Source organism: Vagococcus fessus, from assembly GCF_003987565.1.
GTDB lineage: Bacteria > Bacillota > Bacilli > Lactobacillales > Vagococcaceae > Vagococcus_D > Vagococcus_D fessus.
In genome coordinates, this window is the sequence record NZ_NGJY01000005.1 from 1 (window position 1) to 57,052 (window position 57,052).

At 37.4% G+C, this 57,052-nt stretch carries 53 protein-coding genes, 24 tRNA genes, 1 rRNA gene, 1 other RNA gene, 1 riboswitch and 2 other annotated features (1 of these 82 cut by a window edge); of the genes, 65 read left to right on the forward strand and 14 right to left on the reverse strand.

Annotated elements, in window-relative coordinates; genetic code table 11:
* Window positions 1–4: 4 nt before the first annotated feature.
* The 27 genes from rrf to CBF31_RS10110 all read left to right on the forward strand — a co-directional run bounded on the left by rrf (window position 5) and on the right by CBF31_RS10110 (window position 5,297).
* Window positions 5–120: ribosomal RNA gene (gene rrf, locus CBF31_RS09980) — 5S ribosomal RNA — on the forward strand.
* A gap of 25 nt (window positions 121–145) precedes the next feature.
* Window positions 146–218, forward strand: a tRNA-Val gene (locus CBF31_RS09985).
* 3 nt (window positions 219–221) lie between these two features.
* A tRNA-Lys gene (locus CBF31_RS09990) sits at window positions 222–294 on the forward strand.
* A gap of 11 nt (window positions 295–305) precedes the next feature.
* Window positions 306–387: transfer RNA gene (locus CBF31_RS09995), tRNA-Leu, on the forward strand.
* 9 nt (window positions 388–396) lie between these two features.
* Window positions 397–472 (forward strand) — tRNA-Thr (locus tag CBF31_RS10000).
* Window positions 473–475: 3 nt separating this feature from the next.
* Window positions 476–547, forward strand: a tRNA-Gly gene (locus CBF31_RS10005).
* 48 nt (window positions 548–595) lie between these two features.
* Window positions 596–681: transfer RNA gene (locus tag CBF31_RS10010), tRNA-Leu, on the forward strand.
* A 34-nt stretch (window positions 682–715) separates the two neighbouring features.
* Window positions 716–789 (forward strand) — tRNA-Arg (locus CBF31_RS10015).
* A gap of 11 nt (window positions 790–800) precedes the next feature.
* A tRNA-Pro gene (locus tag CBF31_RS10020) sits at window positions 801–874 on the forward strand.
* An 11-nt stretch (window positions 875–885) separates the two neighbouring features.
* Window positions 886–959, forward strand: a tRNA-Met gene (locus CBF31_RS10025).
* Window positions 960–977: 18 nt separating this feature from the next.
* Window positions 978–1,051, forward strand: a tRNA-Ile gene (locus tag CBF31_RS10030).
* A gap of 15 nt (window positions 1,052–1,066) precedes the next feature.
* Window positions 1,067–1,156 (forward strand) — tRNA-Ser (locus CBF31_RS10035).
* Window positions 1,157–1,170: 14 nt separating this feature from the next.
* Window positions 1,171–1,243, forward strand: a tRNA-Met gene (locus CBF31_RS10040).
* Between the two features lie 33 nt (window positions 1,244–1,276).
* Window positions 1,277–1,350: transfer RNA gene (locus CBF31_RS10045), tRNA-Asp, on the forward strand.
* Window positions 1,351–1,367: 17 nt separating this feature from the next.
* Window positions 1,368–1,440 (forward strand) — tRNA-Phe (locus CBF31_RS10050).
* Between the two features lie 5 nt (window positions 1,441–1,445).
* Window positions 1,446–1,516 (forward strand) — tRNA-Gly (locus tag CBF31_RS10055).
* A 9-nt stretch (window positions 1,517–1,525) separates the two neighbouring features.
* Window positions 1,526–1,599: transfer RNA gene (locus CBF31_RS10060), tRNA-Ile, on the forward strand.
* Between the two features lie 32 nt (window positions 1,600–1,631).
* Window positions 1,632–1,703 (forward strand) — tRNA-Glu (locus CBF31_RS10065).
* A 23-nt stretch (window positions 1,704–1,726) separates the two neighbouring features.
* Window positions 1,727–1,816: transfer RNA gene (locus tag CBF31_RS10070), tRNA-Ser, on the forward strand.
* Between the two features lie 14 nt (window positions 1,817–1,830).
* Window positions 1,831–1,903, forward strand: a tRNA-Met gene (locus tag CBF31_RS10075).
* Window positions 1,904–1,936: 33 nt separating this feature from the next.
* Window positions 1,937–2,010: transfer RNA gene (locus tag CBF31_RS10080), tRNA-Asp, on the forward strand.
* A 7-nt stretch (window positions 2,011–2,017) separates the two neighbouring features.
* Window positions 2,018–2,088 (forward strand) — tRNA-Gly (locus CBF31_RS10085).
* A 33-nt stretch (window positions 2,089–2,121) separates the two neighbouring features.
* A tRNA-Ile gene (locus CBF31_RS10090) sits at window positions 2,122–2,195 on the forward strand.
* 16 nt (window positions 2,196–2,211) lie between these two features.
* A tRNA-Ser gene (locus CBF31_RS10095) sits at window positions 2,212–2,299 on the forward strand.
* 17 nt (window positions 2,300–2,316) lie between these two features.
* Window positions 2,317–2,388 (forward strand) — tRNA-Glu (locus tag CBF31_RS10100).
* Window positions 2,389–2,477: 89 nt separating this feature from the next.
* Window positions 2,478–2,560, forward strand: a riboswitch (SMK box riboswitch).
* The gene (gene metK, locus CBF31_RS10105; RefSeq protein ID WP_126832634.1) at window positions 2,558–3,739 is read left to right on the forward strand and encodes a methionine adenosyltransferase; all 1,182 of its coding nucleotides are present in this window, start codon (window positions 2,558–2,560) and stop codon (window positions 3,737–3,739) included. Its footprint overlaps the riboswitch before it by 3 nt.
* Before the next feature lie 85 nt (window positions 3,740–3,824).
* Window positions 3,825–5,297, forward strand: coding sequence for an MDR family MFS transporter (locus tag CBF31_RS10110; RefSeq protein WP_281272820.1), 1,473 nt, complete (start codon window positions 3,825–3,827; stop codon window positions 5,295–5,297).
* A 15-nt stretch (window positions 5,298–5,312) separates the two neighbouring features.
* Here CBF31_RS10110 and mnmM read toward each other — a convergent pair whose 3' ends face one another.
* The 5 genes from mnmM to CBF31_RS10135 form a co-directional block, all read right to left on the reverse strand.
* On the reverse strand, window positions 5,313–5,891 hold the full coding sequence (mnmM, locus tag CBF31_RS10115; protein WP_126832636.1) for a tRNA 5-(aminomethyl)-2-thiouridylate-methyltransferase MnmM: 579 nt from the start codon (window positions 5,889–5,891) through the stop codon (window positions 5,313–5,315).
* Entirely contained in the window at window positions 5,884–6,855 is a 972-nt protein-coding gene (gene mnmL, locus CBF31_RS10120; protein ID WP_126832638.1) for a tRNA modification radical SAM protein MnmL/YtqA, read from the reverse strand. The genes mnmM and mnmL overlap by 8 nt, the downstream gene beginning before the upstream one ends.
* A 14-nt stretch (window positions 6,856–6,869) precedes the next feature.
* Window positions 6,870–7,529 (reverse strand): phosphatase PAP2 family protein, encoded by a 660-nt coding sequence (locus CBF31_RS10125; RefSeq protein WP_126832640.1) that lies wholly within the window; start codon window positions 7,527–7,529, stop codon window positions 6,870–6,872.
* Between the two features lie 104 nt (window positions 7,530–7,633).
* The gene (locus CBF31_RS10130; RefSeq protein WP_126832642.1) at window positions 7,634–8,683 is read right to left on the reverse strand and encodes a DUF4097 family beta strand repeat-containing protein; all 1,050 of its coding nucleotides are present in this window, start codon (window positions 8,681–8,683) and stop codon (window positions 7,634–7,636) included.
* The gene (locus CBF31_RS10135) at window positions 8,683–9,318 is read right to left on the reverse strand and encodes a DUF1700 domain-containing protein (protein WP_170167946.1); all 636 of its coding nucleotides are present in this window, start codon (window positions 9,316–9,318) and stop codon (window positions 8,683–8,685) included. Before CBF31_RS10135 ends, CBF31_RS10130 begins: the two co-directional genes overlap by 1 nt.
* Before the next feature lie 192 nt (window positions 9,319–9,510).
* Window positions 9,511–9,724, forward strand: a binding site (T-box leader).
* A 66-nt stretch (window positions 9,725–9,790) separates the two neighbouring features.
* Between CBF31_RS10135 and leuS the strand changes: the two genes are divergently transcribed.
* From leuS to pepV, 4 genes are all read left to right on the forward strand, one after another.
* Complete coding sequence (gene leuS, locus CBF31_RS10140; RefSeq protein WP_126832646.1) at window positions 9,791–12,205, forward strand: leucine--tRNA ligase; 2,415 nt, start codon at window positions 9,791–9,793, stop codon at window positions 12,203–12,205.
* 167 nt (window positions 12,206–12,372) lie between these two features.
* A complete protein-coding gene (locus CBF31_RS10145; protein ID WP_126832648.1) occupies window positions 12,373–14,019 on the forward strand; it encodes a putative polysaccharide biosynthesis protein in 1,647 nt (548 codons plus the stop codon).
* 64 nt (window positions 14,020–14,083) lie between these two features.
* Window positions 14,084–14,809 (forward strand): pseudouridine synthase, encoded by a 726-nt coding sequence (locus tag CBF31_RS10150; RefSeq protein ID WP_126832650.1) that lies wholly within the window; start codon window positions 14,084–14,086, stop codon window positions 14,807–14,809.
* 80 nt (window positions 14,810–14,889) lie between these two features.
* Window positions 14,890–16,299 carry a dipeptidase PepV gene (pepV, locus tag CBF31_RS10155; RefSeq protein ID WP_126832652.1) on the forward strand — a complete coding sequence of 470 codons (1,410 nt, stop codon included), beginning with the start codon at window positions 14,890–14,892 and terminating at the stop codon, window positions 16,297–16,299.
* Window positions 16,300–16,335: 36 nt separating this feature from the next.
* Here pepV and cbpA read toward each other — a convergent pair whose 3' ends face one another.
* On the reverse strand, window positions 16,336–16,989 hold the full coding sequence (cbpA, locus tag CBF31_RS10160; RefSeq protein ID WP_126832654.1) for a cyclic di-AMP binding protein CbpA: 654 nt from the start codon (window positions 16,987–16,989) through the stop codon (window positions 16,336–16,338).
* Window positions 16,990–17,175: 186 nt separating this feature from the next.
* Here cbpA and rpmG point away from each other — a divergent pair, with 186 nt between their 5' ends.
* From rpmG to CBF31_RS10185, 5 genes are all read left to right on the forward strand, one after another.
* Window positions 17,176–17,328, forward strand: coding sequence for a 50S ribosomal protein L33 (gene rpmG, locus CBF31_RS10165; protein ID WP_126832656.1), 153 nt, complete (start codon window positions 17,176–17,178; stop codon window positions 17,326–17,328).
* Window positions 17,329–17,351: 23 nt separating this feature from the next.
* Window positions 17,352–17,519 carry a preprotein translocase subunit SecE gene (gene secE / locus CBF31_RS10170; RefSeq protein WP_126832658.1) on the forward strand — a complete coding sequence of 56 codons (168 nt, stop codon included), beginning with the start codon at window positions 17,352–17,354 and terminating at the stop codon, window positions 17,517–17,519.
* 320 nt (window positions 17,520–17,839) lie between these two features.
* Window positions 17,840–19,309, forward strand: a complete 1,470-nt coding sequence (locus tag CBF31_RS10175) for a helix-turn-helix domain-containing protein (RefSeq protein ID WP_148112187.1) — start codon at window positions 17,840–17,842, stop codon at window positions 19,307–19,309.
* A 434-nt stretch (window positions 19,310–19,743) separates the two neighbouring features.
* Complete coding sequence (nusG, locus tag CBF31_RS10180; protein WP_126832662.1) at window positions 19,744–20,286, forward strand: transcription termination/antitermination protein NusG; 543 nt, start codon at window positions 19,744–19,746, stop codon at window positions 20,284–20,286.
* Window positions 20,287–20,371: 85 nt separating this feature from the next.
* A complete protein-coding gene (locus CBF31_RS10185) occupies window positions 20,372–21,223 on the forward strand; it encodes an alpha/beta hydrolase (protein WP_126832664.1) in 852 nt (283 codons plus the stop codon).
* A gap of 30 nt (window positions 21,224–21,253) precedes the next feature.
* On the opposite strand, the gene sdaAA is transcribed toward CBF31_RS10185, so the two are convergent.
* Both sdaAA and sdaAB read right to left on the reverse strand, forming a co-directional pair.
* Window positions 21,254–22,117 (reverse strand): L-serine ammonia-lyase, iron-sulfur-dependent, subunit alpha, encoded by an 864-nt coding sequence (gene sdaAA / locus CBF31_RS10190; protein ID WP_126832666.1) that lies wholly within the window; start codon window positions 22,115–22,117, stop codon window positions 21,254–21,256.
* Between the two features lie 24 nt (window positions 22,118–22,141).
* A complete protein-coding gene (sdaAB, locus tag CBF31_RS10195) occupies window positions 22,142–22,810 on the reverse strand; it encodes an L-serine ammonia-lyase, iron-sulfur-dependent subunit beta (RefSeq protein ID WP_126832668.1) in 669 nt (222 codons plus the stop codon).
* 259 nt (window positions 22,811–23,069) lie between these two features.
* On the opposite strand from sdaAB, the gene rplK reads away from it, so the two are divergent.
* The 13 genes from rplK to dinB all read left to right on the forward strand — a co-directional run bounded on the left by rplK (window position 23,070) and on the right by dinB (window position 36,790).
* Complete coding sequence (gene rplK / locus CBF31_RS10200) at window positions 23,070–23,495, forward strand: 50S ribosomal protein L11 (RefSeq protein ID WP_126832670.1); 426 nt, start codon at window positions 23,070–23,072, stop codon at window positions 23,493–23,495.
* A gap of 142 nt (window positions 23,496–23,637) precedes the next feature.
* Window positions 23,638–24,327 (forward strand): 50S ribosomal protein L1, encoded by a 690-nt coding sequence (gene rplA / locus CBF31_RS10205; protein ID WP_126832672.1) that lies wholly within the window; start codon window positions 23,638–23,640, stop codon window positions 24,325–24,327.
* 65 nt (window positions 24,328–24,392) lie between these two features.
* Window positions 24,393–24,520: a sequence feature (ribosomal protein L10 leader region), on the forward strand.
* Window positions 24,521–24,565: 45 nt separating this feature from the next.
* Window positions 24,566–25,066, forward strand: a complete 501-nt coding sequence (gene rplJ / locus CBF31_RS10210; RefSeq protein ID WP_126832674.1) for a 50S ribosomal protein L10 — start codon at window positions 24,566–24,568, stop codon at window positions 25,064–25,066.
* A gap of 56 nt (window positions 25,067–25,122) precedes the next feature.
* Window positions 25,123–25,491, forward strand: coding sequence for a 50S ribosomal protein L7/L12 (gene rplL, locus CBF31_RS10215; protein ID WP_126832676.1), 369 nt, complete (start codon window positions 25,123–25,125; stop codon window positions 25,489–25,491).
* Window positions 25,492–25,674: 183 nt separating this feature from the next.
* Window positions 25,675–27,138 carry a nicotinate phosphoribosyltransferase gene (locus CBF31_RS10220; protein ID WP_126832678.1) on the forward strand — a complete coding sequence of 488 codons (1,464 nt, stop codon included), beginning with the start codon at window positions 25,675–25,677 and terminating at the stop codon, window positions 27,136–27,138.
* 78 nt (window positions 27,139–27,216) lie between these two features.
* The gene (gene nadE, locus CBF31_RS10225) at window positions 27,217–28,050 is read left to right on the forward strand and encodes an ammonia-dependent NAD(+) synthetase (protein WP_126832680.1); all 834 of its coding nucleotides are present in this window, start codon (window positions 27,217–27,219) and stop codon (window positions 28,048–28,050) included.
* Complete coding sequence (locus tag CBF31_RS10230) at window positions 28,050–29,852, forward strand: LTA synthase family protein (protein WP_126832682.1); 1,803 nt, start codon at window positions 28,050–28,052, stop codon at window positions 29,850–29,852. Before nadE ends, CBF31_RS10230 begins: the two co-directional genes overlap by 1 nt.
* A 4-nt stretch (window positions 29,853–29,856) precedes the next feature.
* Entirely contained in the window at window positions 29,857–30,618 is a 762-nt protein-coding gene (locus CBF31_RS10235) for a tRNA 2-thiocytidine biosynthesis TtcA family protein (protein ID WP_126832684.1), read from the forward strand.
* A 238-nt stretch (window positions 30,619–30,856) separates the two neighbouring features.
* Window positions 30,857–33,532, forward strand: coding sequence for a cation-translocating P-type ATPase (locus tag CBF31_RS10240; RefSeq protein ID WP_126832686.1), 2,676 nt, complete (start codon window positions 30,857–30,859; stop codon window positions 33,530–33,532).
* 112 nt (window positions 33,533–33,644) lie between these two features.
* Window positions 33,645–34,073, forward strand: a complete 429-nt coding sequence (locus CBF31_RS10245) for a hypothetical protein (RefSeq protein WP_126832688.1) — start codon at window positions 33,645–33,647, stop codon at window positions 34,071–34,073.
* Between the two features lie 75 nt (window positions 34,074–34,148).
* Window positions 34,149–34,874, forward strand: coding sequence for a pseudouridine synthase (locus tag CBF31_RS10250; protein ID WP_126832690.1), 726 nt, complete (start codon window positions 34,149–34,151; stop codon window positions 34,872–34,874).
* A 98-nt stretch (window positions 34,875–34,972) separates the two neighbouring features.
* The gene (gene udk, locus CBF31_RS10255; RefSeq protein WP_126832692.1) at window positions 34,973–35,602 is read left to right on the forward strand and encodes a uridine kinase; all 630 of its coding nucleotides are present in this window, start codon (window positions 34,973–34,975) and stop codon (window positions 35,600–35,602) included.
* A 78-nt stretch (window positions 35,603–35,680) separates the two neighbouring features.
* On the forward strand, window positions 35,681–36,790 hold the full coding sequence (gene dinB, locus CBF31_RS10260; RefSeq protein ID WP_126832694.1) for a DNA polymerase IV: 1,110 nt from the start codon (window positions 35,681–35,683) through the stop codon (window positions 36,788–36,790).
* A 30-nt stretch (window positions 36,791–36,820) separates the two neighbouring features.
* On the opposite strand, the gene CBF31_RS10265 is transcribed toward dinB, so the two are convergent.
* Window positions 36,821–37,291 carry a YueI family protein gene (locus CBF31_RS10265; protein ID WP_170167947.1) on the reverse strand — a complete coding sequence of 157 codons (471 nt, stop codon included), beginning with the start codon at window positions 37,289–37,291 and terminating at the stop codon, window positions 36,821–36,823.
* 195 nt (window positions 37,292–37,486) lie between these two features.
* On the opposite strand from CBF31_RS10265, the gene CBF31_RS10270 reads away from it, so the two are divergent.
* The 10 genes from CBF31_RS10270 (at window position 37,487) to CBF31_RS10315 (ending at window position 47,464) form a co-directional block, all read left to right on the forward strand.
* Window positions 37,487–38,434 carry an ABC transporter permease gene (locus CBF31_RS10270; RefSeq protein ID WP_126832698.1) on the forward strand — a complete coding sequence of 316 codons (948 nt, stop codon included), beginning with the start codon at window positions 37,487–37,489 and terminating at the stop codon, window positions 38,432–38,434.
* Entirely contained in the window at window positions 38,431–39,399 is a 969-nt protein-coding gene (gene fitB / locus CBF31_RS10275; protein ID WP_126832700.1) for an iron chelate uptake ABC transporter family permease subunit FitB, read from the forward strand. The genes CBF31_RS10270 and fitB overlap by 4 nt, the downstream gene beginning before the upstream one ends.
* 1 nt (window position 39,400) lies before the next feature.
* Entirely contained in the window at window positions 39,401–40,162 is a 762-nt protein-coding gene (locus tag CBF31_RS10280) for an iron ABC transporter ATP-binding protein (RefSeq protein WP_126832702.1), read from the forward strand.
* Between the two features lie 57 nt (window positions 40,163–40,219).
* Window positions 40,220–41,173, forward strand: a complete 954-nt coding sequence (locus CBF31_RS10285) for a siderophore ABC transporter substrate-binding protein (protein WP_126832704.1) — start codon at window positions 40,220–40,222, stop codon at window positions 41,171–41,173.
* A gap of 98 nt (window positions 41,174–41,271) precedes the next feature.
* A complete protein-coding gene (locus CBF31_RS10290; RefSeq protein WP_126832706.1) occupies window positions 41,272–41,886 on the forward strand; it encodes a DUF1054 family protein in 615 nt (204 codons plus the stop codon).
* Window positions 41,887–42,058: 172 nt separating this feature from the next.
* Window positions 42,059–43,516 carry an amidase gene (locus tag CBF31_RS10295; protein ID WP_126832708.1) on the forward strand — a complete coding sequence of 486 codons (1,458 nt, stop codon included), beginning with the start codon at window positions 42,059–42,061 and terminating at the stop codon, window positions 43,514–43,516.
* Window positions 43,516–44,373 (forward strand): transporter substrate-binding domain-containing protein, encoded by an 858-nt coding sequence (locus tag CBF31_RS10300; RefSeq protein WP_126832710.1) that lies wholly within the window; start codon window positions 43,516–43,518, stop codon window positions 44,371–44,373. The genes CBF31_RS10295 and CBF31_RS10300 overlap by 1 nt, the downstream gene beginning before the upstream one ends.
* On the forward strand, window positions 44,373–45,041 hold the full coding sequence (locus tag CBF31_RS10305) for an amino acid ABC transporter permease (RefSeq protein ID WP_245977959.1): 669 nt from the start codon (window positions 44,373–44,375) through the stop codon (window positions 45,039–45,041). The genes CBF31_RS10300 and CBF31_RS10305 overlap by 1 nt, the downstream gene beginning before the upstream one ends.
* Before the next feature lie 204 nt (window positions 45,042–45,245).
* The gene (locus CBF31_RS10310) at window positions 45,246–46,256 is read left to right on the forward strand and encodes a class I SAM-dependent methyltransferase (protein ID WP_126832712.1); all 1,011 of its coding nucleotides are present in this window, start codon (window positions 45,246–45,248) and stop codon (window positions 46,254–46,256) included.
* A 23-nt stretch (window positions 46,257–46,279) separates the two neighbouring features.
* Window positions 46,280–47,464, forward strand: a complete 1,185-nt coding sequence (locus tag CBF31_RS10315; RefSeq protein WP_126832714.1) for an acetate/propionate family kinase — start codon at window positions 46,280–46,282, stop codon at window positions 47,462–47,464.
* 93 nt (window positions 47,465–47,557) lie between these two features.
* Here the strand turns inward: CBF31_RS10315 and CBF31_RS10320 are convergent, their stop codons facing one another.
* The 4 genes from CBF31_RS10320 to CBF31_RS10335 form a co-directional block, all read right to left on the reverse strand.
* Complete coding sequence (locus tag CBF31_RS10320; protein WP_126832716.1) at window positions 47,558–48,022, reverse strand: universal stress protein; 465 nt, start codon at window positions 48,020–48,022, stop codon at window positions 47,558–47,560.
* A 23-nt stretch (window positions 48,023–48,045) separates the two neighbouring features.
* Window positions 48,046–48,330 (reverse strand): hypothetical protein, encoded by a 285-nt coding sequence (locus CBF31_RS10325; protein ID WP_126832718.1) that lies wholly within the window; start codon window positions 48,328–48,330, stop codon window positions 48,046–48,048.
* A 68-nt stretch (window positions 48,331–48,398) separates the two neighbouring features.
* Window positions 48,399–48,587, reverse strand: a non-coding RNA gene (ssrS, locus tag CBF31_RS10330) — 6S RNA.
* Window positions 48,588–48,653: 66 nt separating this feature from the next.
* Entirely contained in the window at window positions 48,654–49,922 is a 1,269-nt protein-coding gene (locus tag CBF31_RS10335; RefSeq protein WP_126832720.1) for a replication-associated recombination protein A, read from the reverse strand.
* 173 nt (window positions 49,923–50,095) lie between these two features.
* Between CBF31_RS10335 and CBF31_RS10340 the strand changes: the two genes are divergently transcribed.
* From CBF31_RS10340 to dtd, 6 genes are all read left to right on the forward strand, one after another.
* Window positions 50,096–50,575: a DUF3013 family protein gene (locus tag CBF31_RS10340; protein WP_126832722.1), complete on the forward strand. Its 480-nt coding sequence runs from the start codon at window positions 50,096–50,098 to the stop codon at window positions 50,573–50,575.
* 12 nt (window positions 50,576–50,587) lie between these two features.
* Complete coding sequence (gene prmA, locus CBF31_RS10345) at window positions 50,588–51,538, forward strand: 50S ribosomal protein L11 methyltransferase (RefSeq protein ID WP_126832724.1); 951 nt, start codon at window positions 50,588–50,590, stop codon at window positions 51,536–51,538.
* Between the two features lie 3 nt (window positions 51,539–51,541).
* Window positions 51,542–52,300, forward strand: coding sequence for a 16S rRNA (uracil(1498)-N(3))-methyltransferase (locus CBF31_RS10350; protein ID WP_126832727.1), 759 nt, complete (start codon window positions 51,542–51,544; stop codon window positions 52,298–52,300).
* A gap of 107 nt (window positions 52,301–52,407) precedes the next feature.
* On the forward strand, window positions 52,408–53,790 hold the full coding sequence (locus CBF31_RS10355) for an aldehyde dehydrogenase family protein (protein ID WP_170167948.1): 1,383 nt from the start codon (window positions 52,408–52,410) through the stop codon (window positions 53,788–53,790).
* Window positions 53,791–53,918: 128 nt separating this feature from the next.
* The gene (locus CBF31_RS10360; protein ID WP_126832731.1) at window positions 53,919–56,135 is read left to right on the forward strand and encodes a RelA/SpoT family protein; all 2,217 of its coding nucleotides are present in this window, start codon (window positions 53,919–53,921) and stop codon (window positions 56,133–56,135) included.
* Window positions 56,136–56,147: 12 nt separating this feature from the next.
* Window positions 56,148–56,594 (forward strand): D-aminoacyl-tRNA deacylase, encoded by a 447-nt coding sequence (gene dtd / locus CBF31_RS10365; protein WP_126832733.1) that lies wholly within the window; start codon window positions 56,148–56,150, stop codon window positions 56,592–56,594.
* Between the two features lie 28 nt (window positions 56,595–56,622).
* On the opposite strand, the gene CBF31_RS10370 is transcribed toward dtd, so the two are convergent.
* A protein-coding gene (locus tag CBF31_RS10370) for an N-acetylmuramoyl-L-alanine amidase family protein (protein WP_126832735.1) crosses the window boundary here: on the reverse strand, window positions 56,623–57,052 show its 3' end. It continues 875 nt past the right edge of the window; only the last 430 of its 1,305 coding nucleotides appear in the window; its start codon lies off the right edge, out of view; it ends in the stop codon at window positions 56,623–56,625.

Genomic DNA, 57,052 nt, shown 5'->3' on the forward strand with positions numbered 1-57,052 from the left:
AAAGTGTGGTGGCGATGGCAAGAAGGATACACCTGTTCCCATGCCGAACACAGAAGTTAAGCTTCTTAGCGCCGATGGTAGTTGGGGGTTTCCCCCTGTGAGAGTAGGACGTTGCCACGCTTAGATATTATAAGTAATATCCCATGGAGGTTTAGCTCAGCTGGGAGAGCATCTGCCTTACAAGCAGAGGGTCAGCGGTTCGATCCCGTTAACCTCCATATGACTCGTTAGCTCAGTTGGTAGAGCATCTGACTTTTAATCAGAGGGTCACTGGTTCGAGCCCAGTACGGGTCATTAAGATATATGCGGGTGTGGCGGAATTGGCAGACGCACTAGATTTAGGATCTAGCGCCTAACGGCGTGGGGGTTCAAGTCCCTTCACCCGCATTTTATTTAGCCGGCTTAGCTCAGTTGGTAGAGCATCTGATTTGTAATCAGAGGGTCGAGGGTTCAACTCCTTTAGCCGGCACCATTTGCGGAAGTAGTTCAGTGGTAGAACATCACCTTGCCAAGGTGGGGGTCGCGGGTTCGAACCCCGTCTTCCGCTTTTGTTATGTCACATAACAAAAGATTTATTAAGACCAGTTTGTAATGCGCCGGGGTGGCGGAACTGGCAGACGCACAGGACTTAAAATCCTGCGGTAAGTAATTACCGTACCGGTTCGATTCCGGTCCTCGGCATTATAGTTATTGCTAGTTAGCTATCAATTAACTGGCACCCATAGCTCAATTGGATAGAGTACCTGACTACGAATCAGGCGGTTAGAGGTTCGACTCCTCTTGGGTGCATTATAATATTGCGGGAAGTAGCTCAGCTTGGTAGAGCACTTGGTTTGGGACCAAGGGGTCGCAGGTTCGAATCCTGTCTTCCCGATATTATTTTTTCGCGGCGTAGCTCAGCTGGCTAGAGCGTCCGGTTCATACCCGGGAGGTCGGGGGTTCGATCCCCTCTGCCGCGATTATTGTATTAAGAGCTTGGACCTTTAGCTCAGTTGGTTAGAGCAAACGGCTCATAACCGTTCGGTCGTAGGTTCGAGTCCTACAAGGTCCATTCAATATTTATTACGGAGGATTACCCAAGTCCGGCTGAAGGGAACGGTCTTGAAAACCGTCAGGTGTGTAAAAGCACGCAAGGGTTCGAATCCCTTATCCTCCTTATCTTAAAAATATCGCGGGATGGAGCAGTTGGCAGCTCGTCGGGCTCATAACCCGAAGGTCGCAGGTTCAAGTCCTGCTCCCGCAATTATCTAGTGAAAGCTAGATGCAAAGATTCATTGGTTTGGTAGTTCAGCTGGTTAGAATGCCTGCCTGTCACGCAGGAGGTCGCGGGTTCGAGTCCCGTCCAGACCGTTTTTTAAAATTACCATGGCTTGGTAGCTCAGTTGGTAGAGCACTTGATTGAAGCTCAAGGTGTCAGCAGTTCGATTCTGTTTCAAGCCATTTTAGCGGGTGTAGTTTAGTGGTAAAACCACAGCCTTCCAAGCTGTTGTCGCGAGTTCGATTCTCGTCACCCGCTCTTTAATTGGGGCCTATAGCTCAGCTGGTTAGAGCGCACGCCTGATAAGCGTGAGGTCGATGGTTCGAGTCCATTTAGGCCCATTATATTTTAATAATATAAAAAGTATTACCATGGCCCGTTGGTCAAGCGGTTAAGACACCGCCCTTTCACGGCGGTATCACGGGTTCGATTCCCGTACGGGTCATTAGTTTTATAATATATAGCCATGGAGGATTACCCAAGTCCGGCTGAAGGGAACGGTCTTGAAAACCGTCAGGTGTGTAAAAGCACGCAAGGGTTCGAATCCCTTATCCTCCTTATCTTAAAAATATCGCGGGATGGAGCAGTTGGCAGCTCGTCGGGCTCATAACCCGAAGGTCGCAGGTTCAAGTCCTGCTCCCGCAATTATCTAGTGAAAGCTAGATGCAAAGATTCATTGGTTTGGTAGTTCAGCTGGTTAGAATGCCTGCCTGTCACGCAGGAGGTCGCGGGTTCGAGTCCCGTCCAGACCGTATTTTTGCGGGTGTAGTTTAGTGGTAAAACCACAGCCTTCCAAGCTGTTGTCGCGAGTTCGATTCTCGTCACCCGCTTTGTTTTAGAAATAAAACAATCCATTTTCAAATGGGCCTATAGCTCAGCTGGTTAGAGCGCACGCCTGATAAGCGTGAGGTCGATGGTTCGAGTCCATTTAGGCCCATTATAATTTTGAATATGGGGAAGTACTCAAGTGGCTGAAGAGGCGCCCCTGCTAAGGGTGTAGGTCGTTTACGCGGCGCGAGGGTTCAAATCCCTCCTTCTCCGTAGTATCATTATAATAAGGCCCGTTGGTCAAGCGGTTAAGACACCGCCCTTTCACGGCGGTATCACGGGTTCGATTCCCGTACGGGTCATAAAAAAGAGCATAAGCTCTTTTTTTTTATACCTTTTTTAGTAAAGCTTTAAAAAGGTGTGCGTTTGGATATGAAATTTGTTATACTAGAAATGTTGCAAGATTCCCGATAGGATTCATTTTTCAATGAAAATGCCTTGTAACCGACAAATATAAAGGGGGAATTATTTATGAAAGAAAAATTTTTATTTACGTCAGAATCAGTGTCTGAGGGACACCCGGATAAAGTAGCTGATCAGATTAGTGATGCAGTTTTAGACGCATTACTAGAGAAAGACCCAATGGCTCGAGTTGCTTGTGAAACATCAGTAACGACAGGATTGGTATTAGTTTTTGGAGAAGTAACGACGACAGCTTATGTTGATATTCAAAAGGTAGTACGTGATACTATTAAAGAAATAGGTTATACACGTGCTAAATATGGATTTGATGGTGACACGTGTGCAGTGATGGTAGCGCTTGATGAGCAATCACCTGATATCGCAATGGGTGTTGATGACGCACTTGAAGGTCGAGATTCAGATGGTAAAGATATTGGTGCGGGAGATCAAGGGTTAATGTTTGGTTTCGCTTGTGATGAAACACCTGAATTAATGCCATTACCAATTGCTTTGAGTCATCAATTAACTAAAAAATTAGCTGATGTTCGTAAGAATAATGAGTTAACATATTTAAGACCAGATGCTAAGTCACAAGTTACTGTTGAATATGATGAAAATGGTACACCATTGAAGGTGGATACTGTTGTTATTAGTACACAACATGATGAAGATGTGACATTAGAAATGATTCAAAAAGATGTTATGGAAAAAGTAATTTTAGAAGTAATTCCAAATGAATTATTGGATGATACAACTAAGTACTTTATCAATCCAACAGGTCGTTTTGTTATTGGTGGACCTCAAGGGGATGCTGGTCTTACAGGACGTAAGATTATTGTTGATACTTATGGTGGCTATGCTCGTCATGGTGGTGGTGCATTCTCTGGTAAAGATGCCACTAAGGTTGACCGTTCGGCTAGTTATGCAGCGCGTTATATTGCAAAAAATATTGTTGCAGCTAAACTAGCAACAAAATGTGAAGTTCAATTAGCATATGCTATTGGAGTGGCACAACCTGTTTCTATTTCTATTGAAACATTTGGAACTGAAACTGTTTCAAAAGATAAATTAATTCAAGCAGTTAGAGAGAATTTTGATTTACGTCCGGCAGGGATTATTGATATGCTAGATTTAAGAAAACCAATTTTCAGAAAAACTGCAGCATATGGTCATTTTGGTCGTACAGATGCTGACTTCACTTGGGAGAAAACTGATAAAGTTGAAGCCCTTTTATCAAGCTTAGCAGAGTAATAGAGGCGGCTCTCAATGAAGTTTATTTGACTTCGTTGGGAGACGCTATTTTTATAGAATAATATAGATTAAGGGAAGTGGAAGTGTGAGAAGAAAAGAAACAAATGTAAAAGTAGTAACATTAACAGTCTTTATTGCTATTTTTATGACGGCGATAGAAGCAACCATCGTATCAACCGCGATGCCAACCATAGCAGGTCAATTAAAGGGTGGAGAAATAATGAGTTGGGTTTTCTCAATTTATTTATTAACTAATGCTATGATGACACCTATCTATGGTAAACTTGTTGACCGTATTGGGCGGAAACCTGTTTTTATATTTGGTATTATTGTGTTCATTATTGGGTCGTCTTTATGTGGAATTTCAGGTAGTATGATTCAATTGATAGTCTTTAGAGCTATTCAAGGTATTGGTGCGGGTGCTATTATGCCAGTAGCCATGACAATTATTGCTGATATTTATCCAATTGAAAAGCGTGCTAAAATTTTAGGTTTGAGTAGTGCTTTTTGGGGGATTGCCAGTGTTATTGGACCATTATGCGGAGGATTTATTGTTGATACAATCGGTTGGCATTGGATTTTCTTTGTAAATGTTCCGATTGGAATAGTTTTGGTTATACTAACAATGATGTTCTTAGTTGAACCTAAGAGTGAGCATGAAAAACAACCAATTGATGTGGCAGGAAGTTTAACATTGATGATGCTACTACTAGTATTATTATATGGTTTCCAAACGTTAAGTGATCCATCTGGAGCAAGTCTTATTACAGCAATTTGTTTTGCTTTGGTAATTGTTTTAGGCTTTGTTTTTGTAAAAGTAGAACGTACAGCTATAGATCCAGTTATTTCATTAGATTTATTTAAACATTCAACATTTATGATTGTTAATTTAATTGCAGCATTAGTAAGTGGCTTCTTAATGGGAATTGATGTTTATATCCCGATGTGGATGCAAGGCGTATTAGGCCTTAAAGCAGCTCTTGGTGGCATGGCGTTAGCGCCGTTGTCATTCGCTTGGGTAATTGGATCATTCTTAGCAGATAAGTTATTAGAAAAATCAACAACGAAACGTGCGATGACAGTTGGGCTAGTGATTATCTTAATCGGTGGATTGTTCTTGGCAAATGTTCCTGTGACAACACCATTCTGGGCATTCTGTTTAATTTCAGGATTTACAGGAATTGGCTTAGGAATTACGATTACATGTACGACTGTGCGTGCGCAAAGTTGTGTCGATGAAGAAAATATCGGAATTGCAACATCGCTGAATACATTAAGCCGTACTTTGGGTCAAACTATTATGGTTTCAATCTTTGGGGTGGTATTGAATAACCACTTTAATAAAGAAGTAGCTACGGATACGACGTTAGGTTTAAAACGTGAAATGATTGACCAATTATCAAGTCATGAAACATTAAGCCAATTGCCGACAGAATCAATTGTGCCACTTCGTTCTATTTTATATACGGGGTTACACACAGTTTACTTTGTTGGAATTATCTTAATTATTGCAGCATTAGTTATGAATCAATTCCAAAAATCAGAAAAATTAGTTTAAAAAAATCTCAGGAGATTAGTTAATCTTCTGAGATTTTTTTTCTATAGTAATTAGAATAGGTGGATTATTTTTTTGGTTAATAAATTGATAAGATAAGACGTTGCATTGTGTTTGCGGAATTTGTCTAACAAAATCTAAGACGGCCTCTTTTTCAATTTCGCCACCATCATGTCCATAGTATATGACTACGATAATACGACCTAAGTCCTCAGTGAGCTCGAGTAGGTCGGCTAGTGCTTTTAAGGTAGTATGACTTTGAGTAATGATAGTTTTATCACTTTTAGGAAGATAGCCTAAGTTGAAAATAGCAGCTTTCACTTTTTTATCTGAAGGAATGACATGAGCTAATGTTTCGTGACCTTGTTGATAGAGAGCTACTTGTTTGTTAAGGCCGGCCTCGTCGAGTTTTGTTTGAGTAGTTTGGATGGCTTGTTCTTGAACATCGAAACCAATGACTGTTCCTGTTTCGCCTACTAGTTCAGCTAGAAACAAGGTGTCATTCCCATTTCCAACTGTACCATCTATCACTAAATCACCTTCAGTGACAACCTCTTTTAATAAATCATGGCTATAATGTAAGGCTGTTTTAAGCATGAGTATTCTCCTCTCGGCTATTAAATTTTCCTTGATAGCTATTCCTTCTAGCTAATTCATTATCAATCGCATTTAAGACTTCCCATTTTTTTAGGCTCCACATTGGACCAATAATAGTATCTCTAGGTGCGTCCCCTGTTAAACGGTGGATGACTATTTCTGGTGGAATCATTTCTAGCTGGTCGCAGATAAGGTTAACATAGTCTTCTTGTGTCATGAGTTTCAGGTCTCCTGAAACATAGTCACGCATCATTTTTGTATTGGTCATGAGATGGAGCAAGTGAAGTTTAATCCCTTGGATGTCTGAATCTAAAATAGTTCGGCGAACATTTTCTAACATCATATCTGTTGTTTCACCAGGTAGGCCATTGATAAGGTGAGTACACACGTTTATGTTGTGTTTACGGAGCTTAGCTACACCGTCTAGATAGGTTTGGTAGTCGTGTGCACGATTAATTTTTTCACTTGTTTCTTCATAGGTTGTTTGTAGGCCTAATTCAACCCATAGATAGAAGCGTTCGTTTAATTCAGCAAGGTAGTCTACCACATCATCAGGTAAACAGTCGGGTCTAGTTCCGATAGAGATACCAACAACACCTGGTTGGCTAAGGACTTGCTCGAATCGCTCACGAATAACCTCAACTGGGGCGTGGGTATTGGTAAAGTTTTGGAAATAAACGAGGTACTGGGTAACCCCCGGCCATTTTTTATGCATACGCTCAATTTCTTGATGGAATTGCTCATCAAGAGGTGCTGTAGGCTCAAGAATCATGTCCCCGGAACCAGAGACACTACAAAAGGTACAACCGCCTCTTGCGACTGTTCCGTCACGATTAGGACAATCAAAGCCACCGTCGATAGGAACTTTAAAAAGTTTTTCACCAAAAGTTTCTCTCAGGGCATAATTCCAAGTGTGGTAATTTTTAGTAGGATCATTTGAATAGCGAAATGTTTGTGTAGTCATGGGTAACACCTTTCTTATTTTTGTTTGCCTTTAAATCGCCAGATAAAGCGTTGTTTTTGGAATAATGGATAAGTTGCGAGTAACCAACTCAGTCCTAGTAAGTAGCCTCCGATAATATCTGTAGGGTAGTGAACACCTAGATAGACACGACTAAGGCCTATGAGTAAAATAAGACTGCCTAAGATAAGTTGGCTGATAAGACGGACTATTTTATTTTTTATAACAAGTTGACTGATAATAATCAGTGTTCCGTAGAATAAAATACTCGCCATAGAATGGCCACTTGGGAAACTATAATGGTTGGCGTAAACCAAGTGTTCAATACTTGGGCGAGGTCGTTGGAATAGGAATTTAATTAAATAGTTACCTAGGCTTGCAATCAACCCCACATTTACCAAAAGCCAAAGTGCTTCCGCTTTACGTTTAAATTTTAAGAGTAGTAAACAAGTGATCAGTAGTAGAATCATAAGGCCTATACTACTTCCGAGTTGAGTTACTCCTGTGAAGAAGCTTGTTTTTGTGTCAGTTAATGTGTCCCGAATTGCTGTGGTAAGAGGTTGGTCTATAAATGAAAGTGTACTTTCATAAAATTTGACGGTATAGCCGAGTATCATGAAGAAAACAAGTGATACACTACCGGCTAAGTACCAGTTATTGTGTTTTGAACTGTGCATAGTAAGTCGCTCCTTTGGGGTATAATAAAAAGACTCATGGGCGGACCAAGAGTCTTTTTATTATATCATATATTTGGGATTAACTAATCAGATGAGAGTGTGATTTAAAAGTCATCATCAAGTTCATCGTCGTAATCTTCATAGCCTTCAGCGGAAACATCAATATTACCAGAAGAGGTTTCAATTGAAAGGGTATGTTTTGCATTTTTTATTTTGAAGTGGTCTGTATCTTTATTAAATAGAGTGATATCACCATTCTGAGATTTAGCTTTAATAGAGCTATCTTTTGGTCTATACCCAAATCTAGCAAACACATCACCGTTGACAGTTGTTAAGTTGGCATCATCTTCTAGGTAGGCACTATCCCAATTGATTGTTCCGTTTTGAGAAGTTGCGGTGATAGGTCCTTTTATTTCTGTTAATGAAATATCGCCACTTTCAGTAGTCACCTCAATGCTTCCTTTTACTTCAGAAGCTAGGATTTCACCGTCATTATTTTTAAGGAGTATGATTGGCGATTTAGTATTATTAATATCAAGTGTTGCTGATTCATTAGATGCTGTGATTTCTTTTTCAACTTTAAGGTCAAAGAGTGATATGTAAGATGCATTGCCTGTTACGTTTAAGGTTGTTAATTTTGAGTTTGCAAGAGTAACATGAGCCCCTTCATTTTTTAAGATGAGGTTGTCAGTTGTCATATCAAAGAGATTAACTTGCGAATTTTTTTGACCTTTGACTGTAATGGTTTTATAAGATTTTGGGATACTTAGGTAAACCGATTGATGTTCTGTTTCCCAAAAATTAACACCGATAGTCGGCATTTTTTTAGTACTTTTCGTAAAGGTTAAATCGATTTTAGTTGCATCATCGGTCTCAGATTTTTTCCAGTCGAATTTTTGACTTTTATCTAAGGAGTAAGTAGTACCTTCAATGTGGAATTTATTATCATCAGATTGGCTGATGCGATAATTTAAATCACCAGAAATGGTTAATTCTAAGTTGTCGGTTGCTTTTTTATTTTTAGGTTGATAGTCCTCTTTAATATGAGTTGAAAGTTGTTTGTCTGCTTTAACATAGTAGAAAGTACCACCAGCTACTCCGATTATTAGGAGTAAGATACCAAAAGAGGCAAGGCTAATCATTTTTTTTGTCATTAGTGTTCACCTCGTAATAGTCGTAGATTCCATGTTGTGTAGTGTTTTAGTAATTGTTTGACTGCTTTAGTGATAGGAATAAGTAGAGCGAGTCCGATTATTCCTATTCCTGATAAGGCAATAGAGGCAAAGATTTGAAACATTGCCATAGCGCCCGTGTTTAAAAAGAAGGCAACAATTCCAATGAGTGGTGATAGTGTTAAGATAAGCACAGTCAACCAAATACCAAATAATAGGGCTAATGCACCGAAAATCATCCATATCATGAATAAGCCGTTAAAAAGTAAGACGCCTGCTACCTGGCAAAAACGTATAAAGAAAGAGGCTGGTTTCTTTTGTGCTGAAAAGTTTTGATAATAAGGATGGTCATCGTAAGCATCGCTGCTTGAGAATTCTTGCCAGTCGTTATTTTTTTCTGAGGGGTGCTCCGTAGGCTGGATACCATATTCTTTTAGAATATCTTCCGCAATATGTTGTGGCTGTCCAAGTTGTTTTGAAACATAAACTTCTTCTAGACCTTCATCTAGTAATTGATTAAATTTATCATTATAGAGGTGTAAAAAGTAAGCTTGTTCTTTTTTAGGTAAAGGACGTAGCTTTATTTTTAACTCAGTTAAAAAGTGTTCCTTGTTCATAAGTAGAACCCTCATTTCTTTGGAATTGCTCTAAACGTGAGTGACGTTAAGTAACTAGTATAAATATAGCCTCTAAAGACTAGCAGTACAATAGGGTAGGGCAAAAATCAGTCAAAAGTCCTAGAGTGACTAGGGCGTTAGTTTTGTTTTTAGGTTGCAGTTGGCGGGGTTATTTGATACTATGAGTAGTATACAAACGAAGAGGAGTAGTAAAGAGTCCTAGCTTACAGAGAGCATGTGGTGGTGTGAACATGCAGTGAACGCTTTTGAACTTACCTTGGGAACTGTTTAACTGATAAGGTTAAACCGGTGTCAGCCGTTATCATGAGTATGAGGCATTTGTTAATGACTACAAATGTAAATTATGGGTGGTACCACGTTTAGATGACAATCAGACGTCCTATAAAAGCGACACATTGTTGTGGCTTTTATAGGGCGTTTTTATTTTTATTACTATTAGGAGGGATTATGTATGGGATACCAACACAAAGAAATAGAAAAGAAATGGCAAGAATTTTGGGCTAACAATCACACATTTAAAACAACTGAAGATAAAGGGAAAGATAACTTTTATGCACTAGATATGTTCCCGTATCCATCAGGACAAGGGCTTCACGTAGGGCATCCTGAAGGGTATACAGCAACAGATATTTTATCACGTATGAAACGTAGCCAAGGTTATAATGTTTTACATCCAATGGGATGGGATGCCTTTGGTTTACCAGCTGAGCAGTATGCTTTAGATACAGGGAATGACCCTGCAGAATTTACACAACAAAATATTGAAGTATTCCGTAAACAAATCAACTCACTTGGGTTTAGTTACGATTGGGATCGTGAAATTAATACAACAGACCCTAGTTACTACAAATGGACACAATGGATTTTCACAAAATTATTTGAAAAAGGCTTAGCGTATGAAGCTGAAATTCCAGTTAACTGGTGTCCTGCTTTGGGAACGGTTTTAGCCAATGAAGAAGTTATTGATGGTAAATCCGAACGTGGAGATCACCCAGTATTACGTGTTCCGATGAAACAATGGATGTTAAAAATCACAGCTTATGCAGACCGTTTGATTGATGATTTAGAGGAAGTCGACTGGCCTGAGAATATTAAAGAGATGCAACGTAACTGGATTGGTCGTTCTGAAGGAGCTAAAGTAACCTTTAAAGTGGCAGATTCTGATAAAGAATTTGAAGTCTTCACAACTCGTCCGGACACATTATTTGGGGCAACTTATGCTGTATTAGCACCTGAATTAGATTTAGTAAAAGAAATTACAATTCCAGAGCAATTAGCAGAAGTTGAAGCTTACAGTGAAGCGGCTGCTAAGAAATCTGAATTAATGCGTACAGAATTATCAAAAGAAAAAACGGGTGTCTTCACAGGGGCTTATGCGATTAACCCAGCTAACGGCGAAAAAATGCCTATCTGGATTGCAGATTATGTTCTAGGAACATATGGAACAGGTGCGATTATGGCAGTTCCTGCACACGATGAGCGTGATTATGAGTTTGCTAAAACATTTGATTTAACAATCACACCGGTTGTTGAAGGCGGAGATATTGAAAAAGAAGCCTATGTAGGTGATGGCAACCATATCAATTCTGATTTCTTAAATGGGTTAGGTAAAGAAGAAGCTATTACAGAGATGCTTAAATGGTTAGAAGAAAAAGAAGTAGGAAGTAAGGAAGTAAGTTACCGTCTACGCGACTGGTTATTCTCTCGTCAACGTTATTGGGGTGAACCAATTCCAGTTATTCACTGGGAAGATGGTACAATGACAACTGTTCCTGAAGAAGAATTACCATTAATTTTACCTGTAACAAACGATATTAAACCAAGTGGTACGGGTGAATCGCCACTTGCTAATATTGAAGAGTGGGTAAATGTTGTTGACCCTGTAACGGGTATGAAAGGACGTCGTGAAACGAATACAATGCCACAATGGGCAGGTAGCTCATGGTATTACCTACGTTATATCGACCCTAAAAATGATGAGGTATTAGCGGACCCAGAAAAATTAAATGACTGGTTACCAGTTGACATGTATATTGGTGGAGCAGAACATGCCGTTCTTCACTTATTATATGCTCGTTTCTGGCATAAATTCTTATATGACTGTGGTGTTGTGCCAACTAAAGAGCCATTCCAACGTCTATATAACCAAGGGATGATTTTGGGAAGCAACAATGAAAAAATGTCTAAATCAAAAGGAAATGTTGTTAATCCTGATGATGTGGTTGAGAAATACGGAGCGGATACATTACGTTTATACGAAATGTTTATGGGACCACTTGATGCAGCCATTGCGTGGAGCGAAAATGGTCTTGAAGGTAGCCGTAAATTCCTAGACCGTGTGTGGCGTTTAATCGTAACAGAAGATAATCAAAAACGTGATGCGATTACATCAGAAGCAAATGATGCATTAGCGAAGGTTTATCATCAAACGGTTAAAAAAGTGACAGAAGATTATGAAGGTTTACGTTTCAATACGGCGATTTCTCAATTAATGGTCTTTGTAAATGAAGCGAACAAACAAGATATCTTACCTCAAGAGTATATCGAAGGGTTTGTTCAATTATTGGCTCCTATTGCTCCTCATATGAGTGAAGAGTTATGGACTATCTTAGGTCACGAAGGAAGCTTAACATATGTGGCATGGCCAACTTACGAAGAGAAATTCTTAGTGGAAGATGAGTTAGAGATTGTTGTTCAAATCAATGGTAAAGTTCGTGCGAAATTAATGGTCTCACGCGATACTGACCGTGAAGAACTAGAAAAGTTAGCAATGGCTAACGAATTAGTTGCTGAACAATTAGCAGATAAAACAGTCCGAAAAGTAATTGCTGTACCGAATAAATTAGTCAATATTGTAGCGAATTAAATCAATACTGTATAAAAAGGATCGTAATTTTTACGGTTCTTTTTTTTTCGGGTAGACTAAATGAAAATTTAATAATTAAATATGGACTATACCTTAACTATTGTGTTTATTTTTGGTAGAATGATAGTAACAGTTTTTTAGAATGGTAAGAAAGTTGGACATAAAACATGGAAATTCAAAATGAGAATTTTGAACAAAAAGAATTAGACTCTAAACAAAAGATGGTCCGTGGATCACTTTGGATGACAATTGGTAGTGTTGTATCTCGTTTAATGGGAGCCATTTATATCATACCGTGGTATGCATGGATGGGTGAGAATGCTAAAGTTGCGAATAATCTATTTACGAAAGGCTATAATATTTATGCTTTATTCTTAATGATTGCAACGGCCGGTATTCCTGGTGCTATAGCCAAACAAATCTCTCACTATAACTCATTAAATGAATACGGTTTGAGTAAGAAATTATTTAAAAAGTCGATGTACTTGATGTTAGGTTTAGGTGTAGCGTTTGCGGGTATTATGTTCTTTGCAGCCCCTATATTAGCGGCAGGTGATAAAGAATTAATTCCGACAATGAGAGCTCTAAGTATCGCCTTACTTGTTTTCCCTTGTATGAGTGTTATACGTGGTTTCTTCCAAGGTTACCATGATATGATGCCATCAGCTGTTTCTCAAATTGTAGAACAGTTTGCACGTGTCTTTTACATGTTACTGGCAACATTTATTATTATGAAAGTAACAACAGGTGATTATGTTGCAGCAGTAACTCAATCAACATTTGCGGCGTTTATCGGAATGTTAGCGGCAATGTTAGCATTAGGATGGTTCTATAAAAAAGAATCTAAGAAAATGCGTGAGCTTGAAGAAAATAGTGATAATAAAATTACGATTTCAACAAATGATTTATTAAAAGAAATGATGGTAGAAGCGTTACCGTTTATCGTGATTGGGTCAGCGATTACAATCGTGAAGATTTTTGATCAATATACGTTTGAACGTGCGATGCACCGTTTAACAAATTATACGCCAACACAAATAAAAGGGTTGTTTAGTACGTTTAGTGCTAATCCAGACAAGTTAACGATGATTACAATTTCAATTGCAACATCACTTGCGGTAACGAGTTTACCACTTGTAACAGAAGCTTTTACGCTTAAAGACCGTCGTGGTGTCGCAAAACTAATTGCGGATAATTTTCAATTATTCTTCTTCGTTATGATTCCTGCGACAATGGGAATGATAGTCCTAGCTTATCCGTTAAATACACTATTCTATGAGCCTGATCAATTAGGGTCATCAGTTTTAATACAAGCATGTTATGTAGGTATTATTTTAGGGTTTTATATGCTAGTGTCAACGACACTTCAAGGTTTATATGAAAATAAGAAAGCTATGCAGTTTTTAGGAATAGGATTACTTGTAAAAGTAATTTTACAATACCCGTTCATTGCCAAGTTTCAAGTTTATGGACCGTTGTTATCAACAGCTATTTGTTTCTTAGTGGCGTCTTATTTAACAACAGCCCATATTAAAAAGATAACTCGTTTTGATTTAAGTATTGTAGTAAGAAGAACGATTTTAATTTTTATTTTAAGTGTGATTATGACCGTTGCGGCTTACCTAGCACGTTTGCTACTATGCACATTCTTAAGTCCAGATAGTAAAATCCAATCATTTATTATTGTAATGGTTGTTGGCGGACTAGGTGTTGCGATATATGGATACCTTGCTTTAAAATTACGTCTAGCAGATCAATTACTAGGCGATAAGGTAGCAGGAATTCGTCGTAAGTTGAAAATCAAAGGTATTTAAAAATGAGGAGAACACTTTTTATAAGTGTTCTTTTTTACTACCATGAAAATAAGTGAGGGATTAGATGAGATTAGATAAGTTAATTAGCCACTGTGGCTATGGCAGTCGGAAAGAAGTCAAAGAGATTTTAAAAAAAGAGAATGTAGAAGTGAACGGTAAAAGAGTGAAGGACGGGAAATTTAGTGTAAATGAAGTATCAGATAATGTAACATTGAATGGAGAGGTCTTAGAGTACCAAAAGTATTTTTATTATATGTTGCATAAACCAGAAGGGGTTATTTCCGCTACGGAAGATAATCGTCATAAAACAGTTCTTGATTTACTTAGTCGTGAAGATTATCGTGACGATTTATTTCCAGTAGGACGTTTGGATAAGGATACGACAGGGTTACTGATTTTAACGAATGATGGGCAACTTAGTCACAATTTATTATCTCCTAAAAAACATGTCTCGAAATGTTATCATGCTTTGATTGAGGGGATTGTGACGGAAGAAGATGTAGCTAAATTTAAAGAAGGCTTGGTTATTTCAGGAGATGAAGAATGTCTGCCAGGTTACTTAACAATTGTATCTGTAGACGAAAAATTAGAACAGTCGAGAATTGATGTTGTTATTTCTGAAGGGAAGTATCATCAAGTGAAGCGGATGTTTGAAGCGGTTGGAAAGACAGTAATGACACTCCACCGTCATTCTATGGGAGGACTCATATTAGATGCGACTTTATCAAAAGGAAGCTATCGAAAAGTCACACCTGAAGAGTTAGAACAGTTGCAAAAGCAAAAACTCTAAAAAGACAAGGTCCTCCTTTTTATTTTTCGTGAAAAAATGGTAGAATGAGGTATGTTTAAAATCAGATAGGAGTGGAATGAATGACAATTAATTGGCGTGAAGAAGTAGAAGCAAGAAAAGATGATTTATTTAAAGACTTATTTGATTTATTAAGTATTCCAAGTGTGAGAGAAGACGATAAAGCAACTGAAGATGCTCCCGTTGGACCTGGCCCTAAAGCAGCTTTATTACGTTTCTTAGAGATTGGTGAACGTGACGGCTTTAAATCAAAAAATATCGAAAACATTGCTGGACATTTAGAATTTGGTGAAGGCGATGAAACAATGGGGATTTTTGGTCACGTTGACGTGGTTCCTGTGGGGACTGGTTGGGACACAGATCCATTCACACCGGTTATTAAAGACGGTAAATTATTTGCTCGTGGTTCAAGCGATGATAAAGGCCCAAGTGTGGCAGCTTATTATGCGTTAAAAATGATTAAAGAATTAGGTTTACCTGTTTCTAAACGCGTTCGTTTTATTATTGGAACGGACGAGGAAAGCGGTTGGCAATGTATGGACCGTTACATGGAAGTTGAAGAAAAACCTGACTTTGGTTTTGCTCCAGATGCAGAATTCCCAATCATCAATGGTGAAAAAGGAAATGCCTCAATCAACTTAGAATTTAACGGGACGACTTCAGGTGTTTATCAATTAACAAGCTTCAAATCTGGTTTACGTGTTAACATGGTACCAGAATCTGCAACAGCAGTTATTGAAGTATCTGATGAAGAAGCTGCAGCTAAAATGGAAGTTGATTTCATTGATTTTGCTGAGAAAAATCCAATTTCTGGTTCAGTAGAATTAGATGGAAAAACTGTAACAGTTATCGTAAAAGGTAAATCAGCTCATGGAGCTAGCCCAAAATCAGGAATTAATGGTGGAACATATTTAGCAGCATTCTTAAGCAACTTTGCTTTTGAAGGCGATGCTAAAGCATTCTTAAACACAATTACTGCATCTATCCACGAAGATACAACAGGTGGAAAATTAGGAATTGCTCACACGGATGATATTATGGGTGAGTTAACAGTGAATGCTGGTTTATTCTCATTCGTAGCAGGTGAAGAAGGAAATTATGTGACTTTAAATATCCGTTATCCTAAAGGAACAACAGCTGACGATATGAAAGTTAAATTAGAAGAGTTAGTTTCTTCAGTTGGCGGCTCAGTAGTTGTATCTAAAGCTAGCCAGCCTCACTATGTACCAGAAGATGATGAATTAGTTAAAACTTTATTAGCTGTTTATACTGAACATACTGGTCTTGAAGGAAAAGGTAAAGTAATTGGTGGCGGTACATTTGGACGTATCTTAGAACGCGGTGTTGCGTTTGGTGCGATGTTCCCACACAGTGTAGATACAATGCACCAAGCTAACGAATTTATGGCAGTAGACGATATTATTAATGCGACTGTTATTTATGCAGATGCAATCTACCGTCTAATTAAATAAAGAAAAAAAGCTTAGCCGGAAGGCTAAGCTTTTTTATTAGTGGCTGTCTTCAATAGATTTTTGTAAATCTTCAATTTCAACGACTTTGTATTTTTTCTTCTCTAGATGAGTAATGACAGAATTAAGTGTGTCTTCGGTAGTATCCGCAGGTAAAGTGAATAGCATACGTCGGATGAATTCATCTTGTCCAACATCTAATGTAATACAACTTGTAATAGAAGTTTGTTTTGAAATGATTTTTGATACGGCTGCTAAATCACCTTGTTGTCCAGTAGAAGCAACGGTTAAAACGTAGCGACCTTCAGAAACATTCCAAGATTGAGCTAAAACATTTAATAATTTACTGTGAGTTAAAATACCATAAAAATGTTGTTGTTCATCAAGAACTGCGATATAAGGTAATTCTTTAATCGTGAAGAATATTTTGAAGAACGACGAGTTGATATGGATAAATTTCGTAGCATTTTTAATAAGATGAGTAACTGGTAATGACATATCGCCACCATTAGATTTATGACGGTAGATATGCATTTTGTAGATATTACCACGGAAGATTTTGCCTGTGGAGTCAAGAACGGGTACACAGCGGTAACCAGAATCTTCTAGAATAGTTAAAGCGGCCTCTAGTGAACATGTTTCATCTACGGTTGTTAAGGCTTGTTTTGGAATGCAAACTTGTTTGATTAGCATTTTAGGAACCTCCTAATTATGAGTGATTTGTTAGTATTATCTTAACATATATTAATCAAAACCCCTAGATAAAAGTAGAATATATTTTTTTGAATACTCATATTTGTTGAATAGTCAATTGACAGTATAGAAAAATGGTGGTAATGTAAACTAGTAAAACTAAAGCAGGATGGGGGATACTGTACCGTGCCAACTAAAAAATCATCACTTGCTTGTTCGGTTTGTGGGTCTAGAAATTACTCTAAGTCTGTAAATGAAGGACAACGCACAGAACGTTTAGAAATCAAAAAATTTTGTAAATACTGCAAATCACATACATTGCATCGTGAAACAAAATAAGTAAAGACGAGGAGGACTACCTGATGAAATTTTTAAAGAGTGTTCGTGAAGAAATGAAAATCGTAACATGGCCTTCAAAAAAACAATTGAAGAAAGATGTATCGACAGTTATTCAAACAACATTATTGTTTGCTCTGTTCTTCGGAGTTGTTGATTATGGCATTAATTTAATCATTAAATTGTTTGTATAGTAAAAAGTCATCTCTATATGGGGATGACTTTTTTTTTGAGAAAATTTTATTTATTTTTTAAACTGACTAAAATTATAGAAAATATAAACTATTTTTGTGATATCATATATATATAATGTTAACTTTTATTCAAAACGATTCTTTTGTGAAAGTGCTATAAAATAAAAAATGTAGAAGTAAGTAGACTTTAAATGTAATTCAGTCATATAATGTTCAGATAGGATTCTTTATTTAGTTGAAATAAGGTGAACCTGTTTTTTAGGTGTTTAATTTTAAAAATAAGATAAATTAATTTAGGGAGTATAGTAGGGTGATATGTGATGATTGATAACTTGTTAGATAAGAGTGCTAAACGGAAATTAGATTTTATCCGTATTTTAGAAACAGCTGGTGACTTTTCAATTTCTAAAATAGAAATGCAAGAAATAATGGGGATTTCAGAGTTTATTTGTAACCAAATTATTGAAGAGTGTCTGTTGGATTTTGAAGAATATAATTTGAATGAATATTTCAATTTGAAAGTATCAGGTCCAGATATTATTCTTTTTGAATCGCATCAAGCTAATTCGGAATTATTGTTAGAAGCACTAGTGAAAAATTCTTTGAAATTTAATTTACTTTTGGATATCTATATGAACGACGAGATCAATATTAACCAGTTTGCGGAAGATAATTTTATTAGTTTATCCACTATGTACAAAATGGTCAAAGAATTGAAAAAATTTATGTCAGAATTTGATATAGAAATTACGAAAAAGCTTGAATTAGTAGGACCGGAAGAAAAAATTCGTTATTTCTTCTATCAATTGTTTAATAGAGTGGATCATAATGCTGATATTATGTATCCCAAAACAATGCATTTAGGTGTTGGCGAGATAGTAGATCGTTTGATTTTTGACACAGGTTTAAGTTGTAAGGAATTATCCAGAAATAAATTATTTCATTATCTTGATATGTCTATCCATCGTCATAAGTCGACGGAATATAGCGCTGTTGGATATGGGGCGATAGATATTTATTCGAAAGAGTCTATCATTTGGCAAAGTGTTTACATGTCGTTAGAAAATATTGGGATTTTTTCTGAAGAAGCTTTAAAGCATGAAACAACCGTTATAATGGGGATATTGTTAACAGAACATATGTTAGATGTATCTGATTGTGTCGATTTGCCGGATGACTCGCTTCTGCACAACTATGTAGGGGATTTCATTAACGAGTTTCAAAAAGTTTTTAAGAATGAAATTGTTTTGAAACGAACGGAAAAAGAGTTTACTGATGACTTAGTGATTTCTGCGTATGGTATGCTAGCATTTGCTCCAAATAATAGATGGATGCCAAATAATTTAGAAGTGACTTATTTTGAAGAAACTTATAATGAGTATTTCCACTTTTGTAGAGAGTATATTATGAATTGCGATTTGCCGAATATTGATGACTATCAGCAACACTTATTTTATAACTATTTGTTAGTACTTATAAAACACATCTCTCTTTCTAATATATCTAAAGCAGTTACGGTATGTGTTGACTTTGGGCTAGGGTTGAACTACGCTGAGTTTATTAAAGAGAATATGATGTTCTTAAATTCTATTAATATTGAGTTTAGTGATGACTATAGGGAAGTTGATTTAGTTCTTACAGATTCACCGAATACTTACGAAGATATTGATAACAAAATAGTATGGTTAGCACCACCTCGTGCAACCGACTGGACGAATTTAGCGAATTATATTGTCAAAATTCGTAATGGAGAAACGAAACTCCCTATGACTGAAATTGATCCAGAATAATGTAATATACTAAAAAAGCACGTCTTGTTAAATTCATGTTACTTGAATTCAACAAGGCGTGCTTTTTAGTACGGAAACAAGAGTAATAGATTTACAAAAGGTAAAATAAGAAGCCATCAAGAAGAAATTAGAAGGAAAAATAACAAGGGGAATAATGAACGATTGAGATATAGAAAATAAGTTGGAACGGAATTGGCCGGATAAGGTATTACGAGGAGTCTGTATCGAAGTATTCCATATTCCGCTAAAGTGTGAAATGTTCTATTCTGAAGTCTAATCAATGCTTTTGATAGTGTCCCATTAAAAAAGGGGCCTAGTGCTTTTTTTATAAATAACTAGTAAATGGCTAATAAGAGTGATATACTAGTTGACGGAGAGAACTTCGGAAAAGACTGAGGTTTTTTTATTTTACACAAGAAAGTAGGATGCTAGAAATGGAAACATTTGAAAGACAATGGTATGTATTACATACATATTCTGGCTATGAAAATAAGGTTAAAGCTAATATCGAATCACGTGCTCAAAGCATGGGGATGGATGATTTTATTTTTCGTGTAGTTGTTCCAGAAGAAGAAGAACGCGAAGTGAAAAATGGTAAAGAAAAAATCAACATCAATAAAACATTCCCAGGATATGTTTTAGTTGAAATGGTCATGACAGATGATTCTTGGTACGTTGTTCGTAATACGCCAGGTGTTACAGGGTTCGTTGGCTCTCATGGTGCAGGTAGTAAACCAGCTCCATTATTAAAAGAAGAAATCGAGCACATCTTACGTAAACTTGGCTTAAGTGCACGTCACAAAGAATTAGATGTTGAGATTGGTGAAGTTGTTAAGATTATCGATGGTGCTTTCTCAGGGTTAACAGGTGAAATTTTCGAAATCGATTTAGAACGTCAAAAACTTAAAGTAACAGTTGATATGTTTGGTCGTGAAACGTCTACAGAGCTAGACTTTGAGCAAATCGATAAATTATAATGTTATGAAGAAAGTCGATACTCCTATTGTGAAGTATGGGCTTTTTTCGTACATTAAATCCTGAAATAAAGGGAGAATAAAGAGTATGAAGTGGTACAAAGAAGTATTTTTGAAATATTCAGATTTTATTTCGACTCATTCAATTAGAAAAAAATTTAATTCCCAAGAAAAATTAGAGTTTAGTTCCAAAGAAAAAAATCGTATCGTACCAACTGTTATGATGCATGGTACAAAAGGAACAAGGCGATCGTTAGGAAGCATGATTAAGCGTTTAACAAAAGCCAAGAAGGCTAAAAAAGTTATGGATATTGAGGTTTCTAAAACAGGAGCTATCACAATAGATGGTGAATTAGATTATTATAATAATGGTCCGGCACCCTTGATCCAGGTTATCTTTAAAGAGAGTGACCCCACGGAGTGGCAGCAAGGGATGTGGCTGAATGATATATTTACTAAATTGCAGCTAGAGTATGGCGTTGTCGAGGTTGATTTTGTAGGACATTCTATGGGTGGGATTACAGGATTAAGATATATTGTGGATCATGGACATGATTATAGAGCTATTCAAATTAGAAAGTTAGTTTGTATAGGAAGTCCTTTTAACAGTGAAGTAGTACATGAGTCTGGTATCACCAAGTATGATTGTGATGAGGAAGGACCTAAGTGTTTTCACGAAACATACCGTTATTTAAAAAGTTATAGTGAACGGTTACCGAATAGTTTACGTATTTTAAATATCTATGGAGATTTGAAGAATGGAAGTAAAAGCGATGGTGTAGTGTCTACTTCAAGCGCAAGAGCTTTGAAGCATATAATAGAAGGAAAAGTAAACTATTATATCGAGCGTGAGATAAGAGGATGGCGTGCACAACATAGTTTACTTCATGAAAACAGACAAGTGGATGATTTAGTAGCTCAGTTCCTGTGGCGCAAATAAAAAATAAGAACTCCTTCGAGTTCTTATTTTTTATTTGAATAATTCTTTTGCAATACGGCGACCAGTTGGGGTATCCGCAAGACCGCCTTCAGCAGTTTCTTTAAAGATACTTGGCATTTGTTCGCCAACTTTCCCCATAGCAAGGACCACTTCATCAGGCGGGATGACACTTGTAATACCAGCTAAAGCCATATCGGCTGATACATAGGCTTGAGAGGCACCTAAAGCGTTACGTTTAACGCAAGGAACCTCAACAAGACCGGCAACAGGGTCACAGATAAGGCCCATCATATTTTTAAGCGTAATCGCGATAGCTTGGGCTGATTGCTCAGGTGTTCCACCGGCAACCGCGACAAGCGCAGCACTTGCCATAGCGCTTGCTGAGCCAATCTCGGCTTGACAGCCACCGGCAGCGCCACTAATAGAAGCGTTATTGGCAATGACTAAACCGAAAGCACCTGCAGTAAATAAAAAGTCAGTCTGTTGTTCGTCAGTTAAATTTAAATCTTCAATAGCAGCTCCTAAAACACCAGCGGCTACACCGGCACTTCCAGCAGTAGGGTTCGCACAGATTAATCCCATTTCAGCATTGACTTCATTAACAGCGATAGCATTGCGAACTGCTCTAAGGATAGAGTCACCACTTAAAAATTTCCCTTTTTTAAGATAGTCATTCATCTTAGGTGCATCACCACCTGTTAGGCCAGTAACAGAAGTAACACCAGAAGTCCCTTTATTAATAGAAGCAAGCATAACATCACGATTTTTTTGCATATGTTTGATAATATCTTCGCGCGAGGCTTTTGATACTTGCATTTCAAGCTGAATCATCGCTTCAGCGACACTGCCCCATTTATTAGCTAGGGCGACCAGTTCTTCAATAGTTTCGAACATGATTTAATCCTCCGTAGTATGTAATTAGTTAAAGAATGAAACGTTTTGAATTTCAGATAATTGTTCCAGTTCAGGGATACAACTGTCAGCAGTAGGTGAATCAACTTCGATTACCATCATGGCATTGCCACCTTTGTTTTCACGAGTGACATTCATTATAGCGATATTTATATTTTGTTCTTGGAATATACGAGTCACATTTGCAACGGCACCTGTAATGTCTTTATGTACAATAATAAAAGTAGGGACACCAGCGTTAAGAGCGATTTTGAAGCCATTAATTTCAGTAATCTGAATATTACCGCCACCAATTGAGATCCCTGTGACACTTAATTTACGGTCGCCTTTGATTAGACGCATTGTGACTTGGTTGGGATGGTCAGCTTGTTCTTTTTTAGGGACAAATGCAACTTCGATTCCCGCTTCGTGAGCTAATTTAAGAGAGGAAGATAAGCGAGGGTCATCAGGTTCCATGCCTAATAATCCACCTACTAGAGCGATATCTGTTCCGTGCCCTCGGTAAGTTTTTGCGAATGATTCATAGAGTAAAATGTCCACTTGCTCAGGTGTTTCTCCAAAAATTTCACGAATGATTTTTCCGATACGAGCGGCACCTGCTGTGTGAGAGCTACTTGGCCCAATCATTACGGGGCCGATGATATCAAAAACACTTCTAAATTGTCCTGTAGACATACTAATTCTCCTTTTGTCTGTTAGATTTACTTGATAGTGCCATAATAACATATCCTAGGCCATAAAAAAATTAGGGAGTCCTATTAGAACGGTAAGAGTTTTAATAGAAATGAAAGGAAAAGGGCTTGCTATATAAAGCCATATCTACTATAATTATACAAGTGCGTGGAAACACGTATTCTTTTGGCAACAAAAGAAGGTGGGAGGAGAAATCTTAATCTCCATATAACCACATCACGGACTTAAGGAGGTATGTCTCGTGGCAAAAAAAGTAGAAAAAATCGTTAAATTGCAAATTCCTGCAGGTAAAGCAACACCAGCACCGCCAGTAGGTCCTGCATTAGGTCAAGCGGGTATCAACATCATGGGATTCACTAAGGATTTCAATGCACGTACTGCTGATCAAGCTGGATTAATCATTCCAGTAGTAATCTCTGTATATGAAGATCGTTCATTTACATTTATTACAAAAACACCACCAGCTGCTGTATTACTTAAAAAAGCTGCTAAAGTGGACAAAGGTTCAGGCGAGCCAAACAAAACTAAAGTTGCATCAGTAACAAGCGACCAAGTTAAAGAAATCGCTACTCTTAAAATGGAGGACCTAAACGCATCTGGTATCGAATCAGCAATGCGCATGGTTGAAGGTACTGCAAGAAGCATGGGGATTACAGTAGATAACTAATCTTTGTGTTAAGCCACAGCCTGGCAAACAATTAAAGAAATCACTGTAACCACCGGAAGTAGCTTCTCAGTCGGTTTATATTGAAAGATATAGATTCCGTGGGAGGTTCTACCGTTATAACCACAATCAAGGAGGAAACATAATGGCTAAAAAAAGCAAAAAAATGCAAGATGCATTAAAAAAAGTTGATTCAAATAAAGCTTACGAAATTACAGAAGCTATCGCATTAGCGAAAGAAACAAACATCGCAAAATTCGACGCAACAGTTGAAGTTGCTTACCGTTTAAACGTTGACCCTAAAAAAGCGGACCAACAAATCCGTGGAGCGGTTGTATTACCAAACGGAACTGGTAAAACTCAAAAAGTTTTAGTATTCGCTAAAGGTGAAAAAGCTAAAGAAGCTGAAGCAGCAGGCGCTGACTACGTTGGTGATTCTGATATGGCAGCTAAAATCCAACAAGGATGGTTTGACTTCGATGTTATCGTTGCAACTCCAGACATGATGGGTGAAGTTGGTAAATTAGGACGCGTTTTAGGACCTAAAGGTTTAATGCCTAACCCTAAAACTGGTACTGTTACAATGGACGTTACTAAAGCTATCGAAGAAGTTAAAGCTGGTAAAGTAACTTACCGTGTTGACAAAGCTGGAAATATCCACGTGCCAATCGGTAAAGTATCATTTGACGATGCTAAATTAGTAGAAAACTTCAACACTATTCATGATGTAATGGTTAAAGCTAAACCAGCTGCAACTAAAGGTACATACATGAAGAACTTAGTAGTTACAACTACTTTTGGACCTGGTGTTAAAATTGACACTGCTTCTATCTAATTTGTAATATAAAGTTATAAAATATTCTTGACCTAATCACTTTGCCTATGGTAAAGTGATTAAGTTAAGTCTAATAAGACGTACCGAAGACAGTAGGTGGCACTTGCCTTAATTTCCTACCGAGGACAATATCTGGCAGTAATGTCAATAGTCCCTCTATGTCAACGGTGGCATGGAGTTTTTTTATTACTTAGGTAGTATAAACTCCCACCATCAAAACTCAGGAGGTGAAATTAAAATGAGCGAAGCAATTATTGCTAAAAAAGCACAACTTGTTGAAGAGGTTACAACTAAATTCAAAGAAGCAGCTTCTGTAGTCGTAGTAGATTACCGTGGTTTAACTGTTGATGAAGTGACTAACTTACGTAAACAATTACGTGATGCTAATGTTGAAATGAAAGTAATTAAAAACTCTATTCTTTCTCGTGCTGCTGTTGCAGCAGGTTTAGAAGGTATGAACGATGTATTTACTGGACCTACAGCAATCGCCTTCAGTAATGAAGACGTAGTATCACCAGCTAAAATTATGTACGATTTCGCTAAAGATGCGGAAGCATTAGAAATCAAAGGTGGCGTAATCGAAGGTAAAGTATCTTCAGTAGAAGATATCAACGCTTTAGCACAATTACCAAACCGCGAAGGTATGCTATCAATGTTACTTTCAGTACTACAAGCTCCTGTCCGCAACGTGGCGTACGCTATCAATGCAGTGGCAGATTCAAAAGAAGAAGTGGCTTAATAGCGGCTTGATCTTTACAAACTAAAAAAACAACATAATAATGGAGGAATTTAAAAATGGCATTAAACATTGAACAAATCGTTGCTGATTTGAAAGAATCAAGCATTTTAGAATTAAACGACTTAGTAAAAGCAATCGAAGAAGAATTTGGCGTATCTGCTGCTGCTCCTGTAGCTGCTGCTGGTGCTGCTGGTGGCGCTGCTGCTGAAGAGCAAACAGAATTCACTGTAGAATTAACTTCAGCTGGAGACCAAAAAGTTAAAGTTATCAAAGCTGTTCGTGAAGCTACTGGTTTAGGCTTAAAAGAAGCTAAAGCTGTTGTAGATGGCGCTCCTGCTCCAATTAAAGAAGGCGTTTCTAAAGAAGAAGCTGAATCATTAAAAGCTGCTTTAGAAGAAGTTGGCGCTTCAATCACAGTTAAATAATTTAAATTTAATTGTTCAAAACTCTATCCCAAATGGGATAGAGTTTTTTTGTTTTGTATTAAAATATCACAGTATTTTTAAACATATAAAACTAGACTTCACACAAAACATGTTACAATAGAGAGGAATAATAGAAGATAACTATTAGTGAGCTTCTATAGTAAAAAGTAGAGAGGGTATGACATGAACAAGACAAGTTATCCAGACGATAGTTTAGTATTACACACTGATCTTTATCAAATTAATATGATGAAAACCTATTGGGAATTAGGGAGAGCAGAGCGTCATGCGGTGTTCGAATGTTATTTCAGAAATATGCCATTTAAAAATGGATATGGTGTATTCGCGGGGCTTGAAAGATTGGTCGATTATTTCGAAAATTTAAAGTTCAGTGAATCTGATATTGCTTATTTACGTGATGTGGAAGATTATCCAGAAGAGTTTTTGACGTATTTAAAAGAATTTAAATTCGAATGTACAGTTCGCTCAGCAGTTGAAGGAGAATTAGTATATAATAACGAACCTATTTTACAAGTTGAAGGACCTTTAGCGCAGTGCCAGTTAGTTGAAACGGCTATTTTAAATGTAATTAATTATCAAACGTTAATCGCAACTAAAGCTGCTCGTATTAAATCAGTTGTTGGTGATGAAAAATTGATGGAGTTTGGTTCACGTAGAGCGCAAGAAATGGATGCGGCTATTTGGGGAACGCGTGCGGCTTATATTGGTGGTTGTGATGCAACGAGTAATGTTCGTGCAGGTAAAATTTTTGGTATTCCTACTAGTGGAACTCATGCCCATTCGCTTGTTCAGTCTTACCGAGATGACTATGAAGCTTTTAAAGCTTACGCTACAACGCATAAAGACTGTGTCTTCTTAGTAGATACATATGACACGTTAAAATCAGGTGTGCCAAATGCGATTAAAGTTGCAAAGGAAATGGGAGATAAAATTAACTTCCTAGGAGTTCGTATTGATAGTGGTGATATGGCTTATATTTCTAAAAAAGTTCGTAAACAATTAGACGAAGCAGGCTTTACTGAAGCCAAGGTTTACGCTTCAAATGATCTAGATGAAGCGACTATTCTGAATTTAAAAATGCAGCACGCAAAAATTGATGTATGGGGCGTAGGAACGAAGTTGATCACAGCTTTTGACCAACCAGCATTAGGTGCTGTATATAAATTAGTTTCAATTGAAAATGATAAAGGGAATATGGTTGATACGATTAAGTTATCAAATAATGCTGAAAAAGTATCGACACCAGGTAAAAAGCGAGTGTGGCGTGTGACACATAAAGAAACTAAAAAATCAGAGGGTGATTATATTGCGTTATGGCATGAGAACCCTAATGAATTAGAAGAACTTTATATGTTCCATCCCGTTCATACTTATATCAATAAGACTGTTACCAATTTTGAAGCTCGTCCTATTCTACAACCTATTTTTGAAGACGGTAAGCTTGTGTATGATTTACCGACTTTAGCAGAAATTAAGGCGTTATCTATGGCGAATTATGCAGGATTATGGGATGAGTACAAACGTGACTTAAATCCGCAAATTTATCCAGTTGACTTGTCTCAAGAAGCTTATGATAATAAAATGCGAATTATTGAATCAGTAAGAAGTGACATTAAAGCATTATAATAAATCGGACCAAATAAGAGCAAATCCTATCGTATGAGATGGCTTGCTCTTATTTTAATTGAAAGGTGAGTGTGAAAAATGAGAGAAAACCAATGTGAAATTATAGAAGCTTTACAATCAGAGCCACGTATTGACCCTAAAGAACAAATCAGAAAAAGAATTGATTTTATGAAAGATTACTTAAAACGTTATCCATTTTTGAAATCATTAGTATTAGGGATTAGTGGTGGTCAGGATTCTACTCTAGCGGGTCGATTGGCTCAATTGGCGATTGAAGAATTACGTGAAGAGACAAAAGATAAGAGCTATCAATTTGTCGCAATCCGTTTACCGTATGGAAAGCAAGCAGATGAATCAGATGCCCAAAAAGCATTAGAATTTATTCAAGCAGATAGAGAATTAGTTGTGAATATAAAAGAGGCAGTTGACGCAAGTAGCCTATCACTTTCAGAAGCTGGGTTAAACATTAGTGATTTTAATAAAGGAAATATTAAAGCAAGACAACGTATGATTGTACAATATGCGGTAGCGGGTGATTGTAATGGTGCGGTTATTGGAACTGACCACGCAGCGGAAAGTGTGACAGGTTTCTTTACTAAATTTGGTGACGGTGGTGCAGATATTTTACCACTTGCAGGTTTGACTAAGGGACAAGGAAAAGCATTATTAAAAGAGCTTGGTGCGTCAGAAGAGCTGTACTTAAAAGTACCGACTGCGGATTTGGAAGAGGACAAACCGATGTTAGCGGATGAAGTGGCGCTAGGTGTAACCTATGAAGAAATAGATGCTTACCTTCAAGGTGAAGTGGTACCGGAAGAGGCTGCGATTAAGATTGAGAATTGGTATACTAAAACAGCTCATAAGCGTCACTTACCGATTACAATGTATGATGAATTTTGGAAGGCGAACTAGTGCTGAAAAAGTTAGGTCGTGTGTTCTTAGTTCTAGTGATTGCCTTCATAAGCCACGTGTACTTGCAATTGGCTCAAAATCATTTTTCTTGGCAATTGGTAAGTAAATTTATATTATCCTGGCATACGGAGAAATTTATTCTTGGTACATTTGTCCTATTAAGTGTATGGGCAGTATGTTACGGTATTGTGGCGAATTTATCAGTGAGCTTGTTAGTATACAGCCTTGGAATAACCGTATTAGGGCTGGCTAATTATCAAAAAATTAAATATCGTATGGAACCTCTTTATCCAGATGATTTGAAAATGATAACCGAATGGTCCGTTTTAAAAGATATGGTAGGTCCAGTGCTTGTTATTGGACTAGTTATCATAATAATGGTGTTGATAGGAATAATTATTTATTGGGCACTGAGAAGTCTTAAGTTGCCTAAAAATAGACAGATTTATCGTGGTATTTTTTTGTTAATTGGGCTTGTGGGTGTAGGGTACAGCAGTCAGTTTAATTCACCTGACAACCTGCTTAGAAAAGGTTATAATCGTACGGCGTTGTGGGTCCCGTATAGCCAAGAGATGAATTACTACAATACGGGCTTTGTGGGAGGATTTTTATATAATTTAAAAGTAGAGCCTATGGTGAAACCGAGAGGATATTCCAAAGATAAGATTGCTGAAATAGTTAAAACTTATCAGACAGATAAAGGTAAGACTAATGCGACTGACCAACCTAATATTGTATTTGTAATGTCGGAAAGTTTTTCGGACCCAGGTCGTTTAACAGGGCCAAAATTTTCAAGAGATACCCTACAACCTTATCATGAGTTAGCACGTCAGACATATAGTGGGCAAATGTTGTCACAAAACTATGGTGGCGGGACGGCAAATATTGAATTTGAAGCTCTAACAGGGATTTCATTAGAACCGTTAAATCCTCAAATGACGACCCCTTATACAATGTTAGTACCTAAGCTAGAGGAACTGCCCTCTATTGTGAGTGTATTAAAAAATGAAGGATATGAAGCAACTGCGATACATCCTTATAATACATCAATGTATAAGCGAAAAGATGTGTATAATGTATTAGGCTTTGATCAATTTATTTCAGAAAAAGAAATGACCTATCAAGATAAGATAGAAAATAACTCTTATATATCAGATGAATCAGCTTTTTCAGAGGTAGTCAAAAAATTAAATGAGAACCAGAAAGAGCAGTTTATACATCTCGTAACTATGCAGACACATATGCCTTATTCTGAGAAATATCAGGTATCTAATCAACAGGTTTCAGGTGTAGAAAATCCTATTAGTTTTAAAACTTATTTAGAAGATATAGGCTATACGAGCCAAGCTCTGGACAAGTTTGTTAAAGAGTTGAAGGCATTAGATAGAAGGACGCTTGTGGTGTTCTGGGGAGACCATTTACCTGGTATCTACGGTGAGCAGACCAAGAAAAATAATGGCGAAACAGCCCTTCATTTGACGGAGTTTATGATGATTGATTCAGAGGATACATTCAAACCTGTAGATAGTGGAGAAGACAGTATCCTTAGTCCGATTTATTTTGGCCCTAAATTATTCGAAAAGATAGGGAAGCCATTACCTGGCTACTATGAATTATTAAGTCAGTTGGAGAAAGGGTTGCCCGCTTTTGAAAAAAATAGGTATTACAGTAATGGTAAATGGTCGAAAGAAAGAACGTTATCGGAAGAAACTCAAAAAGTATATGAAGATTATGAACTTATCAGTTATGATTTAGTTTCAGGTCATCGCTATAGTGTTGAAATGAATTTTTATAAGGAGTAAGTGAATGGGATTTAAAAAGAAAGATAATCAAAACTACTATACCCCAATTAGACGTGCGATTTTAAATCATGGGTTGATAGAACCTGGTGATAAAGTGGCAATCGGAATGAGTGGAGGGAAAGATAGTACGTCGTTGCTTTATTTTCTAGATAGAGTAAAACGAGACCGACGTTTAGGATTTGATTTTGATATTGTACCAATTAGTTTAGATATGGCATTTGGGATGGATATTAAGCCGATGGAAGAGTTTGTAGCATCATTAGGTTATGAATTAGAAGTCGTTCCTACCAATATCTCAACGGTGGTATTTGATATAAAGAAAGAACGGTCGCCGTGTTCACTATGTGCTAAATTACGTCGAGGTATTTTAAATAAACGAGCGAAAGAACTGGGTTGCAATAAGCTGGCTTTGGGTCACCATCTGGATGATGCGATAGAAACCTTCTTTATGAATTTCTTATTCCATGGTAAGATGGCGAGTTTTGATCCAATTACGTATCTTAGTAATGTCGACCTAACTGTTATTCGTCCATTGATATATTTAGAGGAAAAAGACATTATAAAGTTGGTTAAACGTGAGGAGTTACCCGTTATATTTAATCCCTGTCCTGTGGATAAGAAGACGAAACGAGAAGAAGTTAAAGGTGTGGTCAGTACCCTATCTGAAACATATCCTGATATCCGTCAAAAATTTGTTCAAGGTATGGAACAGGGAAGTATGGATAATTTTTGGGTGAAAAGTTTTAAGACAGAAGATAAAAATTAAACGAAGTGTTATGTTATAAATTGCATATTTAGTAACTATTGTATATAATTAATATGAACTTGCTCATAGGGGAGTAACTGGCGACGTGAGTCGTGACAACATCACCAACACTGAAAACTATATTTTCTGGTGTTGTCTTAATTAGTGAGACCTATGTATGCTTATTTAAGCATACATAGGTCTCTTTTTCTATCTTACTGAGTGAAGTGAAGAAGTAAAAAAGCGAGGGGGAAAGCAAATGTCAGAAGAAAAAAAGAAACAGCTACAAGAAGCCTTTTATACTCAAACGAGTTCTGAGGTTTTAGAAAAAATGGAGACAACTGAAAAAGGCTTATCGGGTGAAGATGCAGCAGAGCGTTTGGCTTCATATGGTCGAAATGAATTAGATGAGGGAAGTAAAAAATCCCTATTTAGTAAATTTATTGATCAATTTAAAGACTTTATGATTATGGTCTTACTGGCAGCTGCTTTAGTATCATTCTTTACAGGTGATAAGGTAGAAGCGATTATGATTATTGTAGTGGTTGTCATCATGGCAATATTCGGAGTTGTTCAGGAAGCAAAAGCAGAGCAAGCGATTGATGCACTTAAAAGCATGTCAACGCCAAATGCTAATGCTATCAGAGATGGACACGTCCAAACAGTTAAAAGTACAGAACTAGTACCAGGTGATATCGTAACGTTAGAAGCAGGAGATGTTATTCCAGCGGATATTCGTTTGATCGAAGCGAATTCTCTTAAAATCGAAGAAGCCGCACTTACAGGTGAGTCTGTTCCGGTTGAGAAAGAGCTTGCTGTTTTAGAAGGAACAGATATTGGTATAGGTGACCGTATTAACATGGCCTATATGAATAGTAACGTGACATATGGTCGTGGATTAGGTGTTGTAGTTGGAACAGGAATGTCAACAGAAGTTGGTAAAATTGCCAGCATGTTAGCACAATCTGATGAAACAGACACACCGCTTAAACAAAACTTAAACTCATTAGGTAAGACATTGACGATTGCTATTTTAGGTATTTGTGTGATTATGTTTGGTGTTGGGATGATGAAAGGTGACCACACTTGGGTAGAGATGCTATTAACATCTGTATCTTTAGCAGTAGCAGCTATTCCGGAAGGGTTACCAGCGATTGTAACAATTATCTTAGCTTTAGGTACACAAAAAATGGCGAAACGTAATGCTCTAGTTAGAAAATTACCAGCCGTTGAAACATTAGGGAGTACCGATATTATTTGTTCAGATAAAACAGGAACGTTGACACTGAACCAAATGACAGTTGAAAAAATCTTTACAAACAATCAACTGGTTGACGCAGCAGATGCGACAATGTCAGATAGTAAAACTCTAAAAATTATGAATTACTGTAACGATACAAAATTCTCGTCTGAAGGAAACTTAATTGGAGACCCAACAGAAACAGCGTTGGTTCAATTTGGTTTAGATAAAGGATTTGATGTTCGTGAGAAGTTAGAAGAAGAACCTCGTGTTGAAGAATTACCATTTGATTCAGTTCGTAAGTTGATGACAACCGTTCATAAGATTGACAATGGTCGCTTTATGATTACGACTAAAGGGGCACCTGATGAATTACTAAAACGTTGTGAAAACTATGATTTAGATGGTAATGTGTTGAGTTTAGATGATGCTCAGCGTCAATTGATTTTAAAAACAAATACAGCTTTAGGTCAACAAGCTTTACGTGTGTTAGCGATGGCTTACCGCATTGTTGATACAATGCCAGCGATTGTATCGACTGATGAGTTAGAACAAGGCTTAACGTTCTCAGGACTTGTTGGGATGATTGATCCAGAGCGTAAAGAAGCAGCAGAAGCAGTAAAAGTAGCTAAAGAAGCAGGTATCAGACCAATCATGATTACCGGTGACCACCGCGATACAGCGGAAGCAATTGCAGTTCGCTTAGGTATCCTACAAGAAGGACAACATGAAGCTGTGATTACAGGTAGTGATTTAAATGAATTATCTGAAGAAGAATTTGCCAGAGTGGTAGGGCAATATTCAGTTTACGCACGTGTTTCACCAGAGCACAAAGTACGTATTGTAAAAGCATGGCAAAATGAAGGTAAAGTTGTGGCGATGACTGGTGATGGTGTCAATGATGCTCCAGCGCTTAAAACAGCAGATATCGGAATTGGTATGGGTATTACAGGGACAGAAGTTTCTAAAGGTGCCAGCGATATGGTTCTTGCTGATGATAACTTCTCGACAATTATTGTGGCTGTTGAAGAAGGACGTAAAGTGTTCTCAAACATTCAAAAAACAGTTCAATACTTACTTGCGGCCAATTTAGGTGAAGTTTTAACTTTATTTATTGCGACACTTGTAGGTTGGGACACGTTATTACCTGTTCATCTATTATGGATTAACGTTGTAACGGATACATTCCCAGCGATTGCTTTAGGTTTAGAACCAGCTGAAAAAGATGTTATGGCTCATTCACCTCGTGGACGCGATTCAAACTTCTTCTCAGGTGGGGTTATGAGTAGTATTATTTATCAAGGGATTTTAGAAGCAGCGATTACGCTAGGTGTTTACTTCTTTGCAATCTCTTACCCTGTTCATACAGGTGACTATAATGCAATTCATGCGGATGCTTTAACAATGTCATATGCGACACTTGGTTTAATTCAATTATTCCATGCGTTTAATGTGAAGTCAGTCCATCAATCATTGTTCAAAGTGGGTGCATTCCGTAATAAATTCTTTAACTATGCGGCGTTATTATCGTTTGCGTTATTGGCAAGTACAATTGTCATTCCAGGATTTAACGACTTATTTAGTGTGAGTCATTTAGATGGCTACCAATGGGCAGTAGTATTTGGCTCATCATTTGCAATTATCCCAATCGTGGAAATTGTAAAATTTGTTCAAAGAAAACAAGGTAAAATGTAATAGAAAGAGAAGGGGTGAGCTATGTTATTAGCAACACCCCTTTTTTTATTGGGTGAAACAGTGTAAAATAGGAGTAGATTTTAAAAAGAGGAAAAAGAAAGAGGATTATATTATGAAACCAAATTTAGGATTTTACGTACAAAAGATAAATGATATCGTAACTGAAACTGAAGCGATTGGGGATAAATTAAACCCATTCTTCGTTGACGTGAGAACATCATTAGATAACAATGAAGAGCTATCATCAGAAAGATTAACTGAAGTTCACACTAACTTCTCAGCAGGTGCAGCGCGTTATGAAGAGATGCTTGCAACTATCACTACTTTAAAAGCACCTGTTAAAGTAATCGGTATTCATAAAAAATTAGAAAAAGCCTACACATCATACGTAGCAGCATGTAAAGATATGGTAGATTCTATTGATGCACCAGCAGGAAAAGTTGACCGTGAAAAATTTGATGCTTCTGAAAAAGAGCAAGACGAAACAACAGATGTTATTGCTTTTTGTATTCAACGTATGACAAGCTTATTATTAAAATAATAGACGTTTTTGAAACGTCCATCATTTATGATGGGCGTTTTTTTGTAGAGAAGATAATGAAAGTGAGTTATCGGTATGAGACTGGATAAGTTTTTAGAAGAGAAGAAACAAGGCTCAAGAAAACAAGTAAAACGATTATTGTTAGCGAAACAAGTAACCGTTGATGGTGAAGTTGTAATGGCTATTAACTATAATGTGGACCCTTTTGTTCAAGAAGTTAGAGTGAAAGGCAATCATTTAAAAGGGGAAGCGCATCGGTATATTATGCTTAATAAGCCACAAGGTGTTGTCACGGCAGTGAGAGATAACAAGCATCAAACTGTGATTGATTTAATAGGTGAAGGCTGTGAGGTTGAAGGGCTATTTCCTGTAGGTAGGTTGGACCGAGATACAGAGGGACTCATCTTTATTACAGATAATGGTCAACTCGCTTATCAACTCGCGATGGCTGACAAAAAAGTTGTGAAGCGTTATGAAGTCCGTGTGAACGGTGAAGTCACGAGTGAAGATGCTGCTTATTTTAAGCAAGGAGTCGAATTTTTGGATGGACCTATTTGTCGACCTGCTGACTTGCATATTATTGAGAGTTCAGAAGAGGAAAGTCATTGCTATCTAGATATAAATGAGGGGAAATTTCATCAGGTGAAGAAAATGTTTTTATCAGTAGGGAAGAAGGTCACGTATTTAAAACGCTTGAGTATCGGACCTATTCTATTGGATGAGACATTAGAACTAGGTAACTATCGTTTCTTTTCTGATGACGAACGAAAGAAATTAGATGTGTTTTTTAATTCAAAGTAAAAATATAATCATAAACGTTATTTTTTGATTGAATCTGAAGGCAATATAGATTAGTATAGATAAAGATAATAGTATGCGGAAAGAGGGTTTTATCAAAAATGGATACGTCGACAAAGCCAATCGTTATTGGTGTAACGGGTGGATCAGGTAGTGGCAAAACAAGTGTAAGTAAGGCTATTTTAAATGAGTTTAAAGACCACTCTATTTTATTATTTGAGCAAGACTCTTATTATAAAAATCAAAGTCATTTAGCATTTGAAGAACGTTTAAAAACAAATTATGATCATCCTTTTGCGTTTGATACAGATTTGTTGATTGAACAATTGACGGATTTAATCGCATTTAAAGCGGTCGATAAACCTGTCTATGATTATGAAGCACATACTAGAAGTGACAAAATCGTTCACCAAGAGCCAAAAGAAGTAATCATCGTAGAAGGAATCTTGATTTTAGAAGATGAGCGTTTACGTGATTTAATGGATATCAAAGTGTACGTTGATACAGAAGATGATATTCGTATTATTCGTCGTATTAAGCGTGATATGGAAGAACGTGGCCGTACATTAGATTCAGTCATTGACCAGTATCTATCTGTTGTAAAACCTATGTTTACTCAGTTCATTGAACCGACTAAAAAATATGCAGATATCATTATTCCAGAAGGTGGCGAAAATCAAGTCGCTATCGACTTAATGACAACTAAGATTGGAAGTATCTTAAACAAATAAACATGCCTTTAGGGTATGTTTTTTTTGTTTGATAAAGAACTTGTGTTCGCTTATAATTAAAGGGAAAGGAGGGATGTTATGAGTAATGAGCTACGTTTTCCATTGAATAACGATTTATCACGAAAAATTATTCATTTAGATATGGATGCTTTTTATGCGTCAGTAGAAGAGCGAGATAATCCAGAGTTAGTTGGTAAGCCGCTAGTGATTGCTCGGCATCCCAAACAGACAGGTGGCAAAGGGGTTGTCACAACAGCTAATTATGAGGCGAGAAAATATGGCATTCATTCTGCTATGAGTGCTCAAAAAGCCTATGAACTGTGTCCTGAAGCTAATTTTGTTCAGGGGAACTTGGAGTATTATAAAGAGATATCGGCTCAAATTCATGCTATTTTTAGACGTTATACGGATATCATTGAGCCGTTGGCATTCGATGAAGCGTATTTAGATGTCACGGAGAATAAAGTGGGGTCAACAAGTGCCATTAAGGTGGCACGAATAATTCAATTGGATATTTGGAAAGAGTTGCATTTAACGTGCTCGGCTGGCGTGAGTTATAATAAATTTTTGGCTAAATTAGCATCAGATTTTGAAAAACCTAGAGGCTTGACGGTTGTGTTACCCGATGAAGCTGAAGACTTTTTAAAGGAACTTCCGATTGAAAAGTTTCATGGTGTGGGTAAGAAAACGGTTATCAGAATGCATGAATTAGAAATTTTTACAGGTGCGGATCTCTATCAAAAAAGTGAAATGGAATTAATCCAAGAGTTTGGCAAGATGGGCTATGAGTTATACCGTAAAGTGAGAGGGGTTCATAATGCGCCCGTCAACCCAAATAGAGAACGTAAATCATTAGGTAGGGAAAATACGTATAGTAAGCCGTTGCTATCTGAAAATGATGTAACGTTACAATTAAGAGAACTATCCACTAGGGTCGCGGATTCGCTCAAAAAAAATGATAAACAAGGCCAAACTGTCGTGCTTAAAGTTCGTTATGCTGATTATGAGACTATAACAAGACGACATACGATTACGGACTATCTTTCAAGTGCTGACAGTATTTATTACCATGCCAGTGAATTATGGGAAGAGTTAGGTGAAATAGCAAGAGGAATCAGGTTGTTAGGTGTGACAGTTACAAACCTAGCTCCAAGAGAATATGAGAATATTGTGTTACCGTTAAAATAAAAAGCGGCCTACTGTGGAGTAGGTCGCTTTTTATTTTTTGAATAATTTGGCAAAAAAGCCTGTTTTTTCTTCAGCTTGTTCAGTAGGAGGTGTTGCTGGTTCTGTTTTTGTTCTGATAGTGGCGTATTTTTCAGAAACGGCAACTTTTTCAATATTAACAGCTGTATCGCCTGCGTAGACAAGTCCGATTGTTTCATCAGATAAGGCTTCATCACTGTCTATGATTTTGAATGGGCAGTTTGCTTTTTGGGCAATGACCATGTAATCATTTTGTAGTGAAAAATCAGCGGCTGCATTTAATAAAAGTTGCTGTCCTGGGTTGTCTTGTAGCTCTTGTTTGAAATGAGTTACATTTTTTTTATCACGCATTTCAGCAATCGTCATGGTTAAATAAACGCGTTCGCGAAAGGTTCCTAAGTATTGTTTTTTTTCTTCAGGTTTCAGTTGAGGGGTGCCATACATCCCTTTTTCTAAGTAATCTTGAACATCTTTTTGGGCCATAGTATCACTCCTAATAGTAATCATCTTTTGTTTATTATATCATAGGAAACTTATACTGTCTGAGTAGACCATAACTATTTACGAAGAGAAGTTGTTAAAACCGCCCATAAAACGCTTGCTTTTTAAGGATAAATTACTTACACTTACAATTGATAGTGAAAATCATTCTCAATTACAAAAAGGAGAGACGCTGGTTTGAAAAAAAGTGTTGTTATTATTTGTTTAATACTACTAGCGATTACTTCGTTATTTATAGGTGTTCAGAGCATCCCGGTGACAGATATCTTTCAGTTGGATGAGACACAGAAATTAGTTTTATGGAGCACGCGTGTCCCAAGAACAGCTAGCTTGATTATTGCTGGTGCGACAAGTGGTGTGTGTGGGTTGATTATGCAACATCTCACTCAAAATAAATTTGTGTCACCAACCACTGCAGGCACGATGGATAGTGCGCGTCTAGGGATATTGATTGCGATGGTCTTTTTTCCGAATAGTTCAACCTTTGTTCGGTCGGGTGTTGCTTTTCTTTTTGCCTTTTTGGGTACCGTATTATTTATCCAACTTATTCAACGGTTACCGCGTAAAAATCAAGTGATGGTTCCTTTGGTAGGCTTAATGTTTGGTAATATTATTGGTTCGGTTGTCACGTTCTTTGCATATCAACTCCAATTGGTTCAAAATATGTCATCTTGGTTGCAGGGAAATTTTGCAACGATTACACGTGGTGGCTATGAGCTTGTTTATTTAACAGTGCCACTTTTAATACTTGCTTATCTTTATGCGTATCATTTTACGATTGCAGGTATGGGAGAGGATATGGCAACAGGGATTGGCTTAAATTATAAAGTAATCCAATTATTCGGATTAGGGATTGTTGCTTTAGCAAGTAGTGTGGTTCTCGTTACAATTGGTGGGTTACCATTTCTTGGTGTTATTGTTCCAAACATAGTATCACTCTATTATGGTGATCAAATGAAACAAACCATTTGGTTGACGGCAGGTGCGGGGAGTTGTTTCTTGATTGTCTGTGATATCATCTCAAGGTTAATTATTCAACCTTATGAAGTGCCAGTTAGTTTAGTTGTAGGGGTGATTGGTAGCATCATGTTTATCGCCTTATTATTAAAGGGGGCACGAAAATGAGAGTAAGTAGATTATCAACGAGAGGGAAACTACTGTTATTGGTCGTAGCTGTTGTTGTCATGAGCTGGCTGTTTTTAACCTATCATACGTACGGCAATTGGGAGTTTGCGTTAAAACTTAGGGGTAAAAAGTTATTGGCTTTTATGTTTGTGGGCGTAGCAACCAGTTATGCGACGATAACGTTTCAAACAATCACACAAAATCATTTTCTAACGCCTAGTATTTTAGGATTTGATTCGCTTTATATATTAATTCAGACGATTTTATTTTTCTTTATGGGAAGAGAGTCAGCTGGTTTAATGGGGCATCGTCCTTTTATGTTTATGTTGAATGTGGTGCTAATGGTGGGTTTGAGTACCGTCTTATTTTATTTCTTATTAAAAAAAGGGCAACAGAATTTATTTTTATTATTAATGATAGGTATGATTTTAGGTACATTCTTTAGTAGCTTTAGTACATTTATGCAAGTCTTATTAGATCCAAATGAATACGATAAGTTGCAAGGGAAATTGTTTGCAAGTTTTGGGAATGTCGATGTTTCCTTATTGACGGTTGCAGGTGTCTTGATGGCTATCACGATTGTGTATTTATGGCTTAAAGCACCACAACTCGATGTCTTACATTTAGGTAAAGACAAGGCGTTAAATTTAGGTGTGGCAGTGGATAGCTTACAACTTCGCTTATTGATTGCGGTTAGTTTACTTGTTGCGTTATCGACAGCGCTGGTAGGACCTGTTACATTCTTAGGGTTCATCGTAGCAAATTTAACGTATCAATTCTTAGGGACATTCCGTCATCAGTCGTTATTTATTGGTGGAAGCTTAATTGGTATTCTTTTATTAGTAGTGGGTCAATTTTTCGTTGAGCAAGTGTTTCATTGGAATACGACGATGAGTGTAGTGATTGAGTTTATTGGCGGAATTTACTTTGTGACAAAAATTTTAGGTGAGAGGAAGGCAAGTTAATATGAAAATTGAGAAAGTATCCAAAAAGTACGGTAAAAAACCTGTCGTAACAGATGTTGATTTACCAATTTCAGAAGGAAAATTAACTGCCTTTATCGGACCTAATGGTGCAGGTAAAAGTACACTATTGTCGATGATGAGTCGTTTGATTGAAAAAGATACGGGTGAGATTTACCTGGCAGGGGACGAAGTAAAGTCATGGAAACAAAATGACTTAGCTAAAAAATTATCAATTTTAAAACAAGCGAATGCCGTCACTTTGAAAATTACGGTTCGTGAGTTAGTTGCCTTTGGTCGTTTTCCTTATAGTAAAGGTCGTCTGACTAAAGAAGATAATCGAAAAATTGATGAGGCATTGGAGTATCTTGGTCTAACGGATTTGCAAAATGAACCGATTGATTCGCTTTCTGGCGGGCAACTACAACGAGCGTATATTGCAATGGTATTTGCTCAAGATACAGATTATATTTTACTGGATGAGCCACTTAACAACTTAGATATGAACTTTGCGGTTCAAATGATGCAGACGTTACGTCGTTTGGTAGATGACCATGGCAAGACGGTTGTCATTGTGTTACATGATATTAATTTTGCTTCGAGTTACGCAGATGAAATTGTGGCGATGAAGAATGGGCAAGTCTATAAACATGGCCCGACGGATGACGTGATTCAAAAGGAAGTCCTTGATAGTTTATATGACATGAGTATTCGTGTGTGTGAGTTAGAGGGCAAACGTTTCTGTCTTTATTTTAATGAATCTTAATGGCATCAACTACCTTAAAAAAGGAAATTAAAAACGGAAAGGATGAAGGTTAAGATGATGAGAAGAACAAAGTTTAAAGTATTTGGAATTGCACTAGCAGGAATGTTAGTTATGGCAGGATGTTCAAAGTCTGTTGATAATAAAAAGGATAATGCGGAGGGTGACAAGGTTAGTCAAGTCATCACTGTGGAAGATGCATCAGGGAAAGTTGAAGTGCCTAAATCTCCGAAAAAAGTAGTGGTCTTTGATATGGGATCACTTGATACGATTCGTGAATTAGGGAAAGAGGATACAGTTATTGGGGTTCCTCAAAAGAATTTACCTAAGTACTTAGAAAGTTTTAAAGAGGTTGAATCAGTTGGTGGACTTAAAGAACCAGATTTAGAAAAAATTAATCAATTAAAACCAGATTTAATCGTAATTTCAGGACGTCAGGAAGATTATAAAAAAGACCTTGAAGCGATTGCGCCAACGGTTTATTTATCAGTAGATAGTTCTAAAACATGGGAATCAACAGTAAGCAACATTAATACGTTAGCTAAAATCTTTGACGAAGAAAAAGTAGCGAAAGAAAAAATAGCAACGATTGAAGATAAAATTAAAACAGTTAAAAAAGAAGCACAAGCAAGTGGGTTGAAAACATTGACGACCTTAGTTAATGAAGGTCAATTATCAGCTTATGGCGAAGGGTCTCGTTTCGGTATCGTTCATGATACATTTGGTTTCCCTGTAGCTGATGATAAAATTGAAGCGTCAACACATGGTCAATCCGTGTCTTATGAATATGTGTTAGAAAAAAATCCTGATATTATTTTTGTGGTAGACCGTACGAAAGCAATTGGTGGCGATACGTCTCAAAATAATGTAGCGAAAAATGAATTAGTGGCTCAAACAAAAGCAGGCCAAACAAATAAAGTGGTCTCTTTAACACCGGATGTATGGTATTTATCAGGCGGCGGTATTAAGTGTACAGAATTAATGCTTGAAGATGTTGAAAAAGCATTAAACTAATCGATTAAGGAAGTGTGGCTTAGGTCATGCTTCTTTTTTATATTTGAGTAGAAGATATGCTATGATAAATAAGACTGAGAAGAAGAGGACGTGAAAAAATGTTTGAGTATCAAGATTTTGATGTATTTGAAGTAGAAGGCTTAGATGAACGTATGGCAGAGGTCAGACGTGTCATTCAGCCGAAGTTTCAAGTGTTAGATGAACGCGTGGTTAAAGAGTTAGAACCGTTATTGGGAGAGGAATTAATTATTCATATTGCCCAGCATAGACGCCGTACGACGAATGCACCAGATTTCACCTGGTCCGCTATGGGTGGCGATAAGCGTGGCTATAAAAAGTATCCCCATTTCACGTTAGGGATTAATGTGGAGTATATCGTGATGTGGCTATCGTTTATTGATAACCCGCTTAATGAAAAAGCGATGGCGGATGCTTTAATGAAAGAAGAGGAGTTGTTTGCTTCGCTGCCAGAAGATTTCATGATTAATTTGGACCATACGGTTAATACCTATCATTCTCTTAAAGAAGCCGATTTAACGGCGGCTTTAACAAGATGGCGTGATGTGAAAAAAGGAGAGTTCCAATTAGGGCGCGTCTTACTTAAAACAGATGAGTTATTAAATCAACCAGAAAAGGCAATAGATTATATGGTTGAGACCTATGTTAAATTAGTTCCATTCTATCAACTAACTCGCCCGATGAGCCAAGTTTAAAAAACGAAAAAACCAAAATTGTTCTTTTGTATGAAGGAGAAATCCCATCATATCAAGGAGCAATTTTTTTTTGCGTTGCGTTAGAAGGGAATAAAAGGTTAAAAAAGCAGATTTACTTTCACAAATAATGAGCCTTGCTATAATCAATATGGTTGTAGGAAAGGAGATCATCATGAGAGACGCAACGTTTTGGGCGGAACAAGTTCGTGAAAAGAATGTGTCGCCAGTTGAATTATTAGAAGAAACGAATCGAAAGATTGAAAGGTTAAATCCGTTGTACAATGCGGTAGTTGAGCATGATTTATCCTGTGCATTGAAGCAAGCTGAACAATCAGTTATAGAAGGTCCTTTTGGAGGTGTGCCGATTGCACTTAAGATGTTAGGACAAGATAAAGCAGGCATGGGGTCAACCTCAGGCTCTCATTTATTTAAAGAGGTAAGGAGTAGTCGGACTGACTTTTTTGTAGAGCGTTTAGAAAAAAATGGGTTTATCCCTTTTGGTAAAACAAATGCCCCGGAGTTCGGGTTTAAAAATGTAACAGACCCAAAACTTTATGGCGCAACAAAAAATGTGTGGCATACGGATTATCATGCGGGTGGGTCTAGTGGTGGAGCAGTTTCGGCTCTTGCTAGTGGGATGTATCCAATAGCGGCAGCGAGTGATGGTGGTGGTTCTATTCGGATACCCGCGAGTTTTTCAGGTGTAATTGGCTTAAAACCAACACGAGGAAGTATGCCAACAGGTCCTTCAGGATGGAGAGATTGGCAAGGCGCTTCTATTAATTTTGCACTAACGGTTTCGATGCGTGATACAGAAACATTATTCAAAAATATGCAAGGTAATCATGTAGCAGCACCTTATCAAGCACCATTGTTAAAAGAAAATACGTCGAAAAAACAGTTAAGAATTGCATGTTGTGCCACGTCTCCAATTGGTAATAAAGTCTCCGATGAGGCAATGGAAGCTTACTATAGTGCCTGTGATTTTTTAGCTAATCAAGGTCACGAGCTTGTTGAGATACCGTATCCAGTAGATGGGATGATGCTCATCCAAAGTTATTATCAAATGAACGGAGCTGAGACGGATAATATGATGTCTCAGATTGAACAAGGCTTAGGAAGAGCACTTCAAGTAGATGATATGGAACCCATGAGTTGGGGGATTTATCAATATGGTAAAAAAATGAAGGCGAAGGACTATATCTCGGCTCTAGGAAAATGGGATGCAGCGGCCTATCAGATGGAGCAATTATTTGAAACGTTTGATTTGTTTTTATCGCCAACTGCTACTGGAGTGGCACCGAAGCTAGAGACTGATTTACAAAGTGACGCGATTAGACAGCGATTGTCAAAAGCGGAGTCAGCTAGTTTGGAAGAATTAGAACAGGTTGTTTTTGATATGTTTCATGACAGTTTGAAAATTACACCGTACACTCAGTTAGCTAATTTGACGGGTCAACCGTCCATCAGTTTACCTATTTACGTTAGTCCATTAGGGTTACCAGTAGGAGTTCAGTTTATGGCATCAAAAGGTCGAGAAGATCTTTTATTTCAAGTGGGTCGAGAATTTGAAGTGAACAATCAATTTATTTTACCTGATTATTATAGAAAAGAAAGTGGGACAATATAATGAAAAAAAGTTGGTTAGTAGGATTAGGAATTGTAGCGGCAAGTGTATTATTAGTGGGGTGCTCATCACCCAAGGAAGATAAAGAGAAAGCTGCACCGAAAGATGACAGTTGGTCAAAAGTTGAAGAAGCTAAAAAAATGGTTGTGGCGACATCAGGTACTTTATTCCCGTCATCATATTACAATGATAAGAATGAATTAACAGGTTACGATGTTGAAATTGCTAAAGAAGTGGCGAAACGCTTAGGTGTTGAAGCTGAATTTAAAGAATACAATGTAGATGGTACGATCGCATCATTAAAAAAAGGAACGGCTGATTTTGTAGCCAATGATTCTTCAATGAATGAAAAACGTGAAAAAACATTTGCGTTATCAGTTCCATTGAAACATTCTTTTGATAGTATGATTGTACGTAAAAGTGATAATTCAGGTATTAAAGAGTTAGAAGATTTAAAAGGAAAGAAAGCAGCAGGTGAAGGTACAACAGGTTACATGAAGATGGCGGAGCAATTTGGAGCGGAGTTAGTAAGTTATGACAATGCTACAAATGACCAGTATTTAACTGATGTAGCTAATGGACGTACTGATGTGATTATTAATGATTACTATTTACAAAAAATGTCAGTGGGTGCGTTGCCAGATATCCCTGTTAAAATTTTAGAAGATGTTTACTTTAATGCCTCAACATCAGGGTTTTTATATCTAAAAGAACATAAAGCGATACGTGAAAAAATTGATGGCGTATTAAATGAGATGAAAGATGATGGAACGTTAACTAAAATTTCAAAACAGTTCTTCGATACGGATGTTTCGGTAGAACCCAAAGTGAAAATTGATCGTCGAGTGGAAGTGGACTAATGTTAGCCATGGTTTACGTTCCAAAAATTAATGTGAGTTTGATGATTGACTCTCTTCCTTATATTTTGCAAGGGTTACCTTATACGATAGGGATTAGTGTGGTGACGTTTATATTGGGAAACATTGTCGGAATAGTTCTAGCTGTACTAGGATTACTGCCCTTAAAAATAGTACAATTGATTATTAAATTTTATTTGTCATTTTTAAGAGGTGTACCGGGTTTAGTTTTATTATTCCTATTGTACTTTGGTTTACCCATTCAGTTGAGTGCCCTACAAGCTGTGATTATTTGTTTTACTTTAACAAGTAGTGCTTTTATCGGAGAGATATACCGTGGGGCAATCTTGGGCGTTGATGAGGGACAGTGGGATGCGGCGCGCTCACTTGGGATGTCATTTACACAGGTGATTGGTCATATTATAATGCCGCAAGCATTTCGTCTAGCATTGCCAGCTTTAGGGAACGTGGCGATGGATTTGGTAAAAGGGACCTCTTTAGCGGCGATGATAACTGTGCCAGAGATGTTTCAAAAAGCAAAAATTATCGGTGGTCGCGAATTTGATTACATGAGTTTATATATTCTCGTCGCGATTATTTATTGGTTATTGTGTATTGGGATTAGCTCAGGTCAAAAACAATTAGAAAAGCGCTTTAAATTAATGGCATAAAATTAAATATAAGAAAATGCACATCTTAAACCAAGTAGAGAAATCAGGTTTGAGATGTGTATTAGTTTTAGTCGAAAATACCGCAATAGAGGATTAGAAGATAAATAAGATAAGTAGCTAAAAAGCTTGAATATTGCTAGTAATTTCGCTAAAATGGGTAAGGTACATAAATTGTTATATTATACAAAGGAAAGAGATGAGAGAATGCCTCAAAATAAGATTGAATCAGGTTTTAATTTACTAGACAACGCCATTCAATTGTTACAGTCGTCTTTAACTATTTCTTTTGTAGATGCCTACATTGAAAACGGCGAAAACATGAACGATGATTATCAAGTGCGTGTAGAAGATAATTTACCCGATGATGAAACAAAAACTAAAATCGAATCTTTATACCAAGAGTTCAAAGTATTAGAGCTTGAAGTAGAAGAACGTCGTAAAGTTAGCCAATTGTTACTTCTTAAAGGGACAATGTCTGAACAACTACAACCTAATCATCAGTTAACACCTGATACTTTGGGCTTTCTATTTGTCTACTTAGTGGAACAACTAAGTCCACAAAAGGACAAGCCACTTATTATCAATGATTTAACTGTTGGAATGGGCAATCTACTCCTAACGGTGATGACAAACTTGCAATTAGCAGGTTATCACACGCAAGGGAATGGGATTGATGTAGACGATACATTGTTAGCTGTGACTGCTGTTACAACAGAATGGTTAGAACAAGCTGTTCAGTTGTATCATCAAGATAGTATGCAACACTTATTAATCGAACCTGGTGATGTAGCGATTGCGGATCTGCCAATTGGTTACTATCCTCATGATGAGCAAGCGAGTAAGTTTGTGACAAGCACGGAGGAAGGGCATAGTTATGCGCACCATTTATTAATGGAGCAAAGCATGAATTATGTGAAGGAAGATGGTTTCGGACTGTTCTTAGTTCCAAGTAACTTCTTAGAAACAGACCAAGCTTCTGAACTTAAAACATGGTTGACAGAGAAGGTATACTTGCAAGGGGTCTTGCAGTTGCCGGAGAGCTTATTTAAAAATAAACAATCACGTAAATCAATTATCATCATCCAAAATCGTGGTGATGTAAGTAAACAGGCCAAAGAAGTCCTGCTAGCAGACGTCCCTTCGCTTAAAGATGGACAGCAAGTGCAACAATTTTTCAAAGAATTCAGTACGTGGAAGAACAAAAACTTAATCTAACAAACAAAAGGAGTGCTTTAAACATGTCAAAAACAATCGCAATCAATGCTGGTAGTTCAAGTTTAAAATGGCAATTATTCGAAATGCCACAAGAAGAAGTAATCGCGTCAGGTATCGTTGAAAGAATTGGTTTAAACGATTCTATCTTCACAATCAAATATGGTGAAGGCGAAAAATTCAATGAAACATTAGACATTAACGATCACGAATTTGCTGTAAGCCGCATTTTCGAAAAAATGATCGAATTAAACATCATCGGTTCATTCGATGAAATCACTGGTGCTGGACACCGTGTTGTTGCCGGTGGAGAAGACTTCAAAGAGTCAGCTTTAATCGATGACGAAGCGTTAGCTAAAATCGAAGCTCTTGCTGAATTTGCACCATTACATAACCCAGCTGAAGCTAAAGTTATTCGTATTTTCCAAAAATTAGTTCCTGGAGCTGTAAACGTTGCTGTATTTGATACATCATTCCATACAACAATGCCAGCTGTAAACTACTTATACAGTATCCCAATGGAATACTATGATAAATATCAAGCACGTAAATATGGTGCTCACGGTACTAGCCACCGTTATGTAGCTGATCGTGCTGCTGATATGTTAGGTAAAGACATCAAAGACCTTAAAATTATTACATGTCACCTAGGTAACGGTGCGTCAATCACTGCCGTTGATGGTGGTAAATCAATCGATACTTCTATGGGATTCACACCACTTGCAGGTGTTACTATGGGAACTCGTGCTGGAGATATTGATGCATCATTATTACCATACTTAATGGAAAAAGAAGGCTTAACAGATATTAAAGATATGGTTGATATCTTAAATAAAAAATCAGGTTTACTTGGTTTATCAGGTATTTCAAGCGACATGCGTGAAGTTGAAGAATCAGATTCAGAAAATGCTAAATTAGCATTAGAAATCTTTAACAATCGCGTTCAAAAATACATTGGTAGCTACATTGCTGCTATGAACGGTGTTGACGCAATTGTCTTCACTGCAGGTATTGGTGAAAATGGTGTTGAAGTTCGTGAAGAAATCATTAACGGCATCACTTGGTTCGGTTGTGAAGTTGATAAAGAGAAAAACAATGTTCGTGGTAAAGAAGTTGTTATCTCAACTGACGACTCAAAAGTTAAAGTATTATTAATCCCAACTGACGAAGAAGTTATGATTGCTCGTGACGTTGAAGCGTTAAAAAACTAATAACTATTAATTAAAAGGTAGAAGTCTTAGGACTTCTACCTTTTTTTATAAAAAAATAAGCCTTCTCTTAAAATAAGAGGAGGCTTATTAAAATTACTCTTCAGTTTGTTTGTTTTCTAAATCTGTTCTAACAACAAGGACATCACAGTGAGCGTGACGGATAACATATTCTGATACTGACCCAATTAATAGACGTTCCACAGCATTTAAGCCTGTTGCACCAATCATGATTAAGTCTACATTGTAGTCATCAGGTAATTGACGAGAAATTAAAGTCTTAGGTGTGCCGTATTCTACGATAGGCTCAATTGTTTCTAGTCCTTGAAGATTAGCGTAACTTACTAATTCATCTAAGGTTTTCTTAGCCATCTCTGTTGCCTGTTGCGCTAAGTCTTCATCAAAAGATGAGATAGTTTGGAAAGCACGTGTGTCGATAATGTGTGCCAAGATTAATTTGGCGTTGTTTCGTTTAGCAACGTTGACCGCTTTTTTGAAAGCGAGCTCCGCTTCATCTGATCCGTCGACTGCAACTAAAATTGTTTCGTATTGTTCAAACATGTCAAACACCTCATTTCATAATTTTAAGAAAGTGATTTAGCAAATTTAATACTAAAAATAGCAGATGTTAAAATCACTAAACAGATATAGATAATGGCAATCAATTGGTGATTTAGTAAGAATGCAGCTAGACCTAAAGCGCTAAAAAGCAAGCAGGCTTTACTGAATTTCTGTAACGTTTTATCGATAGTCTGACTATCTTCTTCAGTTGTGCCGAATATTTTGCAGATGGACTCTGAGTGTGAATTTAAGTATTTTGCAGTAATAAGTAACACGATAATAATAATAGCGAGTAAAATTCTAATCATGGTAAAGCTCCTTAATAGAATAAAAAGCAACTTGCTTGAGCAAATTGCTTAGGATGTCTTAATTGTGGGTAGTGTCCGTCGATGCCGTTGATCACGCCGTAGTATTGATCCCGCAGTAAGCAGGTGGGCTTCGCTATCCAAATGTCAAACTACCAAGAGATAAGGCTTGTTTTCCTTTTGAATTCGTTGAATCCCGATGTAATACTAAAATTGTTCGGTCAACACAGAGTGGAGTGACTCGAACATCACAGATTACCCATCTCTATAATAGCATAGGACTACGAAGTCTTCAATGGAAACACTTTCTCTTGCCATCGTTATTTTTAAGATAATTTTGTTATTTCATGATAACGCTGAGCGAGTGCTTGCTCGTATTTACCTGTTAATTTAGGTTCATAGTAGCGCGCGTTTCGTAATTTATCAGGTAAGTACTGTTGTTTTACCCAGCCAGATGAAACAGCATGAGGATATTGGTAATCGACTCCGCGGTTCAAGTCCTTTGCCCCTTTGTAGTGGCTATCTTTTAGATGGTCAGGGATGAAACCTGCTTTACCATCTCTGATATCGGCGATAGCTGCATCAAGTGCGACATAACTTGAGTTTGATTTAGGGGATAGGCATAAATCAACAACAGCATTTGCTAGAGGTATCCGTGCTTCTGGAAATCCTAATTTTTCAGCAGCTTGGACAGCACTAACTGTTCGTGCTGCAGCAGGGGGATTTCCTAAACCAATGTCTTCATAAGCAATCACCATTAAGCGTCGACAGATAATAAATAAATCGCCTGCTTCAACTAATCGACCTAAATAATGAAGAGCAGCATTAACGTCACTGCCTCGAATTGATTTTTGAAGGGCAGAGATAACATCGTAATGACCGTCACCATTTTTATCGTGTGTTAGTGATTTCAACTGGATACATTCTTCGATGATAGCTAGCGTAATGGTAATCGTACCGTCTTCGTCAGGTTCTGTTGATTTAACAGCTAATTCTAAACCGTTTAAAGCGCTACGCAAGTCACCATTAGTCGCGCGTGAAAGGTGAATGAGTGCCAAGTCTTCGATGACAATAGTTTCGTTACCTAACCCTCGTTCTTTATCATGGAGTGCAGCCGTAATCGCACTGACGATATCGTCTTCTGTTAAGGGTTTGACTTCAAAAATTTGTGTCCGGCTCCTAATGGCAGGATTGATGTTAATATAAGGATTTTCAGTCGTCGCACCGATTAAAATGATTTTCCCATTTTCTAAATGAGGCAGTAGGAAATCTTGTTTAGTTTTATCTAGGCGATGGATCTCATCTAGTAATAAAATGACAGTGCCGCTCATTTTTGCTTCTTCGGCAACGATTTGTAAATCTTTTTTAGTATCAGTCGCAGCATTTAACATGCGAAAAGCGAATTGAGTTGAGCCTGCTATGGCACTTGCGATACTTGTTTTCCCTGTGCCTGGTGGGCCATATAAAATCATAGAGGATAACATTTCGGCTTGAACCATGCGTCTAATAATTTTTCCTTCGCCGACCAAATGGTGTTGTCCTACAACATCTTCTAAAGTTTTGGGGCGCATACGAAAAGCAAGTGGTTGATGCATATTATCTCTCCTTATTTGTTAAATGTAATGTTCCTATTATAACATAGATTTTATCGTGACCTTGCCTTAACAGATTTGAAAAGAGTAGTCGCCTTTTAACCTAGAAATCGTTATAATAGGAAAAGGACTTGCTGACGATTTAAAAGGTCGGTTAAAGAGAGAGGGATGAAACGATGAAAAAAGATAATATGTTGTACTTTTTAGAAGCACAATTAGAGAAAAAATTTGGCGATTACGATTTCGCGATTGATTGGAATACAAAAAATCATACGGTAGAAGTGATTGGAGTTATTTATGCTCAAAATCAAACAGACCAAGCGATTGAAGATACAGAAGGTGTTCATTCTGAAGAAGAGGTTATTGAATTTGAAGACAGTTTAGTATTATATAATCCAGATAAATTCACACCAAATGAAGAAGAGTACTTAGCGATGATTCCTTATGAAGGTAAAAAAGGGATTCAAAAACGTGTTCTTGTAGCAGTGGCGACTTATTTTAAAGACGTGTTAACTGAGGGTGAAAGTGATTTATTAGATTTCTTAGGTGATGAAGAAGCGGAAGTATTTGAACTTAAATGGGATAACGCCGCATTTGAAAAAGTATTATCAGAAGTGACTGGCTTAACAGACTACACAGCCTATCCAAAATATTAAGAGGTGACGACAATGAGATGGACAGAATTAAAAGTAACGACAGCGAGTGAAGCGGTTGAAGCGGTTTCCAACATTATGATGGAAGTCGGTGCGAGTGGTGTCGCAATTGAAGATGCATTAGATATTGAAAATTTTGTAGGCGATGCTTATGGTGAATTATTAGATGCCGAAACCATTGACCATATCTCTGAAGGGGCAATGGTTATGGCTTACTTCCCAGAGACAATATTCTTACCAGAATTACTACCGACTATCAAAGAACGTATTGCTAAATTGCCAGAATATGGGTTAGCAATAGGTGAAAATAAACTAGAAATTAATGAAGTAGCAGAGGATGACTGGGCAACGGCTTGGAAAAAATATTATCACCCTGTTAACATTAGCCGCTATTTAACAGTTGTACCAAACTGGGTAGACTATGAGGTTAAAAATCCTGATGAAAAAATTATCAAACTTGATCCAGGTATGGCTTTTGGAACAGGAACACATCCAACGACAATGGTGAGTCTACATGCTCTTGAAATCGTGTTACGCGGTGGAGAGACAGTTTTAGATGTAGGAACAGGTTCAGGTGTCTTAAGTATCGCCAGCAAGCATCTAGGTGCGGATAAAGTCTATGCTTATGACTTAGATGAAGTAGCAGTGGCTTCAGCACAAGAAAACATGGACATGAATCCCGTTGCATCAGACGTGCAAGTGAGTGCGAACGATTTATTAAATGGAGTATCGATTCAAGCGGATGTTGTCGTTGCTAATATTTTAGCTGAAATTATTTTACGTTTAATTCCAGATGCTTGGAACATCGTTAAGCCTGGCGGTAAATTCATCGTTTCAGGTATTATCCAAGATAAAAAAGAAGAAGTTATGGATGCGTTAAAAGAAATTGGTTTTACCGTATCAGAAATTCTACAACAAGGGGATTGGTTTGGTATTATCTTAACAAAACCAGTTGAAGGAGAGTAAGCGATGCAACGTTATTTTTTGGAAGAATCCTATGATGCAAGTCAGGGTGAGCCGTTAAAATTGACGGGTGACGATTTTCATCATGCCGCTCATGTGATGCGTATGAAAGTATCAGATAAATGTTATCTTGTTTTCAGTGACTCAGTAGCAGTTGTAGCAGAAGTAACGGAGATTGGTGCAGAAGCTATTTTACTTAAGGAGATTGAAAAAGAGACGCAAGAAAAAGAGTTGCCGATTGCTATCACAATTGCGTGTGGGTATACAAAAGGGGACAAGCTTGATCTAGTGGTTCAAAAAGGAACAGAGATGGGTGCGAGTCGCTTTGTCGGCTTTCCAGGTCAAACCTCTGTTGTAAAATGGGATGGTAAAAAGTTGGCGAAACGTCAGGAACGTCTAACTAAAATTGCTAAGGAAGCTGCTGAGCAGTCTCATCGTCATGTCCAACCTACTGTATCCTTGTATGAAAAAGCGAAAGAGTTTGAAGCAGTTTTTTCAGATTACGATGCCATTTTAATTGCATATGAGGAATCGGCTAAACAAGGTGAAGCTGGTGAATTAGTTAAGACCTTCCAAACAATTCAGCCTAACCAACGGTTGCTTGTTATCTTTGGACCAGAAGGTGGGTTATCTCCTAATGAGATTGAAACCTTCCAAGCTCTAGGTGGCAATGTCTGTGCTTTAGGACCTCGCATTTTACGAGCAGAAACAGCGCCGCTTTATCTACTAGGTGCAGCAAGTTATCACTTTGATTTATTAGTTTAATTTTAAAGGTCGGCCCATTAGGGTTCGACCTTTTTTTAGTACGATTTGACATTAGTGAGTGTGATATAATAGTAGATAAAAATTAAGTCATGAAGGAGGGGTATCGAATGTTTAGTGTGGAAGACATCATCTCTAAGCAAAATGCCTTTTATAAAACAGGACAGACCAAAGAGGTTACCTATAGAAAGCAAAGCCTAAAGCAATTAAAAGCAGTTTTAAAGGCTAATGAGGGAGCTCTTGTCGAAGCGATGGAGCAAGATTTAGGGAAGCATCCACTGGAAACGTATATGTCAGAGTTGGGCGTGTTGTATGAGAGCATAGATCTTATGCATAAAAAACTCTCGGTTTGGCAAAAGAAACAGCGTGTTAAAACCCCTCTTTTTTTATTACCTGCAACTAGCTACACGCAGGCTGAACCGTTAGGGCAAGTATTTATTATCAGTGCTTTTAATTATCCGTTATTATTAAGTTTAGACCCGTTAGTTGGAGCCATTGCTGGTGGAAATGTAGCGATGGTTGCATTGTCAGAATCAACTCCTAAAATTAATGAGGTGTTGATAAAGATAATGTCAGCGACCTTTCCAGAAGAGTATCTTTTCTTTTTTGAAGGCAATAAAGAAATAAATACTGAGGTGTTGACTCACCGATTTGATAAACTCTTTTTTACAGGAAGTTCAACCGTTGGGAGAAGTGTGATGGCAGCGGCGAGTCGCCATTTAACTCCTGTAACGTTAGAGTTAGGGGGGAAGAGTCCGGCACTTGTAACAGATAAAGCTAAATTAGCTCACGCTGCGGAGTGTGTAGTATGGGGGAAATTTTTAAATGCCGGTCAAACGTGTGTTGCACCAGACTATTGCTTGGTAGATAAAAAGTACCATGAGGAGTTCATCATGTTAGTAAAACAGCAACTGATTGCTTTTTACGGAGTAGCCCCACTTTATTCAGAAGAGTATGGTCGATTAGCTAATGAACGTGCGATTATAAGATTAGAACAGTTAATTAAACAAGACCAGGCGCATGTAGTGGTTGGGGGGCAGGTTGATAAAGAAAAGCGTTATGTCGCTCCAACAGTACTTAAAGGGACGATTACAACACCACTTGCATCGATGGAAGAAGAGATATTTGGACCTGTGTTACCAATTTTGAGTTATGAAACGTTGGAAGAAGCGCTTCAGTTTATCGAATCCAAGGAGAAACCTCTTGCCTTTTATCCATTTACTCAAAATAGTAAAGAAGCAAGTTATCTTACAACACGTCTTTCTTTTGGCGGGAGTACGGTTAACGATACTATTCTTCATCTTGCCAATAGTCATTTACCTTTTGGTGGTGTAGGACAGTCTGGGATGGGACAGTATCATGGTAAGGCAAGTTTTGAGTGCTTTACGCACCAAAAATCAATTCTAAAAAGAAGTAGTTTCATTCGGTTGCCACTGATGAACCCAACATATTCTAAAAGGAAAGAGAAAGTTATTCGCTTCTTTTTAAAATAACGAGAAACCTTGGCTTATCAAGGGGCTATGATTGAAAAGGCTAGGTAAACTTTGTATAATGAAATAACATATAACCACGATTAAATGAGGGTAGTTTGATAGATAACTTACTAAAAGGAGTGAGACACATGCCAAAAGAAGTAATATATAGTGGAGCAGATGTCATTGAAATGGTATCAGGCTATATGAGTAGTGCAAATGTGGCTTTTGTGGAGAAGGCATGTTGTTTTGCCACAGAAGCTCATCAGCATCAATTTAGAAAATCAGGAGAAGCTTATATAATTCATCCTATTCAAGTTGCTGGAATTTTAGCTAACTTGAAAATGGACCCGCATACTGTAGCAACAGGTTTTTTGCATGACGTTGTGGAAGATACAGATGTAACACTGGAAGATTTAGCCAAAGAATTTGGCCCAGATGTGGCAATGCTGGTTGATGGTGTAACCAAACTTGGAAAAATTAAATATAAATCACACGAAGAACAATTGGCAGAGAATCATCGTAAAATGCTATTAGCAATGGCGCAAGACTTACGTGTGATTATGGTGAAACTTGCTGACCGTTTACATAATATGAGAACGTTGAAGCATTTACGTGAAGATAAACAACGTCGTATTTCAAATGAAACGTTAGAAATATATGCCCCTCTTGCACATCGTTTAGGTATTAGTAAAATTAAATGGGAGCTTGAAGATACCTCTTTACGCTATTTAAACCCAAATCAATATTATCGTATCGTTAATTTGATGGATTCTAAACGAGGTGAACGTGAGGTTTACATTGAAAAAACTGTTTCTGATATTAAAGAGTCTATTGATGATTTGGGAATAACGGGTGAGATTTATGGTCGTCCTAAACATATTTATTCTATCTATTTAAAGATGAAAAATAAGAAAAAAGAATTTGAAGAAATTTACGATTTACTAGCTATTAGGGTAGTGGTCGATACAATTAAAGATTGTTACGCTGTTTTAGGAGCCATTCATACGCAGTGGAAACCAATGCCGGGCCGTTTTAAAGACTATATTGCAATGCCGAAAGCCAACATGTATCAATCGCTTCATACGACGGTAATTGGACCTCAAGGGAAACCAGTTGAGGTGCAAATTCGCACCCAAGAGATGCATCAAATTGCCGAGTATGGGGTTGCGGCTCATTGGGCTTATAAAGAAGGTAAGACAGATAAACAAGAAGAAGACCAAGAGTCTAAACAATTAAGTTGGTTCCATGAAATTATCGAGCTTCAAGATGAAAGTTATGATGCTGCCGAATTTATGGAAGGGGTCAAAGGCGATATCTTTAGTGATAAAGTTTATGTCTTCACTCCTAAAGGGGACGTTACAGAACTTCCTAAAGGGTCTGTTCCACTTGATTTTGCCTATAATATTCACACTGAAGTAGGGAATAAGACAACAGGAGCTAAAGTTAATGGAAAGATGGTTCCACTTGATTATAAGCTGAGAAATGGCGATATTTTGGAAGTTTTAACATCAAGTAACTCATTTGGACCAAGTCGTGATTGGATAAAAATGGTAGCGACATCTCGAGCGCGTAATAAAATTAAACGATTCTTTAAATCACAGGACCGTGAAGCGACAGTGATTAAAGGAAAAGAAGCTTTAGAAAAACAATTGATTAGCATGAATTTTAAACCAAAAGATATTCTAACAAAAGCTAAATTAGCTGAAGCAGCGGAACGTCTTAATGTTCAAACAGAAGATGATTTTTACGCAGCTATTGGTTTTGGAGAAATTACACCGATTATTGCAGCGAATCGATTGACTGAAGAAGAACGCGAACTTCAAGATCAAGAGCGCAAGCAACAAGAAGTCGATGATATTATCGCTAATGGTGGTAAAAAAGAGAACGATAAAATTAAAGTGCGTCATGAAGATGGGATTGTTATCCAAGGCGTTGAAAATTTACTTATTCGTATTAGCCGTTGTTGTAATCCGGTTCCAGGAGATGGAATTGTTGGATATATTACAAAAGGACGTGGGATTTCGATTCACCGTTCAGACTGTCCGAATATTGTAAACAATGAAGAAGCAGAGTGCCGTTTGATTGAGGTAGAATGGGAAGATACTGCTGCTGAAAATAATACAGAGTATCATGCTGATTTAGAAGTATTTGCTTTTGATCGTGCGGGTCTACTAAATGATGTTCTTCAAGTGGTTAATGCCACAACGAAGCATCTGATTAGTGTAGAAGCTAAACCAATTAAAAATAAAATGGCAGTGATTCAACTGACTGTAAAAATTAAAAACTTAGCTCATTTAGAGCGTATTGTTGATAAAATTAAGAGCATTCCAGATGTGCATAGTGTACGCCGAACGAATGGTTAAGGAGGAATACAAGTGAAAGTAGTTTTACAAAAAGTAACATCAGCAAGTGTTACAATTGAAGAGAAAGTCGTATCGGAAATTAAACAAGGCTTCATGTTATTAGTAGGGGTTAAAACAGGTGATACAGAAGCAGACGCAGATTATTTGGCTAATAAAATTAGTAAAATGCGTATCTTTGAAGATGAAGAAGGCAAAATGAATTTAGGAATTCAAGATGTTGGCGGTGATATTTTATCCGTATCACAATTTACGTTATTAGCGAATACGCGTAAAGGGAATCGTCCAAGCTTTATCGAAGCGGCAAGACCAGATGAAGCGACAGCACTATATGATTACTTTAATGAAAAATTACGTGCTGAAGGATTGAAAGTGCTAGAGGGCGAGTTTGGTGCGGATATGCAAGTCGCATTAGTAAATGATGGCCCTACAACTATTATTTTAGATACAGAAAACAAATAAAAGCTAGTCCATAACGGACTAGCTTTTTTTAATGATTTTCGAAATAATTGTAAAGCCCATCTGCTACAGCCTTAGCTACTTTTTTCTGATAAGATTTTTTAATAAAATGCTCTTTATCGAAGTCGTTGTTCATATAGCCAAGCTCTAGTAACAGAGCAGAGGTTGTACTTTCACGAATAACCATATAATCACCAAATTCAGTGCCACGGTTAGGAAGAGGCAATTCTTTTCCTAGCTCGTCACTGACAGATTGTGCTAGTAGCTGATCATTTGGGTTATAGTAATACGTAGTGAACCCAGAGGCTTGATTACTATATTCTGTCGAATCGTAGTGGAAACTGATGAAGACATCAACGTCTAAAGAGTTTTCTTTTTTTGTAATATCATCTAATGGTAATGTTGTATCGTTAGTGCGTGTCAGGATAACGTGAGCCCCTTTTTTCTCAAGTGCTTTTTTA

What these genes read in the sequence shown, in the direction of transcription:
- CBF31_RS10220 (WP_126832678.1), top strand. Translation starts at nt 25,675, where the DNA reads ATGAACAAGACAAGTTATCCAGACGATAGTTTAGTATTACACACTGAT.
- leuS (WP_126832646.1), top strand. Translation starts at nt 9,791, where the DNA reads ATGGGATACCAACACAAAGAAATAGAAAAGAAATGGCAAGAATTTTGG.
- CBF31_RS10355 (WP_170167948.1), top strand. Translation starts at nt 52,408, where the DNA reads ATGTTTAGTGTGGAAGACATCATCTCTAAGCAAAATGCCTTTTATAAA.
- CBF31_RS10340 (WP_126832722.1), top strand. Translation starts at nt 50,096, where the DNA reads ATGAAAAAAGATAATATGTTGTACTTTTTAGAAGCACAATTAGAGAAA.
- CBF31_RS10125 (WP_126832640.1), bottom strand. Translation starts at nt 7,529, where the DNA reads ATGCACAGTTCAAAACACAATAACTGGTACTTAGCCGGTAGTGTATCA.
- CBF31_RS10240 (WP_126832686.1), top strand. Translation starts at nt 30,857, where the DNA reads ATGTCAGAAGAAAAAAAGAAACAGCTACAAGAAGCCTTTTATACTCAA.
- nusG (WP_126832662.1), top strand. Translation starts at nt 19,744, where the DNA reads ATGGAAACATTTGAAAGACAATGGTATGTATTACATACATATTCTGGC.
- sdaAB (WP_126832668.1), bottom strand. Translation starts at nt 22,810, where the DNA reads ATGTCTACAGGACAATTTAGAAGTGTTTTTGATATCATCGGCCCCGTA.
- CBF31_RS10135 (WP_170167946.1), bottom strand. Translation starts at nt 9,318, where the DNA reads ATGAACAAGGAACACTTTTTAACTGAGTTAAAAATAAAGCTACGTCCT.
- CBF31_RS10335 (WP_126832720.1), bottom strand. Translation starts at nt 49,922, where the DNA reads ATGCATCAACCACTTGCTTTTCGTATGCGCCCCAAAACTTTAGAAGAT.
- CBF31_RS10185 (WP_126832664.1), top strand. Translation starts at nt 20,372, where the DNA reads ATGAAGTGGTACAAAGAAGTATTTTTGAAATATTCAGATTTTATTTCG.
- CBF31_RS10245 (WP_126832688.1), top strand. Translation starts at nt 33,645, where the DNA reads ATGAAACCAAATTTAGGATTTTACGTACAAAAGATAAATGATATCGTA.
- nadE (WP_126832680.1), top strand. Translation starts at nt 27,217, where the DNA reads ATGAGAGAAAACCAATGTGAAATTATAGAAGCTTTACAATCAGAGCCA.
- CBF31_RS10175 (WP_148112187.1), top strand. Translation starts at nt 17,840, where the DNA reads ATGATTGATAACTTGTTAGATAAGAGTGCTAAACGGAAATTAGATTTT.
- prmA (WP_126832724.1), top strand. Translation starts at nt 50,588, where the DNA reads ATGAGATGGACAGAATTAAAAGTAACGACAGCGAGTGAAGCGGTTGAA.
- CBF31_RS10280 (WP_126832702.1), top strand. Translation starts at nt 39,401, where the DNA reads ATGAAAATTGAGAAAGTATCCAAAAAGTACGGTAAAAAACCTGTCGTA.
- rplL (WP_126832676.1), top strand. Translation starts at nt 25,123, where the DNA reads ATGGCATTAAACATTGAACAAATCGTTGCTGATTTGAAAGAATCAAGC.
- cbpA (WP_126832654.1), bottom strand. Translation starts at nt 16,989, where the DNA reads ATGCTAATCAAACAAGTTTGCATTCCAAAACAAGCCTTAACAACCGTA.
- pepV (WP_126832652.1), top strand. Translation starts at nt 14,890, where the DNA reads ATGACAATTAATTGGCGTGAAGAAGTAGAAGCAAGAAAAGATGATTTA.
- metK (WP_126832634.1), top strand. Translation starts at nt 2,558, where the DNA reads ATGAAAGAAAAATTTTTATTTACGTCAGAATCAGTGTCTGAGGGACAC.
- CBF31_RS10325 (WP_126832718.1), bottom strand. Translation starts at nt 48,330, where the DNA reads ATGATTAGAATTTTACTCGCTATTATTATTATCGTGTTACTTATTACT.
- CBF31_RS10295 (WP_126832708.1), top strand. Translation starts at nt 42,059, where the DNA reads ATGAGAGACGCAACGTTTTGGGCGGAACAAGTTCGTGAAAAGAATGTG.
- CBF31_RS10265 (WP_170167947.1), bottom strand. Translation starts at nt 37,291, where the DNA reads ATGGCCCAAAAAGATGTTCAAGATTACTTAGAAAAAGGGATGTATGGC.
- CBF31_RS10300 (WP_126832710.1), top strand. Translation starts at nt 43,516, where the DNA reads ATGAAAAAAAGTTGGTTAGTAGGATTAGGAATTGTAGCGGCAAGTGTA.
- CBF31_RS10310 (WP_126832712.1), top strand. Translation starts at nt 45,246, where the DNA reads ATGCCTCAAAATAAGATTGAATCAGGTTTTAATTTACTAGACAACGCC.
- CBF31_RS10235 (WP_126832684.1), top strand. Translation starts at nt 29,857, where the DNA reads ATGGGATTTAAAAAGAAAGATAATCAAAACTACTATACCCCAATTAGA.
- CBF31_RS10150 (WP_126832650.1), top strand. Translation starts at nt 14,084, where the DNA reads ATGAGATTAGATAAGTTAATTAGCCACTGTGGCTATGGCAGTCGGAAA.
- rplJ (WP_126832674.1), top strand. Translation starts at nt 24,566, where the DNA reads ATGAGCGAAGCAATTATTGCTAAAAAAGCACAACTTGTTGAAGAGGTT.
- sdaAA (WP_126832666.1), bottom strand. Translation starts at nt 22,117, where the DNA reads ATGTTCGAAACTATTGAAGAACTGGTCGCCCTAGCTAATAAATGGGGC.
- CBF31_RS10250 (WP_126832690.1), top strand. Translation starts at nt 34,149, where the DNA reads ATGAGACTGGATAAGTTTTTAGAAGAGAAGAAACAAGGCTCAAGAAAA.
- CBF31_RS10290 (WP_126832706.1), top strand. Translation starts at nt 41,272, where the DNA reads ATGTTTGAGTATCAAGATTTTGATGTATTTGAAGTAGAAGGCTTAGAT.
- secE (WP_126832658.1), top strand. Translation starts at nt 17,352, where the DNA reads ATGAAATTTTTAAAGAGTGTTCGTGAAGAAATGAAAATCGTAACATGG.
- CBF31_RS10130 (WP_126832642.1), bottom strand. Translation starts at nt 8,683, where the DNA reads ATGACAAAAAAAATGATTAGCCTTGCCTCTTTTGGTATCTTACTCCTA.
- mnmL (WP_126832638.1), bottom strand. Translation starts at nt 6,855, where the DNA reads ATGACTACACAAACATTTCGCTATTCAAATGATCCTACTAAAAATTAC.
- CBF31_RS10285 (WP_126832704.1), top strand. Translation starts at nt 40,220, where the DNA reads ATGAGAAGAACAAAGTTTAAAGTATTTGGAATTGCACTAGCAGGAATG.
- CBF31_RS10320 (WP_126832716.1), bottom strand. Translation starts at nt 48,022, where the DNA reads ATGTTTGAACAATACGAAACAATTTTAGTTGCAGTCGACGGATCAGAT.
- CBF31_RS10145 (WP_126832648.1), top strand. Translation starts at nt 12,373, where the DNA reads ATGGAAATTCAAAATGAGAATTTTGAACAAAAAGAATTAGACTCTAAA.
- CBF31_RS10360 (WP_126832731.1), top strand. Translation starts at nt 53,919, where the DNA reads ATGCCAAAAGAAGTAATATATAGTGGAGCAGATGTCATTGAAATGGTA.
- rplA (WP_126832672.1), top strand. Translation starts at nt 23,638, where the DNA reads ATGGCTAAAAAAAGCAAAAAAATGCAAGATGCATTAAAAAAAGTTGAT.
- udk (WP_126832692.1), top strand. Translation starts at nt 34,973, where the DNA reads ATGGATACGTCGACAAAGCCAATCGTTATTGGTGTAACGGGTGGATCA.
- CBF31_RS10305 (WP_245977959.1), top strand. Translation starts at nt 44,373, where the DNA reads ATGTTAGCCATGGTTTACGTTCCAAAAATTAATGTGAGTTTGATGATT.
- CBF31_RS10315 (WP_126832714.1), top strand. Translation starts at nt 46,280, where the DNA reads ATGTCAAAAACAATCGCAATCAATGCTGGTAGTTCAAGTTTAAAATGG.
- dinB (WP_126832694.1), top strand. Translation starts at nt 35,681, where the DNA reads ATGAGTAATGAGCTACGTTTTCCATTGAATAACGATTTATCACGAAAA.
- fitB (WP_126832700.1), top strand. Translation starts at nt 38,431, where the DNA reads ATGAGAGTAAGTAGATTATCAACGAGAGGGAAACTACTGTTATTGGTC.
- mnmM (WP_126832636.1), bottom strand. Translation starts at nt 5,891, where the DNA reads ATGCTTAAAACAGCCTTACATTATAGCCATGATTTATTAAAAGAGGTT.
- CBF31_RS10350 (WP_126832727.1), top strand. Translation starts at nt 51,542, where the DNA reads ATGCAACGTTATTTTTTGGAAGAATCCTATGATGCAAGTCAGGGTGAG.